Source organism: Clostridium sp. UMB9555A (assembly GCF_030222355.1).
Lineage (GTDB): Bacteria > Bacillota > Clostridia > Clostridiales > Clostridiaceae > Sarcina > Sarcina perfringens.
Genome location: NZ_JASORQ010000002.1, coordinates 749,387 through 807,057 on the forward strand (window position 1 = coordinate 749,387; position 57,671 = coordinate 807,057).

Genomic DNA, 57,671 nt, shown 5'->3' on the forward strand with positions numbered 1-57,671 from the left:
GTATTGAATAGATAGCTCCTAAAAACAAGGCTTTCTTATACCCTTCATTTACTCTATTTAGTTTCTTTGCTCCATAATTTTGTCCTGTAAATCCTGCTATAGCCCCATTTAATCCTCCAATTACCATAAAGCTTACAGATTCTATTTGAAGACCTATTTTCTGAGCTGCTATAGCATCTGCTCCAAAACTAGCTATAATTCTAGCTAATATAATATTCACTAAGGTAAAAAGTACCCTTTGAGATGCCATAGGAAATCCTAATCTTGCTATTTCTCTTACTTTTTCATAGTTTACTTTCTTTTTTAAATCTATTTTAAATATTCCTTTTCCATAATATATATACATAAAAAACATAAGTATATTGGCAAGTAAGGTTGCCACTGCAGCTCCAAAAACACCAAGTTTAAAGATATATATTAATATTGGATCTAATATCATATTTAAAATTATACCTGTAGCACTTATTTTTAAAGCTAATTTATTATTACCAAAGCTAGCTAATATTCTAGTAAAAAGATAATTAAAAAAGCTAAAGAATAATACTGGGGCACTTACAGCTAAATATATATAAGAATCTCTTTCAACTAAGGGATCATTTAAATTTAAAAATCCTATGAATCCTTTTCCAAAAAACACTAATACTAATGCATATATTAGCCCTATAACAAAATTCATTATAAGACCATTTCTTATATAATCCTCTGTCTCTATTTCATTTTTTCTCCCTACTTCATGAGAAACCTTAATTCCAGTTCCCGTAACCACTAAGGCATTTATAGAATATCCTAGTCCTAAAAAGAAGCTTGAAGATCCAATGCTAGCCACTGCACTACTTCCAAGCCCTCCAACCCAAAACATATCTATAAGTCCATAAGCAAACTGAAGGAATGAACTTCCCATAATAGGAAGAGCTAGGGTGGTAAGTACACTTAGTACCTTACCCTTGGTTAAATCTATTTTCTTCATTTACCCTTTCTCCTATTTAAATTTGCCCATTTTTTATACGACTTACTAAATCCTCTACCTTTTCTTTTATTTTATCTCTTGTGTATATAAACTCTTTATCACTCTTTCCACTTGGATCCTCTAAGCCCCAATCTTCCCTATGCTTGCATGGTAAGGTTGGACAAGAAACATTACATCCCATAGTTATAACTATATCTACCTCTGGAATTTCTCTTAATAATTTTGGTCTTTGAGTTAATTCCATATCTACTCCAATTTCTTTCATTATTCTAACAGCATCTTGATTTATTTTATCTCTTTCCTCAGTACCTGCGGAATAACTTTCAAAAACATTTAATCCTAGTATTTTTCCAAAGGCTTCTGCCATTTGTGATCTACAAGAATTATGTACACATATAAAAGCTACTTTCTTCATATTTCTTCCCCTTTTACTAAACTATTTTTCATAATAAACTAATATCTTTTTAAACATTTCAATTCTAATTAACTTAAACTAAATTTCACCATTTATCATATTTCCTAAATAATTCATACTAATCTAAGCATGTTATTATTTCCATAAAAAATAATATAGATTTATTTGCATTATTTAAATTTAAACTATAATGATTCCAAGTTCCTTCTTTTCTACATTTAACAAGTCCACATTCACTTAAAATCTTCATGTGATGTGATAAGGTGGATTGAGATATATCGAAAAACTTCAATATTTCACAAGCACACTTTTCTCCACTTGATAACAAATCTATTATTTTCAATCTATTCGAATCTCCTAAAGCTTTAAAAACCCTTGAATTTATTTCAAACTTATCCTCCATATTTCTTCACTTCCTAATACTAAAACTTTTTATAACTATATTTCATTATAATTATATATCGATAATTGTCAATGTTATATATTTTGAACTTAGGGATAATCCTCAAAATATATTTATAGTTTTTATTTCATTTTTAAATCTCCAATTTTAAAAAAACTAAAAAAAGTTGCAAAGTTAAATTAACTTATACAACCTTTTTATTTCTCCTTTTATGGAATTTTTAGAAAAAGGATTACTAGGAATTGTTATCTCTGACGCATTATATAAACTGTTGTTTCCTTATTTATTGAATATAAATGAACTTGTCTTACTTGATTATGAAGCATTACCTATAGTGGTATTTACTTATTTTGTAGTTACATTTTTTATTATCTTCTATGAATAATTCCTTTAGAACTATTTAATAATACTTCTACATACTTCTTATTCATATAAGGTAAATTTATTTCCTCTGAATTTTCACTATAATAATCAATTACTATTTTACCTATATTATTTTTTTCTTGTATGGGATTTGTATTAAAGCCTACAGCTTGTATGTCCTTCCCCTTAAGAATATGTATTGTTCTAAAGAATCCTCCTGTTACTGCACGAACTTTATTTTCATCAACCTTAAGATTTATATTTCTTCCTTTTAAAATTGATGAAGGAATTATTATAAAACTAATTATATTAATAAGCCATACCCATTTTATTTGTAATATTAAATAGGCTACTAAAGATATAATAAACACAATTAAAACTGGTTTTATAATCATAAATATCTTTCCATGTCTTATTCCTTCTCCCTCATTTTCTATGCTCCACTGAGGTATAAATTCTCTTATTATATTTTGAACTTCTTTAGAATTTCCTATGGGATACATTATTATCTGCTCTTTTCCCTCTCCAGAATAGCCTTTTATAACTACATTTATTTCATATCTTCTTAAAAGTTGTCTTAAAGGATTTGATTTTAATTTTATAAGCTTTATGCTATTTTCCTTAAAAGAAAATTCCTTTGTGCTAAAGAATCCATATTTTATTTTTATATTTTCTCCTTCTTTTAAAAGGGTAAAATTATAATATTTCACAAAATAATATACTGTAGCTATGGCTTTTAATATAATTAAAGCTAAGAATAATCCAACTATTGCAAATATAATCCCTATTTTAGAGGTCTCATTTGCAATATACCCATTTATAACACTATCCACATACTCTGAATTTATAAACTTTTCAATCTTACCCCAAGCATTAAATATAAAAATAATAGCTATAAATAAATTAAAGCTTGTAAATCCATATAAAATTAAATCTTTATTGCTTATTTTCTTTTCTTTAATATTTACTTTTTTACTATTATTTGTATGTACCTTTTCACTCTCATTTATATTTTTCCTATTATTTAAATTACTCTCATAGTCCTCTTTTAACTTTTCAAATTCAGAATCTACAAAACTTTCCCTAAATATATTCTCCTTCAAGTCAAAGCCTTCACTTACTTCGTTATTAAGTTCTTTATTAAATTCTTTATTAGTTCCAAAAGCAAAACTCTTAAGCAAAGCTATATCTTCATCACTTAAGCTCATTTTAATATCTTCTTCTCCAACCTCTCTAGAGGGACTTTCAATTTTTACAATCTTATATCCTAAAATCCTCTCTATTAAGTTTTGTGAAATATCCATAGATTTAAAGCTCTTCTTTGGAATTATTGTAGTATTTTTAGAAAAAATCCCCTTATGATAATGAGCTTCATCTCCTTTTAAAAGCATATACTCCTTCTTCCACTTAAGGATTGAAACTATAATTGCCAAAAGTACTACACCTATTATGACTATGTAAACCCATTGTTTTAAAAATACTACAAATATAATACCTAATCCAAAATCACTTATTATTTCTTTAACTATATTATAAAGTAAACTTCTTACACTATTTTTTATTTCACTGTTATTAAGGCTCTCTTTTTCATAATTACATTGATTTATTTCTTTATTATCTAATTTTTCATTCATAATTATGCCTAAAGCTCCTCTCTAACATTTTCATTAATCTTAACTCTTAAAAATTCTCTAATCTTTTCAACTTCCTCTTTATCAAGATTAGGAATCTTATAACTTCCCCCAGCAGTTCCTATCTTTACATCTGCCAAATTAAACTTTCTATTTACTGGCCCTTCACTTAAATTTATATTCTGAATTCTAACTATAGGAATAGTTACACTTCTTTTGAAAAAAACTCCCTCAGTGAAGAATATCTCTTCCTCATCTATTCTGTAACTCCACTGTTTGTATTCAAAAAAAGGCTCAATATAAGCACTTAAAACTGTTATCCCTATAATTATAAAGCTTAAAATATTAACTATTCTCATGTGATTATTCAAAATATAATCAGCCCATTGAATATCCATCTTAGGTAAAACAAATATAATTCCTAAGTAAATAACCACTAATACAATTAATCCTATTGTTCTCCCTAAAATCCATGACTTAATAGCTTTATTGCTTAGCTTTTTTTCCATTAATCCATCCCCCATTCAATTTCTGTTAACTTTTCCTTAAAATATCATAACTAGTCTTATTAAGTCAATTTAAAACCTAAGAATTAAGCAAAGTTTAAGAAAGAATCTATTGTAATATAAAAAATCACCTTCCTAAGTATTTAATAAAAGCTTTTTTCTTCTATCTACCTAAGAAAGTGATTAAACTCTATCTTTTTGTCTTCTAAATATAAATATTAAATATAATATTGTGCTTGAGCACTATACATAGTTTCATACTCATTACCTTTATCTTTTACAAGTTCATCATGAGTTCCATATTGAATAAGTTTTCCTTTTTTAAATACTGCTATGTTGTCACAAAATCTACAACTAGATAATCTGTGAGAAATATATATTGTTGTCTTTTTACCTATAAGTTCATTAAACTTACTATATATTTCATACTCAGCTTTTGGATCTAAAGCTGCCGTTGGCTCATCAAGGATTACTATTGGTGCATCCTTATAAACTGCCCTAGCTATGGCTAATTTCTGTGCTTGTCCCCCAGAAAACTCTATTCCACCTTCATCAAAGTTTTTATATACAGGAGTATTTATTCCCTTTGGTAACTTTTCTAAGTCTTTTCCAAAGCCACTCTTTATTAGAACCTCTTCTATTTCCTCATCCTTAACCTTATTAAAATCATTTAAAGCTATATTTTCCTTAATTGAAAAGGACATTAGTTTAAAATCTTGAAATACTACTGATAGAAGTTTCATATATTCATCATAATCATATTCATTTATATTAACTCCATTTAATAGAATTTCACCCTCTGTTGGATCATAAAGCCTTGCTAAAAGCTTTATAAAAGTGGTTTTTCCAGCACCATTTAATCCAACTACTGATAACTTTTCACCCTCATTTATTTTTATTGAAACATTTTTTAAGGTGAATTCTTTACTTCTTGGATATTTAAAGGATACATTTTTAAATTCAATATTAACCTTTTCTAAATTTCCAATCTTCTTACCTTCTTTAGTGTGTTTAGATTCTATATTTTCAAATTCCATAAAAGCCTGAAGATATCTACACATTTGTCTTACCATTACATAACTTCTAAAAAGATTAGATATGGAGTTACTAAAATTTATTGCAGCATTAGTGTACATAATAAAGTCACCAATTCCTATACTATTTATTAAAACTCTATAAGTTATATATCCATAAACTATAACCATTTGTAATTGTAATACTATTTCATTGAATCCTTCATACTTACCTACTTTACTAAATATCTTAATAAATGCATTGGTGCTATTTATATTAAACTGATCTAATTTCTTTACAAATAAAGGGGCTACATTATAAAGTCTTATATCTTTACCTGCTGAAAAATCATTTATTGTATTAATATAATATCCAAACTCCCTATTTAGTGGAATTAAGGAATCAAAAAATTTATGCTGTAACCTTTGAGATTTCTTATACATAAATGAACTTAAGAGAACAATTAAAATTATTAGGGCTATAATAATCCAATCTAGGGTTAAAATAAGACCTATTAATCCAATTACTTTAAATATCTCTGTTAATCCCTTAGATATATTGTAGGTAAGCTGCCAAATAGCTCCTTGATTTCTTATGGGAAATAAAGCTCTTTCCTTTAAGTTTAAAATCTCTGGATCTTCAATATTTTCAAAATCCAAGTCCATAACTTTCTTTCCTATAAGCAAATCAAAACCCGCTACTACCTCTTCATTTTTAATATTACATTTTTTCTCTAAAACTCTATTTATTAAGTTTAATACTCCATTACCTATTACAGTTAATAAAACTAACATAATAAGAACCTTTATTCTTCTAGCTCCTAAAAGTTCATCTATAATATACTTTGGCATTATTATATTTAAGAAAGGAACTGCTGCTGCAAATAAAGATGAAAAGAATAATGTTGGTATATAGGTCTTTGATATTCCATGAGCTAATTTTAAGAAATGCTTTATTATATATAAATCACTTGTGTACTTTTCTTTATTCTCCATTATGCTAAAGCCCCACTTTCTTCTTTATAATATTGTGCTTGTATATTAAACATATCACTATACTTGCCATTTTTCTTTAATAATTCCTCATGAGTTCCATACTCAACAATTTCACCATTTTCAAAGAAGGCTATAACATCACAGAACTTTGTACTTGCTAATCTATGAGATATATAAATTGCTGTTTTATCTCCAATTAGCTCATCAAATCCCTTATAAATATTATATTCAGCTACAGCGTCTAAAGCTGAGGTTGGTTCATCTAATATTACTATTTTTCCATTCTTATATAAGGCTCTAGCTAGGGCTAACTTTTGATTTTCTCCTCCTGATAATTCAACCCCTTCTCCATCTAAAATTTTTAAAAGCGAGGTATCTATTCCCTTTTGAAGAGAATTTATTTTATCTCCTACTCCAGCCTTTTCTATGCATTGTAAAACTTTTTCCCTATCAACATCTTCTAAATTCTCTAGAGAAACATTTTCTGCCACAGTAAATGCAAAGGTTTTAATATCTTGGAATACTACTGATAAGATTTTATAATACTCTTCCTTAGAAAAGCTTTGTATATTTATCCCATTTATCAAAATCTCCCCACTTGTTGGCTCATAAAGTCTACATAAAAGCTTAACAAAGGTTGTTTTACCTGCTCCATTAATTCCAACAATAGCAAGTCTTTGCCCCTTTTTAATCTTTAATGAAAGATTTTTATAAATATATTTATCTGTTTTTGGATATTTAAATGATACATTTTTAAATTCTATTTCATAAGAGCTATCAATAGGTATATCCCTAGTTTTTTCTTTATCCTCACTCTTTATTTCTAAGAACTCTCTCATATCATCTAAATACATATTTTGAGCCTTAATATGGGCTAAATCATCTAATATACCTTTCATCCAATCTCCAAAACCATTTATTGTTGAAAAATACATTGTGAAATTACCTATACCCATTCCTCTAAAAAGCACATCATATATTAAATACCCATAAACTACACATTCTCTTATTACAAGAAGTACTACATCAACAATCTTAACATTTAATTGTTTTCCTTGGACATCCCTAGATATATCTATTCTCTCTCCCCTAAATTTCTTAAATTTATCAATAAGTATATTTTTTAAGTCATATATTCTTATGTCTTTACCATAGGCAAAATCATACATTGTATCAAAGACATAGAAAGTTCTTCTATCCTTATCAGCAGCCTTTTCTTTTTGGCTATACTCATACTTTTTAACCCTCATAGTTAAAGCATAGCTTATTAAAACATTTATTATTAAAAATAATAAAATCCATGGACTTAAAAATAATACTATAGATATATATCCCACAAAGGCAGTTAACTTTCCAAAGAGCCCTAAAATTGTGTGATATACTCCTTCAACTCCTGTATTGTTACTCATAACTGCATTCATAACACTTTTTATTTTATTTAGAACCTCAGGATCTTCAGTATTTTTAAAATCCATTTTCATTATTTTCTCACTTATCATGGTCATATAGTCACATCTAATTTTAGTAACCCTAGGACTATATACACATCTAAGCCAAGCTATAGAGTAGTTCATAACTGAAGATAAAAGAAAAAATCCAACTAAAGTCATTAAGATTATTTCTACTCTTCTCTGTCCTAATAGTTCATCAATCAAAAATTTTGGTAAAAAAATTCCTATAAAAGGTGAAATAGATGCCAAAATAGTATAAACACCACACTGCGCAAACAAAACCTTGTCCTGACTCCAAGCATATCCCATAATATACTTAAGATTACTTAAAAGAGTACCCTTTTTCTTATTACCCCTCATAAATTCCATATCCTAATTCCAATTAACCCTATTTATTTCTCATCTTTAGCTCTAATTTATTAAACTATATTTTTTAACCCTCTCCTTTACCCTATTTAAATTTATTTTTTAATACCACAGCTATTCCATATAGGTTAACTATAAATTTTTAAAATATTATTACTTAAAAATAAAACCTACTTATATTATACACAATATACCAAAAATCCCATAAAAATTCATATTACTTTTTATAAAAAATTAATTTATTAAGCTAAAAACCCTTATAAAAAAAGGCGTATATCAAAAAACTTTTGATACACGCCTTTTAAAATTCTTATTCTATTTCATAAACTCTTGTGTAGCGTAATATGTATTTCCTATTTTATAAACTCCTACCCCAATAGAAGTAAAGTTAGGAGAAAGTATATTAGCTCTATGTCCTGATGAGTTCATCCAATTAGTCATAAATTGGTTAGCTATATTTGAATCTCCTGAATATCCACTTATGTAAGCTATATTCTCTCCCCATGCGTTATATGAAACTCCATCATCTTTCATTTTAGCTGTTATTAATTGTCCATTTGGATCTTCATGTGAAAAATATTTTCTCACTCCCATATCCTCTGACTTAATACGAGCATATTTTTGCATAGTGTTACTATAACTTAAAGGAGCAACCCCTGCCTTAGCTCTTTCTTCATTAACCTTATTGAATATCATTTGTTCAATTTGAGTTGCATAAGAACTACTATTATTTGATTGTTCTACTGGTTTCTCAACTTGATTTTCTACAGGCTTATTTTCTTGTTTTTGCACAGATTCCTTATTAGTTTCTTTCTCTACTTTATTATTTTCAACTGGTTTTTCTTCTTGTTTATCCTTTGAAGGATTTGCCTCTTTATTGTCACTTTGTGCAACTTCTTTATTTTCATTATTTGATTGAATAATCTCTAACTTTCCATTTTCATAATTAGATTCTACCTTTGTCTCTTCATCTTGTGGAGTATTTTTAACACTCTCTTCTTTTTTAGTAGTATCTGTTACTTTATCCTTAGAAAAATTCTTACTTATATTCTCAAAAACTTTAGTAAAAGGATTACTGCTTAAAATATTAGTTTCTTCCTTGGATTCCTCTCCTTGTTGTGCTTCTACCTTTTCTGAACTTTCATTTGAAACACTTTGGTTAGCTTGTACATTTTTATGAGATATATCGTTACTATTAAAATATCTCACCCCAGCACCTCCAGAACATAATCCTAAAGATAATAATATAGAAATTAAAATTTTACTCATGTTTTTCCCTCCTAGTTATCCTTTGTTTTTCCTAATAAGTATAACTAAAATACTTTTAGTCTTTCTTTGTAGAGGCTATTACTACTTAAATAATTTATTATATTTAAGTAAGAATAAAACTAAAAACCATTTAGCTATTAAATAAAAAAAGTGTTCTATCTTAACTACCTCTATATGTATAAGTCATCTTGGCTTTTACATCTTCTTGTAACCTTTAAGATCAACACTTTTTTCTAACTTAGGAATGAATAAATTATAAAGTCTTGTCCATAGACTTTAAATGAATTATATATGAATATTTAATCAATCTCCAGTTTTTCTCCTAAAATTCCCCAATATTATTACTGGTTATACAGTAAAAATAATTCTATAATAATAAATTATTCACCTTCCCCCTGTTTTTTCCTCATAATTCCTATATAAAATTCAAGGATATTTATTCTTAATTTAGCTAATAATATTAATGGACCCTCTTACTCTTAAAAATTATAATTTCGACAGTTGTCGTCCTTTCAAAAGTTACATAAAAAGGAGTTATATCAATTTAAACTTATAAATAAAAATTATAAATTCTTAGTATAATTCACTAACTCTCCAAATATGTTTATAATTCTTATATCTAAGTTTTGATATAACTCCCTCTTTTTATTTTAAATACCTTAACTAAATACTAAATTTTTAATATATCTTTAATCCTAAATTAATCTAAAGTACAACTTCACTTTTACCTAGAATATATTTGTTTAATTTTAAATTATTTAAGAGCTTCTATAAAAGTACTAATAAGTTAACTCTACTTAACTTCTATAGAAATTTCTTCTTCAAAGTACATGCTCTTAACTTTTATTTTGCAAAGTCCAGTTTGCCCTTGAGTTCTTACCCAGAAAGCTGTTGCTCCACCAGAGATTCCAAACTTACTTGGTCCCATTATACTTAAAGGTCCATCTATTTCTACTTCAATAAAATCATTATTTAAGAAAAGAACCTCTCCTAAGTTGTCTAAAAGTTTAACCACAATTCTAGTAGCATCATAACTTGTTTTATCTAATGAAAGTTCTAAATCATCTGGTGTAACTTCAAGTTTATTCATTCTTCTAAGCTCACCTATTTCTTTTGAAGCAACCTCTTTATTATCTATAAAGCCTTTTATTATTAAGGAGTTTTCCTTATCTCCCCAACCTCCAGCTAATTTATAAACTAAAGACATTATTTTAAATACAGGTATATTTACTCTTTCACTAAATTCTTCAATATATTTAAAATCTTCTTCAGCTAAATTAGTTAAATTAGAATCTTTTAATTTATTTAATACAAAGTCTTTAATTTCTTTTTTTGCTTCTTCAGTAAGAGGTATTTCTGAATCCATAGATAAAATATGTGAAACCTCTATTGGTGGATGTGGTAAATTAGGGAACTTTTCTTTGTTAGGATAATAAGTATCTATATATATTCCATCTTTAAATATTTTTATATAATCACAGTTTGTAAGCACTGTAAATGGAAGTATTGCTCCTCCATCTCTTTCTCCCTTAGCCCCTAAAGTAATAGGCTCTAAAACCACACCGTCTTCTACTTTCTTTTGGCTAGCATATGAATAAGCTGCATACTTAGGATTTCTGAACATATCAGAAACTCCATGGTAACAAATTTTATCTCCTGAACCAAAAGAACTATGTGTATTATAATCAAAAGCACACCATCCTATGGCTCCACTTATTTCATCTAAGCCAAAGGATTCATTAATAACTCTCAAATGTCTATAAGCATGTTCAACTTTTTTACATTCTTGATCAAAGCTTTTTGTTGGATACATATGCCCATTATACTCAGTTACTAAATAAGGAACTTTATCAGCTTGTCCTGTTACTTCACTTTGATTTCTTAATACTTTTTCTCCACCACTGTGTATAAAATCATTCATGGTATAAACATCTTCTAGGAAATCACTATTTTCTAAGTATCTAACCCCACCAGTTTGTCTAATAGGATCTAAACTCTTTGCCATAGCATTAGTTTTCACATAAAACTCATGACTATCTTGAGACTCATTTATTCTAACGCCCCATAAAACTATGGAAGGTCTATTATAATCTCTTTTTATCATTTCCTCTACATTTTTAATAGATTCTGTCTGCCAAGCTTCATCACCTATATGTTGCCAACCAGGTATCTCTTCAAAAACTAATAATCCAATCTCATCACATTTTCTTAAGAAATGTACTGATTGTGGATAGTGAGATGTTCTAACTATGTTAAGTCCTAATTCGTATTTTAAAATTTCAGCATCCTTTTCTTGAACCCTTTGAGGCATAGCATATCCTACATATGGATAAGCCTGATGACGATTTAACCCAACAAGTTTTACTCTTCTTCCATTTAAATAAAAACCATCTGGTCTAAATTCAGCCTCTCTAAATCCAAAGGTATCTTTATATTCATCTATAACTTCTGAATCTTTTAATAACTTAACCTTTATTTCATAAAGCTTAGGATTTTCTATATCCCATAACTTAACCATATTTAATTGGTCTATTTCTATAGTTTTAATACTTGTTCCTTCTTCAATTGGTAACTTTGTACTTAAAGTTTCTTCAAAAGTATCATCACCAAACTCTACAACAATTCCTAAATCATCTCTATGCTCTTCAAAATTGTTTATTTCTATATCAAGTTCTAATCTTTTTTCTTCTTTTAAGCAATCATATGCCCTTGCATATAAATTATTTATAAATATAGGTTCAACTATTCTTAAGGAAACCTCTCTATATATTCCTCCATAGGTTAAATAATCAACAACATATCCATGAGGAGGTATATCAGGTCTTTCTGTTGAGTCAACAACAACTTTTAATATATTATCTTCATTAATTTTTAAAGCATCAGTAATATCTATTGAAAAATTAGTGTAACCACCCTTATGTCCACCAACATGAATTCCATTTAAATATACTTCTGCGGCTATCATAACTCCTTCAAAATCTAAAAATACTTTTTTCCCTTTAATGCTATTATCAAACTTTAAAGTTTTAACATAAGTAGAAATAAACTGATATGATTTTTCATCAAAATAATTATATGGTAACTCTATATTTGTATGAGGTAAATCTACCCTTTCAAAATTACTAAAATCAAACTCATTTTTTAAATATTCATCTTTGTAATCATTTGCATAAAACCATTGATCATTGATATGAATTATTTTCCTCATAAATTCTCCTCCTAATTTTACGATTAATTCCATATAAATTTTAAGTTAATTATTACCATATATTAATTATACATGTTTTACTATGAACTTTCTTTTAACAAATTACAAACTTGAATAAAAACTAAAATTTTTCCAAAATAAAAACACTTTAACCACATTAAGATAATTCTTAACTTTAAGTTAAAGTGTCTTTATTTTATAATTTATTTTAAATTAAATTCTATTCTAATATTTCAGATTAAAATTTATACTAAATATAATATAAAAGGCTAATTTAATTTTCTTCTATTAATCTTTCTAATTTATCATTTAATAGATTCACCTTTAAACCTACACTATTTTCTTTTTCTTCTAATTTTCTTATTAAATTTAAAACCTTATTTCTAAAATCTTCAATCTTATATAGTGAATCATTGATTTCTCCTTGAACTGAAAAATCACTAAATATATTGTCAAAGAAAATATCAAAGGTATAAGAAAATCCACTTATATTTAAACCTTCATTAAATATAGAGGTATCTACATCCCCTAATTCCTTATTCAATCTATCTACTGAATAACTAAGTCTCTCCATATAAGTTTTAGCATCATCTATTCTATTATGCTTAATTGCTGAAGAAATCATTCCTCCTCCAACAATATCATATATTCCCCAATTCTTAGCACTCCTTAAGGATTTTAAGGTTTCTTCACTAATCATTAAGCAATTATTAGCTTCTCTTAAGGCTTCTGAAATTTCTGTCTTATTGCTTAGTAAATCATTTATTTCCTTTTCTATTTCAATTATTTCATCTCTTATATTTAGATTAAACTTTTTAACTAACTCTCTCTTTTCCCTTATAAGATCTTTATACTTACCTTCAATATTAATTAACTGCCCTAATCTATTGTTGTTTTCTTCTACATCATATCTTAACTTTTCCACCTTAAACTTAAAATTATCATATTTAAGTTTTGCCTCTAAATATTCTCTTTCTTCTTTTTCTAGCTTTTCATCCTTGTTTCTTAATATATTAGATATTAAATTAGAAAAAGATAAACTCTTTAACTTTTGAACATCCTTAAGCTCTTTATTTAAACTCTTTTCAAGCTCTATTAATTCTTTCTCCTTACTATTCAACTCACTTTCAAGTGATAAATTTCTCTTTTCAAGAGTTTCCTTCAAGGCCATATTTTCACGACATTCTTTTATTTTTTCATTTAAATCTTTAAGCATAACTTATTTTAGGGTACATAAAAATAAATCTTATAAAAAATCTTGAGGTAATATATTCATAAATTTTATATAAAACCTTTAATATGACCCTTTTCACCTCCCTAAAATCTTCTAACTATATTTAATACATTCTTTAAATCAAAACCTAATATACTTATATCCTCATTTTTATTTAGCTTAATTATAATTCTTTTTAAGCTCTATTAAATTCAAATAATCAATCCCATGTTATTTATATAATTTTCTTGATTAATCCTAATATTTAATTAAGGAATATTCAAACAAGCTATCTTTTTTATAATTACTCATATTAAATGGCAAATACATAATGAATATTCCTAATACAAAAATAAAATATGCAAATATTGATGTTGTAATAATATTACTTTCAACATTTATAAGATTAAGTATTTCATATCCATTTGGTGGATTTAAAAAGGCATAATTTGCATCAAATAAATAATTTGCTATAAAAGCGCAAATTGCAAATATAAAAGAAAAAATAAGTGCCTGTTTTACATTCTTACTTTTTACTTTAAATTCCTCTATTAATATTAGATATAATGAAGCTATTAATAAAAAATAATGTCCTATAAAAAATGTATAGTAAGTTATATGTGGAAAAATATAAGAATTAGTTATAGGTATCATTAATGCTCCTATAGCTCCTATTATTCCCCAAAAATAAGCTATTGATTTTGCAAAATCATTCCTCTTCCATATCAATCCTATTGCCGCCATAATTATTGCAATTCTACATGGATACAAAGGTAAACTTTCCTTCAAATAAAAATTAGGGAATCTAGAATACCATATTGCTAAAAAAATTTGAGTTGATATTAAAATAAGTGCTGTAGTTATTTCAAATGCTCTTCTATATTTCCACTTTTTTATTTTTTCTTTAAATATAATTGATATAAATATGGTTATTACTACACATAAAATAATCTTAAAATGTAAAGATGAAAATAACGGGAAAGTATAATCATCTGTTTTTATCCTAAATATTTCATTGCTAAGCTCTAACAATCTATTCAAAGTATTCTCCCTACTCAAAAATATTATGCTGAGTAGTTTCCTCCTTTTTAACTTTATTCTTAAACCTATTCTAAAACTCTATAAATTTATATGCCTTTTAGAATTCATACTCATATTCTTAATAATCCCTTATATAATCACATCCTTACTTAATAAATTTATTTTGTTAATTATATTATCTATTCTATCATATTAAAAACAAAGTATTTCTTAATTTATTTTTTAATTTATTTTTAAAATATTTTGTTTATTTTATTATAAAAAATTAAAGCTACTAATTTTATTAATCAAGTTATATATGCATAAAATTAGTAGCTTTTGACTTCTATTATTTACTTATTTTTAATATTATTTTATTTATATACTTTATTAAATATTATCTTTTAAATAAAACTTACAATATATTTATTTAATACTCTTAAATTCAAAGCCTTTACTTTGTAAGTACTCTATTATTCTTGGTAAAGCCTTAACTGTTTCTTCTTTTCCATAAGTATCATGCATTAAAATTACCACATTATCTGCATTAGGTCCTAAAGCTTCTACACTTTTCTTAGCAAATTCAACTAATTCATCTGCATTTTTCTTTTTCCCTTCTGCGTCCCCATTTAAAGCATTCCAATCAATGTTTTGTATTTGCTCTTGAATCATTTTTTCCTTCATAGGTGTTCTATCTTGCCAAGACCAATATCCTCCTGGGAATCTAACTACTTTTGTTGAGAAATCTTCACCTAAGACTTCTTTCATTAGATTTTCATTCTTATTTATGTCTGACATTATGTTATTTACATTCATCTTTCTATTAGGGTAAAGATACTTATAATCGTGACTATATGTATGGTTTCCTATGGCATGTCCATTTTTAACAATCTGTTTTAATAATTCTTTTGCTTTATCTCCAGCACTTATAGAATTTCCTGTTACAAAGAAAGTTCCTTTTATATTATACTTATCTAAAATCTTTAAAACTTCTGGTGTATTAGTTGTTGATGGTCCATCATCAAAAGTTAAATATGCTATCTTTTTACCATCTTTTCTAACTGGATATTGTAATGTTCCCTTTAAAAGACCATTAGTATATTCTGATACAACCTTAGCATCTTCTGCATTTGGATCTTGATCAAAAGGTAGGTACTCTAATCCATTTGTTTTTACCTTATCTTTACCTTCCGCCTTTTTTTCATCTGTTGTATCCTTAGATTCTACAGCTTCTTTATTTTCTGTGGCCTCAACCTGCTTTTTGTTTAGTGAATTACATCCTACAAAAGATCCTAAACATATTAACATACTAAAAACAAGACCCATTTTCATTATTTTTTTCATCTATTTATCCCCCGTGTTAATTGATTATTGCAAATTTATTATATAAAAATATAAAATATAAAAAAATACAAAATAGAAACAAACAGTTTAAAATTATTTTACTTTTTAATGTTATTTTAAAGAATAAAATATTTAAAGTAAAAATTTAATACTCAATTAATATCTTAACATACTTTCATAAAATAAATTAAATAAAAAATAAAAAGCCACTAATTTAAGCAGCTTTTTAGACGGTTGCCCATGCCATGTAATAGTCATCTTCATTATCCTTATTAAAATTGACCTTAACAACCTTATAAGAACTATCATTACAGCAACAAGTCATTTTATTACCATATTCATCATAGGTTCCTTTTTCGTAATATTCTTTTAAAGAAATAAAATCATATCCTAAGGAATGTACTGTATCTTTTAAATTTTCTACTCCAGTTCCTCTTATACCTAGCTCCTTTATTACATCGCATTGGCACTCTTCACATAGTGTCATGGCATATAAATTTAGCTCATCATCATAAAGAACTAACTCTACAGTACCACATTTAGTTAATAAATTTTTAAGGTTTTCTTTAAACATAAAATTCTCCCCCTTAAGTATAAACATATCATTACATTTATATCCTATAAGTAAAGACTTCATACATTAATTAACTTATGTATCTTAAAATTTATTATACTCCTCTATATTTTCTCAATCAAACTTACATAGAAAGCTTAAATCAGTAAAATTAATCAATATTCTTATTCAAGCTAATATTTGTTTACTTTTATACTAAAAATACAAATATTCCTTTAGACACTCTTTATTAAATTTTAAAATAAATATTCAATCATATTTATATAATTATATATTTTATTTTCTGAATTTCTATCTAATTTATTATAATAAATAAAAACTTTTTAAAGTTATTTCTTCTTAAATAGTGCTTTTACTTCTCTTTTCACAACATCAAAGAAACTTAATGACTTAACTATATGATTTGGATCAACATATTTTCTAACAGTACGAAGTACTTTCTTTGTTTCTTTAGAAGAAAATGAATATGTACCATTTTTCTTAGTTTTAATTGCATATCGTGGAATCCACTTTCCTTTGAACATCACTGATGCAATTACGTAGTCAACCTCTTCCCAAGGAATTTGGATGAACTTTCTATAATCATTAGAATTATAAAATTCAAATCCTTTATCACCAATCATTATTTGTCCATAATCAGCAAGACCTGAAAAAGATGTTGCATCAACTACTAAATCCACTTTTGTATTAAGTGATTGAACCATAGATATACCTCTTTCCTAATTAAATATATAAACTTATTTTACTTAATTATTTCTTTTCAAAATAAATAGCCCTTATGAAAGATTTTTCTAAACTCTCATTTAGCTTTTTTATTTTTAAGAAAAGCCTAGGCTAAGTAAAAAATATTATACTAACCTAGGCTAAATAAAAATATTACATTAATCCTATTACGTGGAAAACAATACCGATTATGAATAAAGCAAGAATAATTACAATTGGAGATACTTTCTTCTTAAGTAACCACATACAAAGGAATGTTAATAATAATCCTGCAAGTCCAGGAATTAATGAATCTAAGTTTCCTTGTAATGTTGTAACTTTATCAGCAGTTAAAGATAATCCAGCTGATTGTTGTAATAAGGCTTGCTTAATACCTTCTGCACCTGCTGGAAGGCTATTCCAATCAATATAAGCACCTGGGCTTAATTGAACAGTTGATACTACTGGAGCAAATTTAATAGATACCCATCTATTAACTAATGATCCTAATATAAACATACCAAGTATAGATGCACCTTTTGTAATATCTTGTAATAAGTTTCCTGATAAGTCCTCTGTAATACGAGAACCAGCTTTATAACCAAACTCTTGTGTGTACCAAGTAAATGCCATACGGATAATATTCCAACCTAAGAAGAATATTATTGGTCCTAATATGTTACCAGCCATAGCAAGTGAAGCACCTAATGCTCCTAATATAGGTCTAACAGTAAACCAGAATACAGGGTCTCCGATACCTGCTAAAGGTCCCATCATACCAACTTTAACCCCTTGAATAGTTACATCATCTACTTGAGCTCCATTTGCACGATCTTCTTCTAATGCTAATGTTACACCAATGATAGGTGAAGCTACATATGGGTGAGTGTTGAAGAATTCTAAGTGACGTGTTAATGCCGCTGATCTTTCTTCTTTAGTTTTGTATAATTTTTTGATTGCAGGAATTAATGAGAATGCCCAACCACCATTTTGCATTCTTTCATAGTTCCAAGATCCTTGAATGAAAGTTGAACGCCACCAAATAGAAAGACGATCTTTTTTTGTTAATTTTAAATTTTTCTCCATTTTCGTCTTCTCTCCCTTCTTAGTATCTATCGATAATATCGCCTACTGGATCTCCTATGTTTGATCCACCATTACCTGAGCCACCTTTTTTGCTAAGTGCTAAGTAAATAAGAGCTAAAGCTACACCAATTGCACCTAATCCTATAAGTGTAAGTTGAGGAATAGTTGCTAATACAAAACCGATTGCAAAGAATGGCCATACTTCTTTTGTTGCCATCATGTTAATTACCATTGCGTAACCAACAGCTACTACCATTCCACCACCTACTGCTAAACCATCTGTTAACCAAGCAGGCATAGAAGCAAGTAATGCGCTTATTGGACCAGCACCGATTAATAAAATTAATGCAGCTGGTAATGCTATACGTACACCTTGCATAAGAATAGCAATGAAATGCCACATTTCAACTTTTCTTATATTACCTTCTTTAGCAGCAGCATCCATAAGGTGTACAAATGCTGTAGCTATTGTACGACAAATAATTGTTAATAATAATCCAGCAACAGCTAGTGGAATTGCTATAGCGATAGCTGAAGATATTCCCGCTTGACCTTCTCCACTAAGAACTAAGATAATTGCAGCTGCAACAGATGCTAATGCTGCGTCTGGTGCTACGGCAGCACCTATGTTTGCCCAACCTAAAGCGATCATTTGAAGACTACCGCCTAGGATTAAACATGGTATTAAATTACCTGTAACTAAACCTATTAAAGTACAAGCAACTAATGGTTGATGAAATTGGAATTCGTCTAGGATCCCTCCCATACCAGCTAAGAATGCAATAATAATAACTAATATTATTTGAATTATATTTAAATCCACTGTTATTAATCCTCCTTTTCATTAAAATAACTTATTTATATTAAATCAAATTATTTTAATTTATTTAATTCCTCTTGTGCTTTTTTAAGAATTTCATCCATATTTCCTTTTGTATCATTTGGAACTTTACGAACATCAAAATCTAATCCAGCTTCTTTAAGTTTATTAAAAGTGTCAATATCTTCTTGATTAAAAGCAAGTACTTTATTTGGTTGAACCTTACCTGGAGAGTGAGCCATAGAACCAACATTAACTGTCTTTATAGGTACTCCTCCCTCTACTGCTCTTAGTACATCTTCTGGGTTTTCAAAAAGAAGTAATGCACGTTGTCCTCCAAAGTGTTGATCATCTTTTGCAAGCTTAATCATTTGACTAACGGGAACAGTATGCGCTTTAACTCCAGGAGGAGCTGCTTGTTGAATCAATTTCTTACGAAGTTCATCTTTAGCTACATCGTCTGATACAACAATAATTCTTGTTGGTTTTACAGTTTTTGTCCAAGCAGTTGCTACTTGACCATGAAGTAAACGTGAATCAATACGTGCCAAAACGTATTCAAAAGAGCCAGGCGCACCTACATTGTTAGATTGTTGAGCAGAATCTGTAGTAGCTTTAGTAGACTCTTCAGGTTCTAATGATTCAGGCTTAACTTTAACTCCTTCTCTAGCTGACTTTAGAATATTAGCAGCAATTTCTTGTGCTGATTCCATTGAGAAACGAGAAGCATAAGCTTCAATAACCATTGGTAAATTCATACCAGCTACAATTGCCCATTTGTCTTTATGTTCTTCAACTAGGCTATCTGCTTGGTTAAATGGTGTTCCACCCCATAGATCAACTAAGAATAAAACCTCATCTTGATTATCAAAGGAAGCGATTGCTTCTTTCATTTTTGCTCTAATATCATCAGGTCCTTCACTCGGCATTAATGTAACAGCTTTTACATTTTCCTGTTCTCCAAAAATCATTGAGCCAGATTGTAATATGCCTTTAGCAAATTCCCCATGACTAGCAAGAATAATTCCTACCATATGTATACCTCCTATTTTTTTATTCTTTAAGACAAATTTTTCATTTCATCTTACGTTAATTTTACAATTTTTACATCGGTTTTACAAGCCTTATGTAAATTTTAAACATATATATATTTTTTTAAAATACAAATTCTATTAAATAAATAACACCTCTTTAAGCAAGTATTTATCTATATAAAGAACATTTTTCTTATTTGCGACAATACCTTAAACCATTTTAAAAAATTTTCAAAAAATTCAAACTTTATTTTGACAAATTATAAAAGAAGTACACATATTAATTATACTTCTTTTATATTTTTAATATTCATTTTGCATTTTTCCTATTTTAATCTTTCAATCAGAAATTTAACAACTGCATCATCATTATTATTTCCAATAATTGCCGTAGCTATAGTTTTTAACCCATCTGAAGCATTTTCTAAAGCATAACATTCATCTGCAATTTCAAACATAGGAACATCATTTTCTCCATCACCAAAAGTTATAACCTTACTATGTTCTACATAATCTGCTAAAAATTTTATTCCATTAGCTTTAGAAGCATCTTCATTATATATATCTAAGAAAAAGGCTCCTTCATTATATATATCTTTATAACAATTACCAGTAACACCTTTTACTTTCATTATTTTCTCAAATAATTCCTCAGCTATAAGTTTATTATCTTCAAAAAATACAAAATTTATTATTTGATTATCCTCTAAAACATCTAAATAATTTTCAACTCTTTTAAAAGACTTAAGTGGTTTATTGCATCTTTCCTCATAATATTCTCTCTCAAAATCATAAGTAAAATCTTTATGATAAACCCATAGGTAATCATCTTTTATCCCATAAAGAAAAAATGTTTTGTTATATTCTTGAAGTATTTTGATAATCTCTTTGACACTTTCTTTGTCTATTTCTTTAACATCTATATATTTTTTCTTTTCAATATCAAAAATTATAACTCCATTCATAAGAACAACAGGTGTTTTTATATCTATTCCATCTAATATATCTGAAACAGTAGCTGGACTTCTAGCCGTTGCAATTGCAAAATTAACCCCTGTTTTTATAAGTCTATTTAATTCCTTTTTAGAATAATCTGATATAATTTGATCCTTATTTAATAAAGTTCCATCTAAATCCGAAACAAATAATTCCATTTACTACCTCTTTCTCTAATGTTACAAACATTAATTACCTTTTTTATCTAATATACAATATATCTAAATATTATTCAAAGATAGTAAAAGAAAAGTCATTTTTTAAAAGATTTATCTCTCAACAAATGACTTTTGAAAAAATAAACAAATAATAGCATTAAAAATGATCTTATTTTAGTTAAAATATTATTTTAAAATTTAAAAGTATATAAATAAATTCAATTATTTTCAGTAATTTTAAAATTAAGAAATTTGTCTTATAGTGTGTTTCTCTCAATCAAGTTCAAACCTAACTTTTTCTTGAATTGTAGTATCTGGATAATTTCTACCTTTCCATTCAGTATCCCAGGGAATATGATATAAGTTTATTTCACGTTTTAAAGAAACTTCTATTTGAGGTTTCTTCGTTCCATTAGGTGCAATTAATACCACTCCAAAATTAGGTGAAAAGTCTCCTGTTATTAAAGAGGATAATTGATAGTCTGTAGTAAAATTTGTAGTACTCGTACCTTTGCTAAGACTGGTTTAGCTATCCCAAATTAGCTATTACCATTGAAGATAATAAAATAGTCGTAATTATTTTTTAGAATTCATACTTCAGCACTTCTTTGCATTATGATATCTAATTATAATTATTAATCATCCAAAACAGATATCAAATTCTTGTTAAAATTCAAAAAAAATTTAATAATTTTCTTTTCATATTATATTTTAAAGTTACTATTGCTTCGCCCCTATGTGTAGTCTTAAACTTAACAAAAAAACAACAGCACGAAGTGTTAAACGCTAATGTTTACTAGCTTTAAAGAAGTTGAGTTTTTTTAGGAGGTATCTATATAGTCAATAAAAAATACAATTTATTCTTAGCACCTTAATTTAATAAACTTACTAATGGCTCTAAACTTAGATTTCATCTGCTTGTTTTACAATTAAATCTATTTCATTTCTTTTTTCTTCTTTTAATTTACTAGCTCTATATTCTTTTTTCTTATAAGCCACTTTCTCTGCTCCTTCCATACATAAAAATAAAAGTGTCCATCGAGGACACTTTTAAAAATTTTTTATACTTCTGTCAATGGTTTTATTCTCTATATTATATCCAATACTAATTTATACTTTTTTAATCATAAGAATAAAATATACTATCAAAATCCTAATGTAGATATCATAATAATATAAAAAGCAAATGGTAATAACCCTATAAAGTTAAATCCTAAAATCCTCTTTATATTTGAATAATTTTTAGTATAATTGTACTTTATTAAAAATAATATTAATAATAGTATGTAATTAATTGACGCTAATCCAAAAATGACTGGTGATGTTACAAAACTAAACCCTGTTAAATATTTCATTATTTGATGTGGAAATATATTTACAAGCTCTAAAATTATAAATAATACATTTGCTACACCTAAAAAAGCAATTATTTTAGAAAATATTAAATTAAATTTAAAGTCGATAATCATATATATTCTCCCTAAATAAATTATAAACCTAATTTAATTTTTGCCTTAAAGGCAGTTATCATAACATTTATTAATTTTTTACCATAAGATGTTGTAGTATTATATTCCCACTGTAGACATTTTATTAATCTTTCATCACAGTCTTTTTGAGGCTCATTTGAGCCATAACATGAATCATGTAACCAACAACATTTATCTATTCTATCTACTGGTGCAGCTGGCCCACTATGTCCTGGACCACACCAATTTCCATAAACAGCAAAAGAAGGCCAAGTAAATGAACGCTTTATTCTTTTAGGAATCTTTAATAGTTTATTATTTTCTTTATCAAAAATAATTTTATCTATTAACTTTAATTCATTTTCTTCTATAGTATATAAGTACATATAACTTATTCCTTTTTCATCTTTCTGTTGTACTATTGCTACTGAAACTGGTTCCCCTTCTATATTAGAAAAACTTATAAATCCTTCGCCAACTGAAAAGTATACTGTATCTAGTTTATAATCCTCACCTTCAATCTCACTAGATGAATCTAATTTATAATTTTTTTCACTTATTAAACTATTTTCATATAATTTTTCTATCAACAAATTAAATTTCTGATCATTTTTTGCAAGTTTTATCAAATTTTCTTTGTAATCATTTTCCAATTCTTTTAAATCTGATAAATTTATATTTTTAGTATTTACAGCATCTAACATAACTTCTTTGTAACTTAATTTTTTACTAACATTTTCTTCTTATTTCTCTTCTATACTACAAGTATTTTCTTTTGGTTTAGCATTTACTAAATTTGGAGCAATCAACATCATTCCCCAAACTGCTGAAGTTGCAATTAACGCTAATTTTTTAACTAAAGATTTTTTCATATAAAGCCCCCCTAAAAAATATTATTTTCTTTAAAATATCACACTCCAAAAAAACGTTTTCAATAAATTTGTATAACTGGTCATTTTTCATGCGTAACTGGACTTTTAATGTTTTACTTATATTTATTTAATAATTATTCCTATATTTGAATATAAAGATAAAAAACACATAAAATTAAATTTTATATAATAGTTGTTATATCTATAACACATCAACTTCTATTCTATAATTTTTAAATTTTAAATATATATTTAAATAATATATTATCTACTAAATTTTAAACATAAATTAATAGGGATACTTAAATTATTAAAAATATTAAAGGAGTTAAGCTATGAACAAAGAACCAAACACAAAATTACTGCTATGTATTTTAGGGAGCATTATACTAATACTCTTGCAATTGCCAATAATTCATGCTGCACTTTTTAATATATTTGGCGGAGGAAGTGGAGCAAATGAGTTTACTCATTTATTGTATAACTTAAGAAATCTATTATCATTTATTGGCACAATACTTCTAATATTTTTTTCAACTGCATTAATATTTAAAAACATAAACTTTTTTAATTAATAACTCTACTAAAAGATATTTATTTTTAGCTATAGAAAATATCTAATAAATATTTGCTTAAAATATATGAAAGTTAATAAAAAATGATATTAGATAGAATATAAAATATTTAAATCTATCTAATATCATTTATAATTAATTATTAGTTTATCTATCTAGCTGTTCTTACTGTTATTGTATCTCTTTTTGAGATTTCTCCATTAGAATACTTAGCCGCAACTTTAAAGGTATAAATTGTATGTCTGTTTAACTTATCAACTGTAAATTCAGTTTCATCTGCTGAAACTTCTCCAACTTTCTTGTTATCCTTATAGATTATATATCCATCTAATCCATAAGTATTTTCTGGTGAATCCCAAGCAAGGCTTACACTCTTCTTTTGAACATCTACTGTTCTTAAGTTAGTAGGTGCTTCATTTTCTATTTTCATTTCTATTTCGCCAAAACCTGAATATGGAACTTCAATTCTTCTAGCCTTCTTGCCTTCTGACTTAACTTCTAATGTTAGTACTCCACCATCTGGATTAATAGATATTCTATCTAAAATAGCTGTATCTCCCCCTTTGGCTACTGGAACACTAACCTTCTCTGGGAATATTGAATCCTTGTCATTAAATATGCTTACAATATCTCCAGCTTCTAAATCCTTTATTTTTAAAGTACCATAGTTATGGTTTTCTCCATTCATTCCTGGTGCCTTGTAAGGAGTTAATTCAAATCTTTCTGGAACCTTTGAATATTCCCAATTTTCTCCTTCAAAAGCAGCACTCATTCTTAAACTTTCTCTCTTACCTTCTTCAACTGTTCCATAGTAAACTCTTCCACCATCTTCACCAAAATCTAATCCTTCAAATTTAGCTTCTCCATTAGAGTCTATAGTAGCTGTAGCAATAGGAGTTTCATCATTTAATCCCTTATAAAGATTAACAGTTTGTCCTTCTTTACCTCTTGTAAATAATACAGAATCATTAGCCCCTTTATTATTTTTAGCATTTACAAATCTCATTGGAATCTCAGTTGTTTGATCTGTAAATGTTTCTTCATATAATTGGAACTCGTATACTCTTATAGCTGCCCAAGGTGAATTTCCTGAATTATCAATTCTCAGTCTTAGATGTTGTGCAACTATTGGCTCTGCTAAATTTCTATCAGTAATAGCATCCTCATTTCCAGTTACAACATCAACCTCTTGATAAGTTTGTCCTCCATCATATGAAACTTCTAAAGCAAAATCTCTTGTATTCATTTCTTTTGCTTCTCCACCAGCTTCAGCATGTTTAACAACCCATCTTTGAATATTTTTTGGCTCTCCTAAATCAATTGTTAACCAACCACTATTAGCTCCAGCGGCACACCACTTACTATTATTATCTACTTTTCCATCAACGGCTTTAAGACCTGGTTCTGCAGCCCCCTCTGCACTAGTTTGAACTGATTTATATAAGGCAAGGTTTTCATAAACCTTTTTATCTGGAATTTGTGTAGCATCATGAGGAATTCCCCAATTAAATGTTACTCTCTTTCCTTCCCCTCTATTGTAATTTACATCTACAGGAACTACTTCAATGTCAAATTCCACTTCTTCTCCATATCTCTCAAACTCTTGAACATAGTAAGCATCATTTGGAGTTGCTCCCATAAGTTCTCTAGATCCGTCTGGCTTAATTCTATATATTTCATAGAATGCTAAATCATCTTCATTTCCTGATTCTAATCCATTCCAGTAAATTCTAGCCTCTGCACTATTTGAATTATGAACCATTGTTTCTTCTAAAATAACATCACTATTTTTTAACCCTTTATTATTTTCAGCAGTTTCTTCTATGGATATTTGTCCTACATTTATCTTAAAGTTTTCAACATCTTGACCACTTTCAAACTTTAATGATATTGCAGAAATTGTTTTTCCAACATGGTCACCTAAAGGTATTTTAACCTCTGTCCATTCTCCATTGCTATTTTTATTTACATCAAAGAATGTAAAGTTTTCTTCATCATAATTTTCTCCAAAACATAATCCTACTTTCATGTTTGGAGCTGATTCTGTTTTATAAACAATTGATAATTCTGTTGAGTTATTCTCTATATTTAAATCAGTACTGTATAACTTAATGTGGTTTGGATTTGCAGCCTCTAACTTACCTTCAACCTTTAATGAACTTCCTCCATTATATGCAGTTTTAAAGTCAAAATCTGGAGTAAGTTTTGAACCATTTGATTCAACTATCCATCTCCAAGTTGGTAAATATTCTTGCATTGCTCTATTATTCCACTCTTCATCCCTTGAAAGTGAACCATCTATATAATAATCTTCTCCATGTCCTAAATTAAAGTTTGTCACAAATGGTAAATCATTTATTGCTGATCTATCTGGAACATAGTTAGCTAATCCTGTCCAATCTTGCTCTGTATCTGATTTTGATGGGTCCCCTGTTGGTCCTACCCAGAATTTTTGATCATGCTTATAGAAATCATAAACATCCTTAGCCATTGAGAATGTTGAGTTTGGAGTATACATAGCTAAAGAAACTCTAAGCTTTCCATTCTCATCTAATAAGTAATCATCATTAAATGGAGTATTATATGCATTTTGTTGAACATCTAATCCTGCATAAACATCAAAAGGACTTCTTCCTAATGATTTAGCAGTATTAACTGTAGTCTCTATTTTTTCTGGAGTCCAATTATAATTTAAAAAGAATTCGTCAGTTGTTCTATTTTCTCCATTTTGGAAGAAAGCAGCATTCTTATCATTTAAAGCATCTTGCCATTTAACATTTCCATCAACAGTCATAGAATCATACCAACCTATAACCATATTTGGAGCTTTCTTTTTGATATACTCAAGCATTTCTACCATTCTATCTGCATCATCTTTTACACATCCATAAGATTCTTGGTTAAAGAAATATCCATCAAAGCCATAATATTCAGCTATTTCAATCATTTTGTCTGCAACTGGGAAGTTTCCATTCTTATCTTTTTGAAGGAATGCTCTTACCTGTTCAGCATATCCTTCTCCTGGACCCCATGGGAATCCTATTGTAGCTAAAACTGGAACACCATTTTTATGTGCATTATCAACTACGTCTGGTGTTGGAAGTGCAAATATTCCTCTACTTGATCCTCCCCAATAAACATATGAATTTACATACTGCCAATATGAGAATACATATGCATCCATTGAATCACTACCTTGTGATGGTGCTCTATCAACATATGGATTAGTTAAAGCAACATTCATTATTTTAGCTTCTGGATTAGCATTCTCGTTTACAATGTCTCCCATAAACCTATCTTGAAGCTCAATACTTGCTCTATTATACTTAGCATCTGGATCACTTTCTGGTGTCCAATTTAATAAAGTTTCAATGCTATAAACTTCTCCTAATGGTGCTAATGATTCCTTTTGATCATATGGCACATTTGGTGAAGCCTTAACTTCTACTCCTCTAAAACCAAACAATGATGTTGTTACTGATGCCAGGCACAAAACAGCTAGCAAACGTTTACTCATGATACCTCTTTTTCTCATTTCCCTTTTCCCCCTAAAATCTAGTGTTAATTTTATGACTTTATATTTATATTCGGTAAAATCATATAATATGACAAAAAAATAAAACTTTTTTTAGAAAAATTTTATTTTTTCAAATTCATCCCCTCTCCATTGGAAAATATTGTTCTAAAATGTTTAAATTGGTTCAAAATAGTAATATAATTATAAGTATATTATTGTTTAAATATTACTTGTTATTTAATATTACTAAAATTAAATTTAAGTTTTTATTTAATATGTAGATTTATACCAAAGCAATATTGTTAGATTTAACCTTTATTAACTAAAACAATACTAAAAAATAATATTTCATATACGCTTATTTTTTATTGCTAAAGTTTTCTATAATAAAAGTTTAGTAATAAAAAGTAAGTGTGAAAGGAGAAAATATTATGGTTTTAATTCTTATTCTTATAGTTGGATTAATATTTTTATTTGTAGGTCTTTATGTATTTAAAAATAAGAAATTTAAACTTGGATATTATCTTTTCTACTTCAAAAGAATTGAAAACTGCTATGACGTGAACCAAATAAAAAATAAAGATCATATTGCAAACTTAATAGGTATAACATTTATAATTATTGGCACCATTTTAGTTTTAACAGAGTGTGTATTTTTTGTTTTTAAATTTGAAGATGCTTATTTATTAATACCTCTTGTAGGTTGCTTTATATACTATGTATCAGAAATGTTTGAAATCAATAAAAAAATCAGTTAAGTAATATTTAAATAAACAAAAATAGTTGCTTTTATTTAGCAACTATTTTTGTTATCCACCTAGATTTCATATAATTTATATTAATATCAAATACGTTTCTATAATGTAATTACCTATAAAGAATATAGTAATACAATATTTAAATATTTTATTTAATAAACTTAACCAATAACTTTATTAATATATAACTATCTATATTTTTAATTGAAATCTACTTACTTAAATTATTTACAATACTATCTATAAGAAAGAAATAATAAAAATATATAATAAAGAATATCCCACCAAATAGCTTGTAATTTAATATTCTTCTTAATCTTTTAAAAAATCCACTTATTGCCACTACCCAATAAGGTCCTAATACTAAAAATGAAATTACTATTTTCTTAATAATAGATATTTTTTCTTTTCCCATATCACTGAACCATATTGCAGCTAAATTGGTTCCCCATATGAACGGAATAAAAAGAACCATAGCTAAAATTAAAGTCTTTAAATTCTCTTATTAAAAAGTTCTTTATTAAGCATAATTTTCTACTTTTCTTTCAAATATTATTTCATAAGCATAAATAATATTAACACCTGACTTTTCATTAATTGGAGTAACAATCTGCTTTAGCCTCCATCCATTTTTAGCTTCTTCTTTTATAATATCTTTACATTTTTCAAAGGAGTCTCCCCTTTTGCACTTAAATGATTTGTCAACAGTCACATTTATAAATTTATATTCATACATATAACCTCTCCCCCTTTATTCTCTAAACCTATTTATACTATTTAAAATTATAAATATATATTATCCCTAAATTAACTCTACAAGCTTATCCTTGCCATCATAATTTCATCAATATATTCTCCATTTTTCAAAGCTGACTTTACCTTTATTCCCTCTTCTTTAAATCCAAACTTCTTATATAAGTTTATTGCTTTATAATTATCTCTAAATACACATAATTCCAACCTTATAATATTAAGACTTTCGCTTAAATTTATTAACTTATCCATTAATAAACTTCCTACACCTTTATTTTGATAATCACTATTTACCATTAGTGTTATTACTCCAACATGTTTCCTTCTTAAATTGCCATGATTCATTAATATTCCTAATCCTATAACTTTTCCATTTTCTTCAGCAACATACCAATACTGATTCTTGCCCCTATTTATAATCTTTTCCTTAATCAATTCCTCTTCCTCATCCTTATTGGAAAGTATATTCTCCATAACTCCAGGCATTTTTCTAATTTTACTAATTTCTTTATAATCTTCTATCTTAATATCTCTAATCCTTAAACTCATAAATTATCCTCTCTACTTTTTATACTAAATCAACTTAAAAATTAATTAATATACTTATACCTTTATTTCATACTAATTAATAAATATACTTTTTAATATACCTACATTTATAGATATTACACTTTATTTAAATTCCAATTTAACCCAATTAAATATTATTATATCATATTAAGTATTTCATTAATCATAAAAACTTTAATAAATAAAATAAATCTTAGAAAATAAAATATTCTCTAAGATTTATTTTTATTAAACTATACTTATACTATTATTAGAATTACATTTATATTTTAAAAATTATCATCTTAATTTTACAACATATCATAAGTTACACAGACTGGTCTTTTATTTCTTGGATCCTCTATAATTTCTGCATCTATATTAAACAGCTCTTTAAGATTTTCTTTTGTCATAACTTCGTATGCTGTACCTTGGCAAGCTATTTTTCCTGCTTTCATACCTATCATATAATCGGCAAATCTAGCAGCATTATTAAGTTCATGAATAACCATAACTATAGTTGTCCCATGCTTCTCATTCAATTCCTTAAGTAAATTTAAAATCTCTAATTGATGGGCTAAATCTAAATAAGTTGTTGGCTCATCAAGTATTAATATATCTGTTTGCTGTGCTAAGGCCATAGCAATCCAAGCTCTTTGTCTTTGTCCTCCAGATAGATCTTCTATGTCTCTTTCCCTAAATTCAATTAATCCTGTAACTTCTAAAGCCCATTGAATTATATTTTTGTCCTCTTTTTTTAATTTACCAAAACCTTTTTGGTGTGGGAATCTTCCATAGGCTATTAACTCTTCAACAGTAAGACCATTAGGTGCTTGAGGGCTTTGAGGTAAAACAGCCATAACCTTTGCTAATTCCTTAGCCTGTTGATCTTTTATATTTTTTTTATTTATATATATTTCCCCACTTTTAGGGGTTAAAATTCTAGCTATTGTTTTTAGCACTGTAGATTTTCCACATCCATTTGCACCTATTATTGTGGTTATTTTCCCTTTTGGTATCTTTAAATTTAAATTTTTAACTATATCTAAACTTCCATATGAAATATTTAAATTATCAGTAGTTATACAATTCATAATTATCTCCTTCTGCTTTCGTGAAAACTTTTAATTATAAGATTTTTAAATACTTGTTGCTTTAATATTTATATTTTATTTAAAATCAATTTATCTAAGATGAAATTTAAATTTAATTGCCTTTTATTTATAAATATTAATTTATTCCTAGATATATAAATATCTATTTTGATAACATTAAATAAATAAAATATGGAACTCCTATTATAGATACAATTATTCCTACTGGCATTTCCATTGGTGCAATTAAATTTCTTGCTATAGTATCTGACACTAATAATATTAAACTTCCAATAAGAGCTGCTATAGGAATTAATTTTTTATGCTTTGGCCCTATTAGTTTTCTTGCTATATGAGGAGATACTAAACCTAAGAAACCTATACTACCTGCAACAGATGTAGCTACCCCTGCTAATATAACTGCATATATAATTAGTTTTCTTCTTTCTTTTTCCACTTCAATCCCTATACCTGTAGCAACTTCGTCTCCTAAATTTAATCCATCTAAATATCTTGATTTATATATAGTTAAGGCCATAAATATAATTATAAATGGTAATATTGCTAATACATATTTCCAACTTGCTCCCCATATACTTCCTGATATCCAAGCCATAACTCTATTAAATTCTTGAGTAGTAAATCTTAACTGAAATATTGTTAATAATGATGTGAAAGCTATATTTATACCTATACCTATTAATAATAATCTTGATGAATTTATTCCATTCTTCCATGCTAATATGTATATTAAAAATGCTCCAAATATGGCTCCACTTAAAGCTACTATAGGCATAGTAAATATAGTTAAATTACTTACACCATCATATACATTTCCATTCATTATGTATATATAAACCACAACAAATAAAGCCGCTCCTGAATTTATTCCAAGTATTCCTGAATCAGCTAAATCATTTTTAGTAACCCCCTGTAAAATTGTACCTGCAGTTGCTAAAGCTGTTCCTACTAATATTCCTATGATTATTCTAGGAAGTCTAAGCTTAAATATAGCTATTTCATTACTTTTTGTACCTTGTCCAATTAAAGTTTTAATAACTTCCCCTGGCTCTATTGAAAGTGAACCCATGTTTAAACTTATTAAGAAGGTAATAAAAATTAAACCTATTAAAATTCCCGTTACCCATATAAATTTATGATTCTTTTTTATATTCATAAATTACTTACCTCCCTTTCTAACTAAGTATATAAACACTGGAACTCCTAATAAGGCTGTTAAAGATCCTATTGGTGTTTCATAAGGAGGGTTTATAATCCTTGCTAATATATCACTGTACACTAATAAAACAGCACCTAATATCATTGAACTAGGTATTATATATCTATAATCTGAACCTACTATTCCTTTACATATTTGAGGAATTATTAATCCTACAAAGACAATATTACCAGCCACTGAAACAGAAGCACCTGTTAGACATATAACTATCATTATGGATATAAACCTTACAAGATTAGTTTTTTGTCCAAGTCCTATGGCTACTTCTTCTCCTAAACTCAAAATTGTTATTCTAGGTGACATAATCATGGCCCCAATAAATGCTATTCCTCCAATTAAAGCTAATAAAATTACCCCTTCCCATTTAGCACTTACTAATCCACCTGATACCCAGAAACTTAACTGTTGAGATAAATTAAAATACATTGATATTCCCATTGCTAAGGATATAAGTAAAGTTCCTAAGGCTGTTCCTGCAAGAGCTAACTTAACAGGATCAACTTTTCTAGATGCTCTAGAGCTTATAAAATATACTAAAAGACCACTTATACTTGCCCCTAAAAATGCAAAAATCATAAGAGCAAAGCTATTTATAACTAAATTAGGATATATTCTTTGTAAAACAAATGCTACAGCTATCATAAATGTAGCTCCTTGAGTTATACCCATTACAGAAGGTTCTGCAATTGGATTTCTAGTTATTCCTTGCATAATAGCACCAGCTACGGCTAAAAATCCCCCCACCAAAGCTGCTGAAAGTGCTCTAGGTATTCTTACATCCCTAATTATATTAGTATTTATATCTGCATCATTTGTAAAAATAGCATTTATTATCATAGAAAAATCAATTTCTTTCGCTCCTATAGATATAGATAGAATGATCCCACTAAGCAAAAGTAATAAACCTATAGATATTAAACCATAAGCTAAGGTCTTTCTCTTTCGTATTTTCATAAGTTGCCCTCCTTAAAGTATCACCAAAATTTCTATTTAAACTTAAATAGTAGGGCTGTATTCTTATATTTTGATACAGTCCCTACTAAAAATCTTAATTATTTTACAAGTTCATTTTTTATTGACTCTAATAAAAGCTCTCTTCCCATTGGATTATAAGCTTGGCTAAAATATGGACTTACATCAAGTATTGTTACCTTTCCATTCTTAACAGCCCTCATTTCATTCCAAACACTATTTGATTCTAAATTAGCCTTATCTGATTCTGTTCCTAAAACTATAATATGATCTGCATCTATTTCAGTAAGTCCTTCAAGTGTAACTGTAGGCAATGTTATGCTATCTTGTTCTGGCATTTTACTTGGTTGAGGTAAGCTCATATCACTCTTTAAGATTGTTCCTATTCCCCCTTCAGTAAATACCATGAATTGACCTGAAGATGCTAAAACAGATAAATAAGTTCCATCACCATTTGCTTTCTTGATTTCCTCTCCAACTTCTTTTGCTTTTTTATAATAATTATCTAACCAATTTTGTGCTTCCTCTTCTTGATCAAATAATTTTGCTACCTCTTTAAACTTAGCTTCCCAATCATTTGCATTATCATTAATTATAACTGTTGGAGCTATTTCTGCTAATTGATCATATATTTTTTCTTGTCTAGGTGACATTATTATTAAGTCTGGCTCTACTGATAATATCCCTTCTATATCAGCAGTATCCATCATAGAATGACCAACTATTTTTGTATCCTTTAACTTATCAGTCATATATTCTGGCACTTGATCAGTTTTGTATGAGTCTACATTTGCTGTAGCTACAGGAGTATGTCCTAATAAAACTAACTCTTCTGTACTTCCAGATATGTCTACTATCTTTTTAGGATTAGCTGGTATCTCAACTTCTCCTTTTACAGATTGAACAATCTTTTTCTCATTGCTAGTGTTACTTTCTTCACTGGTTTTACTGTTAGAACATCCTACAAACATTCCAACCGCAAGTGTTGCCATCCCTAAAATCGCTAATTTTTTAAGTCCTTTCATCTTTAGTCCTCCCAATTTCCTTATTAGATTACCAGCAACTCATGTCAATGATAATCATTTTCATATAAACATGATTTATTATATCATCAGATTTTCCTTAGTCAATATACTTATCAAAAATTTCACAACTCCAAATTTTACCTAAACATTATTGTAATAGTTCCTTAACATTTAAGTCATAATTATGTAAGGCATATATGAGAGAATAGTTTTAAGGATAAAATTTGTATTGATTTAAATAATAAACATAGGAAGTGATTATTTGCTAAAGAAGAAAATCTTAGTTGGAATATCCATTTTAATAGGGCTACTTATCCTAGTCTTCCTTATTTTTGAAGTCTTTTTAACATATAAAATGATGAATTTTAAAGATATAAATCAACTTAAGGATGTAGAATATGAAATAATTTTAGGTGCAGGATTATATGGAGACAAGCCAAGTCCAATTTTACAAGAGAGATTAGATGAAGGTTTAAAATACTTAGAATTACATCCTAATACTAAAGTAATAGTTTCAGGTGGACAAGGAAGCAACGAGTTAATACCAGAATCTGAGGCTATGAAAAATTTTCTTGTTAATAAAGGAATTAATCCTAATAGAATTATAGAAGAAAATAAGTCTAAATCAACCTTTCAAAATTTAGAATTCAGCAAAAAAATTCTTGAAGAAAGACATGCTGATAAAGACGAAGTGCTAATAGTAACAAGTGATTTTCATTTATTTAGAGCTAAGGAAATCGCAGATTATCTTAATATTAAAAATGAAGGACTTCCTTCAAAAACTCCTATATCTTTAAGAGTTCAATATATGGTTAGAGAATTTCCTGCTATGATTAAATTAATTCTGCAAGAAGCCTTTCTAGATACAAAAGATATTGTTTAAAAAAATCAGCCAAATAAATATCAAGAGTACTCTTGATATTTATTTGGCTGATTTAAAATTCTCTATTTTCATATTTAATATATTTATTTCTGGACTTTCACTATCTACTTTTTCAATTTTAGCTATAATATATTTTGCTCTTTCTATATCTCCTCTTTTTATAGCCTTATCTGCTTTATTTGAAAAATTTTCTATCATGCATTTCTTACAAACTTCTATTTCCTCCTCACTATTTCTTTTTAAATCATTTGAATTATCTTCAATTTCACTAAAAACATCTATAGCCTCTGAATACCTTTTCATCTTTTCTAATCTTAATCCCTGATCATAAAGTTCCTGTTGCTCTTTATGAAACTCTAAATTCTGTATCTTTTTACATATTACATGTGTCTTATTGTTCATAAGTTTAGCTTTTTCTAATAACACCTCTGCTGTCTTATATTCTTTATTTTCAATAGCTTCATTAGCATTTTCTATAATATTATTAAACCTTTCTTCTTTTAAACTTGTATAATGATTAGCTATTAATAAGCCTCCTAATCCTAGACATATAATAACTGATACAATTTTAATAAATTTTTTCATGCAAATCTCCACCTTTAAAGCTACAAAATACATTTACATTTTATTCATTTTCATTATAACACTATTGAAAACGTTTGTATATAAAGAAATATTTATTTACTCACCCAATATTTATTAGTATTTTAAATTCACTAAAGTTACTTTTTTATTCTTTTATAAAATTAAATATAAAAATTTTATTTAATCCTTTACTTATGTTTACAAAAAGTTTATATTAATATAGGATTAGTTAACATTTTATTCATTTTTATAATAACTTAAATTTAATGTTTCTAAACTCAATAATCTTTTATTTAATAATTAGATTATTTCACATTCACTATTTACTTATATTAAGGAGTTGAAAAAATTGAATACGACAAACAAATTTAGAAATACTATTTCAACGTTAATTATGATTGCTTTATCATTTTTAATAATCTATTTATTGCATGATATTTCAAAAGCTGTGGTGGGATTATTATGTGGAGGAAAAATAGAATTTAATCATGGCATAACAATAGTAAATGCTAATTATGGCAATTTTTCTTATGCCCTTAATCTTATACTAGGAATATCAATACCAGTATTATTTTTATTTGCACTAGTACTTATATTTAATAATTCATTAAGAAATGGCTTATATCATAAATTTACTCTTATATTTTTTATGTGTTCAGTATTAAGTATTTCAGTATGCTTAATTTTCTATCCATTATTATCATTATTTACTGATCTTGGATTACATACTGAACTAGACGAATTAATAGAAGTAACAGGGTTAAGTCCATTAGTCATATTAGTACTCTCCTTATTAATAACAACTTTATTAGTAAAACTAGCTTCTAAGAAAAATTTATTCAAAAATATATAACGTTTTAGATAAAATTTTCTTTAAAACTTATTTTAAGTATCTAAACTTATATAAAAAAAATATATAATTATTATTTTATTAAAGTATATAAAAAGATTGCATTAAAAACTTTGAATAATAAAACTTATAATTTATAAAAATATATTTAAAAGTTTTATAAAGTAAATTAATACAATCTTTTTTCATTTATATTTTTATTTATTCTTTCTTTTTACAGATTCTAAGTAATATATTAACTTTAGCTAGGCTCTTAAGCACTTTTTAATTATTAATATTAACCTTTTATCTTTATTACTTATTATTCTTTTTCTTTTCAAGCATTATGTTAAGTATAGTATCATCAACATTTTTAAATCCATTTTGTATTAATGTTTCTATACTTTCAATTGTTTCTTCTACATCCTTTGCTACTATTCCATCATTGGCTGTTGCTGATATGCCATTTATAGCCAAGTTTGCACATTGTATTGCAGCATTAGTTCCTGTGGCAATCTTTAAAGCACAGGTTTCCTTTGCTCCATCACATATCATACCTGAAAGATCTGAAATCATATTATTTATACAATAATTTATATTTTCTAAATCTCCTCCAAGAAGATAAGTTATTCCACAGGAAGCCCCTGTGGCCCCTGCTATTCCTGCACCGCATAGAGGCGAAAGTCTTCCCATGTGTTTTTTTATTCTTATTGTAACTAAATTACTTAAAACTAAAGCTCTTGCTAATTCCTCTTCAGACTTATCTAAAAGTCTAGCAGTTTGAGCTACTGGTATTGAACAAGCTATTCCCTGATTTCCACTTCCTGCAGTGGTCATTATAGGCATTGCACACCCATCCATTCTTGCATCTGAGGCTGCTGCTGAGGCTGCAATTATCTTATTAGATGCATCATTAGAAAATAAATTAAAATTACTCTTTTGAATTATTTTACTTCCAACTTGAAGGCCATAATCTCCTTTTAACCCTTCTTCTGATACCTTTTCATTCATTTTTGCACTTTCTAAAATAAATTTTATGTCATCAAAATCCGCCTCTTTAGCAAAGTTATATATATCTGCTATCTTAAATAACTTATAGTCTTCCTCTAAATCTTCACTTACCTCACTATTATTGTCCATTATTATTTCATCATCACATTCAATTAAAGTTACATTAGTATGAGTATCCTCTATAATAACTTTAGCTTTTGAAGTTTCAGATAAAAGTTCTACCTCTATGTAAAGAGCTTTATGGGTATTTTTTTGCTTTATATTTATTATATTTTTATCTACAATTTCCTTAGCTTTTTTAAGTTCATCCTCTGTGAAATTAGATAATATGGTTAACTTTTTATAGGATTTTTGAATTGAGATTCCTAAAGCTGCTGCTATTTCTATTCCAACTCCACCAGTCCCAGGTATTCCAACTCCTAAGGCATTTTTTATTACGTTTTTACTTAAATAAATATTTACTTCTTTTATTTCTCCCTTTAAATGTTCTGCTGCTATAGATGCTGCATAAGCTATTGCTATTGGCTCTGTACAGCCTTCTGATGGTACTACTTCCTTTTTTAATGTTCTTAAATATAACTCTCTCATCTTCTCACCTTCTTATAAATTCCTTTATATTTTTATTATAACACCATATCTTACCTTGTGTAATCATTTACAGGAAAAATTCAAATTTATTTATTATAATGTTTTAATTACACTTTTAATTATTGCTTACAAAACACCTTAGAACTATAATGATTTTATCCTTTCTAAGTATAAATAAAAAGAGTAAAAATTATAAAATATAATACATTCTAAAATTCTTACTCTTTTTTTAATTTATTAAATATTAAAGCTTTTTATAAACTTTAAATGCAAAGGGCTTTAAGTCTATATCTTCTTTTAAAAGTTCAATTTTTTCTTCAAATAAATCATTAACCTTATTATTTTTAATCTCTTCAGGTAAATATATCTTTTCTTCATTCTCTGAATTATTCATAATGATAAATATATTTTCCTTTGAATAAATAAGTATATTTTCATCCCTATTAGCTCTTATCCAATTATTATCTAATAAATTTAATTCCTTATTTTCTTTTCTTATTTTTATTATTTGTTTCATAAACTTAAGCATATCTTTGTCTTGTTTATTTTCATCCCAAATCATACATCTTCTATGGAATTCCATACCCATTCCTTGATTTCCTTCCATACCAACTTCGTCTCCATAATATATACATGGAGAACCAGCTTGAGTAAACATAAACAGATAAGCTAGTTTCATCTTATCCTTATTTCCTCCAGCTACAGTTAATATTCTTGGAGTATCATGACTATCTAACAAGTTAAATATTGTTTCTCCTATTTGTCTTAAATAGCTAACCTTATTAGCTTCTATCATATATTTAAAATCTTCTGGATTAGATTGATCTAAACAAAAATATTCTTTTACTGCATCTGTAACAGGGTAATTCATAACTGCATCAAACTGATCTCCCATAAGCCATGGAAGTCCATCATGCCAAACTTCTCCTAATATATAAACTTCTTTATTAGTTCCTTTTACTACTTCCCTAAATTTTCTCCAAAATACATGGTCTACTTCATTACATACATCAAGTCTCCAACCATCTATATCCATTTCTTCAACCCAGAACTTAGCGACTTTTAATAAATATTCTACAACCTCTGGATTTTCTGTGTTTAGTTTAGGCATTGTTGCTATTCTTCCAAAGGTTTCATAATTTAAATTATTTCCATCAACATTTTTTAAGCCATTTTCAAGTACTGGAAACTTCTTTATGCAAAACCAATCCTTATATCTTGATTTTTCATTATTCTTTAATACATCTTGCCATTGAGGTGAAAAATAACCTATATGATTAAATACTGCATCTAACATTATTTTCACTCCTCTTTTGTGAGCTTCACTTACAAGTTTTTTAAAGACTTCATTCCCACCAAGGGCTGGATCTACTTTAAAATAATCTATAGTTTCATACCTATGATTCTCAGTAGCTTCAAATACTGGACAAAAATATAGGCCATTAACACCAAGATCACATAAGTAATCTAATTTATCTAAAACTCCCTGTAAATCTCCTCCCATAAAATTATCCCTAGTAGGCTCTGTCCCCCATGGCTCAACATTTTCTGGATCTATTGATTTATCTCCATTGCAAAATCTATCTGGGAATATTTGATACCAAACAGTATATTTTACCCATTTTGGTGTTTTAGCAACATCTATGGCATTTAAATATGGAAAACAATAAAAGTTTCCTATAGCACTTAATTTTGCTTCATCATACTTTCCATCTAATTCTTCTATTCTTTTTTCTGTGAATAAAAGAGTTTCTTCATCTCCATATAATATAAATCCATATCTTGAACGTTTGGTTAATGGTTTATACTCTACTATCCAGTGATCAAAGTATTTTGTTTCGCATTCCTTTCTCATAGGATAACTTTTTCCACCTGTCCATCGTCCTCCAGTGGCATTCATATTTCCTCCATCACAACCACCTTCATCCCATATATAAGGATCTCCAATTCTTATTTCCACTTTATTAACTTCACCTTTTTTGGTCTTAACCCTTAAATGCAAAGTTTCATTATCATATCCATAAGAATAATTGCTTTGAGCTATATGATGTATTGCCTCTCTTGTAATTTTACCCATAAATTTAACCCTCCATAATATTATAATCATAAATTGTTATAAACATTTTGGTAACGGTACCAAAACAAATCAAAAAAATATTAATATGTATATCTTCTCTGTATGTAATTATAATCCCCTTTATGAAAACGTTCAATGTTTTTTAATATTTTTATTGTATAATTCCCCAGAAAAGTTTTAAATTTTATATTATTTAAGACTGTTTAAAACAGCTTTAACTTATTTTTAAACATTAAAATATATCTCTAAATATATTAATATCCCTATTATAGAAAAATTTATGATTTCATTATGAATATTAAGAATACCATTTAAAACAAATATAATAACCCATAAAAACTCTTAATTCTTTAGCTTTTTTCCTACGGAATTTAGCTCTTCTATTCTCCATCATAAACCCACTCACACCTGTAATTTTTTTCCTCATAGTTAGAATACATTATTTTTATGTCTTGACCAAGTAAAGTTATGTTAACTTTCTTTTAACTTAGCAAAATGGTTCTTTATCTCATTTTTCATTATTTAATTATTTTAATTTAATTAATATTTATCAATTAAATCAAAATAAATTTACAGACTTAATTTAAATATCATGATAACCTATATTCATCTTTTTTGTGACATTAATTTCATTATTTTATTACTTTTTAATAAAATTTATAAAATAGTGAAAGATATTTTTTCAATATGACGACTTATATTATGAGAGTACTTTCACAAGAAATAAAGGGGGATAATCTCTTATGAGAGATAATGACTTAATAAAACAACTAAAAAAGAAAAATCCCAAAGCTTTAGATTATATTTTTAATAAGTATGGGAATCTAATCTTTAAAGTATCATATTCTATTTTGAATAATAGGACACTTAGTGAGGAATGTGTCAATGATGTATTGCTTAAAATTTGGAACAACATAGATTCCTTTAATAAAGGTGATGAAAAATTTAAGGCTTGGATAATAGTTATGACTAAATACACATCTATAGATATGCTACGTAAAGAAAAAAAACATAATGATAATTTAAGCTTAGAATCTTATGATAACAAAGATACTACTCTTGAATCATCTTTAGAAAATAAGGAAATAAAAGAAAAAATACTTTTTGCTATAAAAACTTTTGATAAGAAAAATAAAGAAATTTTCATAAAACGTTTTTTTCTTAACTACTCCATTAAAGAAATAAGCGAGTCAATTGGAATTAGTGAAAATGCTATAAGTAATAGAATACGTAGAGGAAAACTTAAACTTTCAGAGCTGTTGAGTAAGGAGGGTTTTTAAATTGAATAATAAAGAACTTCTAAATGCTTTAGAAAACTTAAATATTGATGAAAATGAATTTGATCATATTAATGTGGAATTAAATGATTTAGAAAAGAAACGCATAAAAAAGAAATATAAAAAAGCCATAAAAAAGAAATCATTATTCCTTAAAAGAGCAGCTACTATTGCTGGATTAAGTATATTACTTTTTACTGGTGCCTTCTATTCTTCTCCAGTAAAAGCTAGTAACATTCCAGTTTTAAACAGTATATATGAAATGTTAGGAGTTTATGATGAATACGCTGATTATAGTCAGTATATTGGAAAATCTATAGAGGTTACAGGTGGAAAATATACCTTAGAAGAAATATTAATAACACCATACGAATCTTTAATAGCTATTAGAATTACTGGCAATGAACCACTTAAGGAAGATTCCCTTGGATTTATGGTTACTTCATCTATTGGAAATGTTCATTTTATCTCAGCAACTTCATCTTTTCATAAAATAGATGATTATACTATTATTCAGATTATTGAATCTAAATATTCATCTAAAATTCCTGAAAAATCAATAATAAATATAGATATTCATGAAATGTCATCTGAAAGTTCTCCTTCTACATTTGATTATGGAAAATTTGAACTTAAAGTTGATTTTGGAAAGAGCTACGATGAGTTCTCCTCTTTCCCAATAAAACAAGCTAAATTAAGTGAATATGACTTAAAGTTTAAAGAGATAAATTCAAGTATATTAGGAACTGAACTTTTAGGAAATATAACTACTCTACGAAATTCTGAATCTGAATATCAGGAGAAAATGAATAATTCATATTTCATTCTCAACGTTGATGGAAAAATGTATGGCGGATTCGCTTCTTATAGTCTTAACACTCTAGGTAAAATAGTTTTTGGTAAAGCTTCATTTTCTTTTAATGGAATAAAGGTTAATGAATTTAAAAATGCTGAAAATATAAGTCTAAGCGTATTTAAGACTAGGTATAGTTACGAAGAGCTTGATAAGCTATATGAATCTGAAGATGCTAAATATATAAATGAACTTAATGAAAATCAAGAAAATAAAATAACATCTAATGGAGTTTCCTATTACAAAACAGTAAATTTATTTAATGGGGAAAAAATTGACTTTTATAACTTAGAACGAAAAAATGATACTGTGCTTTTACATGCTAAAATATCACCTAATGAAATACCTTTATTAACTAAGATAACTGGAAGATCACAAGATGGAATAAATATTCATTATCCTAAAATTTATGCTAATCCTGAAAAAGAAAATGAATATATACTTGAATTCTTTAATGTAAAAGAAAATGTTGATTTTTCAATTAATAATTATATAAACTACAATAATGAATATATATTCCTTGAAGAATTAGAAATATTAAATAATAAAAAATAAGTACTTAATTATAATTAATGCTTATTGTTTCTTCAAAAAATAAAATTTTAATATAGGACTTTGTTTTAGGTAAAGTATTGAGTTTAGATATATCTATAATGAATATCTAAACTCAACTCTACTTTAAATCTTAAATTATTTATAAGAATTCTTTTATACATTTTATATATTTAGCAGAATGAGAATCACTTCCTAAAACCATAGGTATGCCTTTCTCAATTGCCATTTCTAGAACTTTTCCTTCTATATAGAATTCATTACACTCTTTTTTTCTTAAACCTGCAATGTTAAAATCAAGTTCATATCCTTTTTCTTTTATAAGATCTAATATTTCCTCTATCTTTGAAATATGTTTTTCGTAGTTATAGGGAAATTCCTTATTAAACCTTCTTACTAGATTTAAGTGTCCTATTCTTTTTGGTTTGTATGGTCCTAAATCACTTTTTAAGGCCATAATTAATGTATCATAATATTTATTATATACTTCCTCTAAAGAACCTAAATCATCTATGATTTTTTTAAATTCCTTTTCGCTAAAATCTATACAATAATATCTTTTATTTCCTTTTATCATATGAACGGATAAAATCCCATCATTTAAGTATTTGCCATATTTATTTAAAAGCAATTCTGTTTCAACCTCGTAACCTTCTATATAGTCTACTTCTACTCCAATATTTACTTTTATCTTATCATTATATTTTTCTTGTAAATCGTGTCCTTCTTTTAAATAAGATTCCATTTCTTCTAATTTCATAGCACTATCTTTTAAAGGCGAAGGATCAATAAAATTTTCAGGAAGAGGAAGATGCTCAGTAAAACTTATTTCATCTAACTTATATTTTATAGCTTCTTCAATATAATCTTCAATATTATCGTCACTACCATGAGGGCAATATTTTGTATGGACATGACCATCTTTATTTTTAAAGTTATATTCTCTAATCATATTATTAAAAAATCTATATCCTCCCTTTTCTCTATTTTTTACTTTATACATAGCCTTATCAGAATTTCTCATAAGTACTTCTATTTTTTCTCCATCCTCTGGAAATATTGTTATACCTATGGATGAGTCAATATTACATGTAACATCTCCTATTTTTATTCTTTTTCTTAGGGAGTTTTGAATATCTTTAACTATTTTTTCAATTTCTTCTCTATCACTTATATCCTTTAATATAGCTGCAAATTCATCTCCACCTATTCTTCCTAGGATATCGCCCTTTCTTAAACATTTATATATCCTTTTAACTGCACAAACTAAAACTTCATCCCCTATATCATGTCCATAATTATCATTTATTTCCTTAAACCAATCTAAATCTATAAAAAGAACTGCAAACTTCTTGTTCATCTTTTTGCTTTCATTTATAGTATTTCTGAAAGATTTAAAAAACAACCTCATATTAGGAATATTAGTTAATTCATCATAATTAGCCATTCTGTCTAACTCTATTTCCATTTCTTTTCTCTTTGTAATATCTTCTCTTGAACCTACTATGAAAACTTCATCATCCTCATCAACAATAGGAAGTAGTTTCGTTAAGAATATTCTTTTCTTCCCATTTAAAAACAAATCATCTTCAAATACAACTACTCTTTTACCTTCTATACAATTTTTATAATAATTACAGAATCTTTTTCCAATCTCTTCTCCAAAAACATCCTCTGGAGTTTTATTTATAATATCTTCTCCTTTGAGTCCAAATTCCTGAAGATATGCATTGTTATTTCTTACATATTTAAAATTTCCATCTTTAAGCATTTCAACTAAAAATAACGCATCTTGAGTTCCATTGAAAACTATATAATATTGTTTTAATAAGCTTTTTATATTCTTTATAGCCTCATATAGGGTATTTTTTCTTTTACAATTGCCGCATAAATTTTCTATAATCTTTAATTCATTTTCTATCTTAAGACTTAAGATATCTATTTTTAATTCTCTATTTTCTTTGCCTTCTTTATAGTAAATTTCATCCACAACCTCTTCTAAATAGTAGTTTTTCATATCTTACCCTCACTTGTGAAGTATGTTATTTAATAATGATACCAAATAAATTTTAATATTTCGATAAAAAATTAACATTTTATCCATATACAGTATATAATATTAATTAAATAATTTCTATCTTATTAATTATAAAAATACTAAAGTTATCCTTTACATTAATTTTAATAGGACTTATTCTTATCATATATCCATTATAATTCCATTTTCTTTTAACCAAATTTTTTGTTCTTTATAATTTGGAATAACTTTTGAAACAAAATTCCAATAATTTTTTGAATGATCCTTATGAACCATATGGGTCATTTCATGAACAACTATATAATCAATTACTTCTAAAGGCGCCATAATGCATCTCCAATTAAAAAGTAAATCATTATAATATGTACAGCTACCCCATCTTCTTTTTTGTTCTTTAACCTTTATGCTTCTAGGATTTATAGGATAAAACTTCAAATAATGATTAACTCTATCTTTAATTATTCTTAACCCTTCCTCCCTATACCATAATTCAATTGCTTTTCTTAATTTTTTCTTATTATATTCAGTCATATAAACCACTAATTCTTTTCCTATTATCCTAACAGAAATCCTCTTTAAAAATGGACTAAACTTTATTTTTAATGAATATTCATTTCCTAAATACATAAATAAATCTCCATCTTTATAGTTTTTTTCAACCTTTTTAGAATTACGCTTGTAAGCTTCTTCTCTTTTTTCAAGAATCCACTTTCCTTTTTTCCTAACCTGACTAATAATTACTTCCTCTGAAATGCCCATAGGGGCTCTTACTTTTACTTCTCCCTCAGCGGAAATTTCTATGCTCATAGTTTTTCTTTTACTTAATATTAATTCAAAATCTATAATTTTATTTTCATATTGAAATTTTAATATCATAAAAACCTCTCTGTAATTTTTCACATTTTAACAAAGTTAATTATACCAAATAATGCTATTTTAATTTTATTTCTGTATAAAAAATCATATAAATAAAAAATGCTTCACAAAATTGTGAAGCATTTTTTTATATTTCTTTATTCTCTTCCATAATTCTTACTATACCAGCCATACAAAATACTATAGCTTCTGTCATTCCTAATGAAAAAGCTAAAGACATTCCTATGTTTATAATGTACTTTATAAATGAAGTATTTAAAACCTCTGTATTAATTACATTTAAAGCAACTAATACCATACCTAATATAATTATTATACTTGTACCGTATTTAAACATTTTTGTGTAGATTCTACTAAAATACTTAAGTCCTTTAATTCTATCAGTAAAACTTTTAATACCATCTGTTAAAGTTAATCCACGCTTTTTTAAATCCCATATATGGTATCCTAAAGCAAAAATTGTCCATAAAAGAGCAATTCCTGCAAGTACTGATTCTTCTATCTCACTACTTGCCCTTCTTATCATAAGTATATAATCAATCATTACCAAAATAGTAATAATCTCAATCTTTAGTTTTCTCTCGTAACTCTTCATGCTCCCCTCCAAATCTTTTAAATCCTATATAAATATTATCAATTTAAAGTTTCTTTGTAAATAAGTTTTAAACTGTTAGCTATATATACTTTAATTTATCCTTTTTTACTAAAGCATAAAGTTCTAAATCAAAACTTTCTTTCATAAAATAAAATAATATGCAATTTAAAGTTAATAATATAACTCTCTTATTTTACAATATACTATTAACTTAATCCTAACAAACCTTTTTAAAACTCCCATTTTAATTTTTTCAAATTATTTAATATTTAAGGAAGTGACTATTACTATGGATTTATTAGTATTTTGCTCAGTAATTCTTTGTTATTGCATAATCCTATTAACTGTACCATGATATAAAAATAAATTTATATATAAGTAAAATCATATTAATATTAAACTTTATAAAATTATAAAAACCTATAATAACTATAAATAAATCAAATAAGTGAATTTATTTTAGTCTAAACTAAAAAATGATATACTTTAGGAAAGATTCTTAAAGTGAGGTGAATATTTATGTTTACAATTAATAATTTCGCTTTTGATTCTATAAAAAAATTAGATGAATTAAAATTATATAACTGTTTAGATATAAGATCCTATAAGAAAAATAGAAAAGTGATTATAGAAAAACTTGAAGATACTTTTAATGTATATGAAGATGGATATGAAAAAAGAGAATTCCTTAATATTTCAAAAGAAGAATTAAAAAAGCTTTTAAGAACCATAGAAAAAATTGAATTTCCTAGAAGTAATAAACTTAGGGTATATGTTTTAGAAAGAAAAGATCAAAGTGCTTGTAGAGCAAACTATAGAGATGAAAGTATTTCTGAAGATGAAGAAGAAAAGCTTTCTATCTTCATAGAAACTTCTTATAGTTCATATGAAGCAATAAAAAGTTTAATTGAAAGCAGTAATGATTTAATTATAGAAGTAAACTTTGCCCAAAATGTAACAATAAAATCAAAAGTTTCAGCTGAAACATACTTAACTTTAAAAAACTACTTAAAAGATAGACAAGATACCCATATCTTTGCATATTAGTTTGTATTATAAATTATTAAAATAGGAAATAAAGTATTATTTTAAGCTTTACCTATATTTTTAATCCTAATATAATAAAAAACTCCATCCTAAATATACATAGGACGAAGTTAAATTTACATCTATCACTTTAATTAAGGTAGCAAAGTTTTCACAAACTCTAAATTATTAAAATCATGCTCTTTTATATAATTTAATAAGTCAATTAAATAAGTTTTATGATGTTCTACAACCTTTGAGAAGCACTGAATAAATCTTACTACTTCTTCTTTTGAAAGAGATTTATTTAATACCTCCTTATTTTTCTTATGATATATATACATACCAACTAAATAAAATCTCATAAATGTATATCTTATGAGCAACATAATATAGCTATCAAATATTGATTCTCTCTCGCAGAATGGGAATAAATTGCTATAAATAAAATTAACTATGTAATTTTCAAATATATAACTATTTTCTTCTATAAATTCTTTTTCATATTCTTCAAAAGCCTTTATATACATTTGAGCATTTTTAGCTAAATAATTTTCTTCATCTAAATTAAGCCCTATTCTAACTTCCTTTGAGTACTCCTTAAATCTATCACTATCTATATTTTTTTCTACCCTAAGCATAGTAAGTAATTTCTTAAAGAAATCAACCTGAATAATATAATTCATAGAATTTTCTTCGTATGAATCTTTAACAGTATCTATATCATATTCTTTTATAAAACTTAAAGTATTATGACAATTATATTCATACTCGTCCTCTAAATCATTTATAAATTCACCTAATATGTAAAGCCTTTTATCTAATGAAAACTTTCTATTTTTCATTATCTTTATACTAGTCTCTCTAATTTCCTTAAGAAACTCTACTGGAAGATAGGCCTCTTCACTTAGTTTAGTATTAACCTCACTTGATACTATATGTTTCCCTAAGTCTTCATCACTTTCTGAAAACTCAATACCATCCTTCTTAAGTAAAAGTATTCTAGCTGCCTCTGGACATGCTACAGCAAGAGATATTTCATAAATTCCATCAATCTTATTAGTTACCCTAGGAAATGATGTACAAACATTTGAAAGATACTCTTCTCCAAGATTAGAATGGATAACACAGTAGTTATCACACTTTAAAAATGGACATCTTTTATTTTCCCCTAGCTTCACTTTAGCAAAATCAATTTCATCACATTGACACCTCTTATTTTTAATAAGATTACTTTTAAGTATATTCTTCATATCACTATCACTTACACTTTCATATTGCTGAAAAGTAAACTTATCAATATCAACATCCCAGCCTATACAACAGCTATCTTCACATTCTCCCCCAATACACTTAAACTCTTTAAGATATATTGGATATCTCATTTTAATATTCTTCATTATATACTTCCCTCTTAGATAAAATAATTTAATTCACTTAATTATTTTATCACACCATATTATCCCATTGAAAATTTAAATTAAAGCTTTTTATATTAAAGACTACTATAAGTAAATTTTCAAAATTAAATATAAAAGTGAAATCTCCATAATAAGCCACTAGGAATTTAATTAATGTAAGTTAATAAAACTCTTTAATTTTTTTAATCATACTTTCTTTATTTTCCTTTAATTGAGGTATTCTATTTACATTTGCACCTGATGGATGTGGAAACCCCTTAAGTATTTGTCTCTCACTTATAAATCCCTCTTCCTTAAGCTTAAATAGTACTTCCTCAACCGCTTTTCCTAAAGGTATTAATAATATATTTTCAAAATCATCTAAACTCTTAATTTCTTCAATAAAGTTCTCATAAACATACTTCATTAAAAAATCACTCTTTATAAGTTTAGGAGTATGTCCTGTATAATTGGCTTTCTTAAGAAAAACAGAGTAAGGAATTAAAGATACAGTGTGTAATAAATAATCCTTTTCTCCAAAAAGCTCTCCACAATCATTTATCTTCAAAGCCTTATTAAGCTCTATCTCATTTAACATACTAATTATATTTTTTCTTAAGGTTCCACTAAAACGCCCTGCCACTTTGCATTTATATTGAATCTCTTTAATATTATCTCCAAGTTCTAATTCTTTTCTTGCTGTAGCTATAGCTGTGCTCATTTGATTAAAACCTGGAGTTATACCAATTATAAACACTTTAGCCTTAGAATTTATATATTCATTATGCGGAGCATAATAAATTTCTATATTACCCTCTTTATCAACAAGAAAATCATCTGTTAAAAGTTCTTCTTTTGTATATTTATCTTTTAAAGGTAGTTTTTTAATTGCTTCTTCATAATCATATAAGGTCTTTTTCATATTAACATCTCCAAATAATATTCTTATAAAATAAATATAGTCATAATATAATCTTAATTCAACATATATTATTGTTTGTTTTTATATAAAAATTCATTTTTTGTAACTTTTGTGTAGTTTCTTTTAAAAATAAACTATGTATAATTAATTTTAAATTTTATGTACAAGCATCATAAAATTTTATAAATATAACTTAAGAAGAAATTATTAAGGAGAACCATATATGAATTTTTGGAATGACATTTTTAACTCTATTAATGGGTTAGCAGGAAAAAATCAATTATTAGATTCAATTATGCTTTTTAGTTCAAAAAGACTTCCCTATATTCTTTTTGCTACAGTAATTGTTGTTTATTTAATAGGGATTATAAATAAAAATAAAAAAGCTAGAGGAATAGCTGTAGACACCATTGTGTTTACTGGAATTAATTTAATTCTAGCCGTTATTGTAGGTCACTTTTTTTATGCTCCAAGACCTTTTGTAAATGATCCTAATGCAAAGCTATTATATCCACACAAGCCAGATTCATCTTTTCCAAGTGGTCATTCAGTTGGCAGCATGAGTATAGCTTTAGGATTAAATAGATATAATAAGATCCTTGGAACAATTTGCGTAATTTTATCTATATTAATGGGAATTTCTAGAGTATATGTTGGACACCATTATCCACAACACGTTGTTGCTTCATTCTTAATTGTAATTATACTAAACGTACTTTACATAAAATTCTTAAGCAAAAGCGTTCAAAAAATTTATTTTTCAATTGAAAAACATATACCAATTTTAAATAAATTAGTTAAATAATCTAAAACTCTAAAGCTTAAATAAAAGCTAATTTTTAAGTGAATTTTAATTTGTATACTATATAATAATTTAAATTAAAAATCTGTACAAATAAAAATACTTTATCAAAAATTTTAATATCTTTTTGATAAAGTATTTTTATATTTAAAACTAATTTTCATTTAAATATTCTTTAATCTTTTTAAGTACAAAAGTTTCTCTTTTCACCCATGGATTAATTTTTTCTCTTTGATTAAGTATATTTTCATTCTCTCTAATTACCTCATCTAAAGAAATCCATATAGGAGTAAAACCTAGCTCTTCCTCATACTTATCTAAATGTTGTTCTCCTCTTTCTTCAATAACACTGCAAAGATAATAATGAGAAGTCATTTCAAAAATTGTACAACCCATTCTCCTTCTTCTATCTCTTTCAATTAAAACTCCAAATTTTTCTTTAACTTCATTTAATATGTATCCTGTTTCTTCTTGAACTTCTCTTCTTAAAGTTTCCTCTGGAGTCTCACCTTTTTCAACTCCTCCACCTGGGAACTTATAATCTCCTGTATTAGATTTTACCATAAGTATTTTATCACCCTGTAAAATAATTGCCCTTATAGCAACTCTATAAAATACCTTTTCATCTTTTCCAAACTCTTTCATTCCGAAAACTTTATTAAAATACATATCTTCACCCCTTTAAAGAAATTAATATACCCATAAATACTAAAAGAAGGGAGTTTATGCCCTAAACTCCCTTAATAATTATCTGAATTCTCATATTATAACTTTATTTTACATCTAAATTCTTTATATGTAAATCCATTTTGAATAATCTAAAATCCCATAATATACAAAAATAAATTATATAATTATTAAGAAGCTATTTTTCAATGTATTACCTTTTCTAATATAATATTCTTTAACCTATTTATAATATACCCTAATAAACATAATATTATTGAACAAAATATAAAAGCATAGTATATTTCTAGTTAAAAATCTTATTATTTAAATCTTAATGCAATTAAAGCTATATTTTATATATAAGTTACGCACATCTTACTATTATCAATTGGTGAATCTATAATTCTACATTTAATATCAAAAACATTTTTAATAAGATCTTCATTTATAATTTTATCTTTGCTACCTTGAGCAAATATATTTCCATCCTTTAAAGCTATTATATTATCAGCATATCTTAAAGCATGGTTTATATCATGAATTACCATTACTATAGTTCTATTTTCTTTTCTATTAAGCTCTTTTAAAATATTTAAAATCTCTAGCTGATACTTTATATCTAAATGATTTGTAGGTTCATCTAAAAGTATAACTTCTGTATCTTGACATAAAGATAAGGCAATCCATGCTCTTTGTCTTTGTCCACCAGAAAGATTTTCTAAAGTCCTATCTTTTTCTTCTATTAGTCCCATTTTTCTAATAGATTCCATTACTATTTCCTCATCTTTTTTGCTCCAAAATGATAATAAGTTATGATAAGGATATCTCCCCTGCTTAACTAAATCATAAATAGTTAAATCCTCTGGAGCACTGCTGCTTTGTGGTAACATAGCTAATTCCTTTGCTAATTCCTTTGGTGGCATTTTAAGAAGATTTTTATCTCCCATTAATACTTCACCACTTTTAGGAGTAAGTATCTTAGCTATAGACTTTATTAAAGTAGATTTACCACAACCATTAGGTCCAATTAATGCTGTAATTTTCCCTTTTTCTATTTCTATATTTATATCATCTAATATTATCTTTTCATCATAACACAATTTTAAATTATTTGTTTTTATCATTTTCATCACCTATTTGTAGACTTTCTATTTTTTATTAAAAGATATATAAAATACGGAGCTCCTATAGATGCTGTAAATATACCTATTGGCAACTCTTGTGGATAAAATAACCACTTAGAAACAAAATCAGCTAATAATGTGATTATTCCTCCTATAAGTATTGATAATGGAATAAGATTCTCAAATTTCGAATTCACAAGTTTTCTTGAAATGTGAGGAGCTATCAATCCAACAAAAGGTATTCCTCCTCCAATAGTTACAGCTCCCGCTGTTAAGGCTGCTGATATACTTAATAATATTATTCTACTTTTATAAACCTTATTACCAAGAACGGTTATAATCTCATCATCTAATTGATGAAGATTTAAATCTTTTATAAATATTACTGTTATTATTGTAAAAACAAAGAATATTACTGCTATTATAGCTGCATGAGTCCAATTCGCACCATAAATACTACCTGTTAACCATGTTGTAGCTTCTTTCATGAAAACTATTGGTCCATTTATTATTAAAATATTAGTTAATGCTTTAAATATTGCAGAAACACCAACACCTATTATAATTAACTTTTTTGTTGATGTAGATTTTCCACAAATAAAGAAAATAATAACTACAGCTAAAAAAGAAAATATAAAGGTAAATATAGGCATATATAATATTGATGTTGTTAAAGAATTATTATTAGGATTAGTGAAAATTGTTAAAAATACTAATGCTCCAACAGCTCCACCATTTGATATACCTAATATCTCAGGAGATGCTAATGGGTTTTTTACCACTCCCTGAAGTATAGCCCCCGCTAATCCTAAAGATCCTCCAATTAAAAAAGCAATAATAACTCTTGGTAGTCTTATATTCATTACTAATATAGAAGAGAAACCTGTATCTATTCCAAATATACTTTTTAATACATCTATGGGACTTATCATAACTTCTCCTAAACTTAAACTTATCCCAAATATTAAAAGAGTAATTAATAACAATAATATACTTATTTTTATAGTCTTTTTACTTATATTTATCATTACTTCCCCCTCCTTTTAGCAATATATATAAAGAATGGTCCTCCTATAAGAGCAGTTAATGCTCCTACTGGTACTTCTTTAGGATAAATTATAAATCTTGATAATATATCCGCTGATAATAATATAGAGGACCCAGTAAACACAGAGAAAGGAATAAGCCATTTATAATCTGAACCAATAAATTTATGCACCATACTTGGAGTTACTAATCCAACAAATGCTATGGGTCCAGCAAGTGCTACAGATACTCCTGATAAAACTGATACTATAGATATTATTAATATTTTTAAATACAAAGTTTTTATTCCTAATGACCTTGCCATTTCTTCACCTAAAGAAAATACATTAAGCTTTTTCCAAATAAAGAATGTTAAGATTATAGTAACTATTATTACTGGTGAAAATTTAAGTATCATATCTATTTTTTTACCTTCTACGGAACCAGTCATCCAATATATAATTTCTTCTAAAGCAATATCATTTTTATATAATATTCCTTGAGTTAAAGAGAAAAGCAAGGCACTTAAAGCTGCTCCACCTAACGTTAAGTCCATAGTTCGAACTTCACCAGAAAGTCCACCTGACAATATATATACCAATATAGTAGCTCCTAATGCCCCTATAAAAGATAACCATGCAAGTCCCATGTTAGAAATTTGTGGAATATATGTTATAGCAATAACCAAAATAAATACTGCTCCCGAATTTATACCTAATATACTAGGAGAAGCAAGTTTGTTTTTAGTTAATGCTTGTATCAAAAGCCCAGAGACACCAAGTGCTCCTCCAACTAAAAGAGCATTTAAAGTTCTAGGAACTCTAGATGTTTTTATAATTATGTGCTCTTGAGAGCCGTTAAAATTTTTATAAGCATCTATAACAGTTTCATAATTAGTTTTTATAAATCCTTTAGTAATGCTTAAATAGCATAGAATTCCTGTTAATATTATTAAAAATAAAAGTAAGAAAAATTTTGTCTTATTATTATTTATAATTTTTTCCATATACTTCCTCCATCTTAAAAGATAAATACTTTTATTTAATATTGATAATCTTTATCATTTATGATATCATAAACTCATTAGTTTTTCTACATCATTCGACAAAAAAATAATTATTTGGAGGTTTTAAGTATGAAAAAAAAATTACTATCTATAGCTTTATCAAGCTTAGTAGTTGCAAGCCTATTTATAGGTTGTTCTAATAAAAAAAATAACGAAAATACAACTGTACCAACAAATATGGTATCAGTTGAACATGCAATGGGTACTACAGAAATACCTACTAATCCTCAAAAAGTTGTAATTCTTACTAGTGAAGGTACAGAAGCTCTACTTGCTCTTGGCGTTAAACCAGTAGGTGCTGTAACTGGAGTTACTGGTGATTGGTATGATCATACTAAAGACGAACTTGAAGGTGTAAAACAAGTCGGTATGGAAAGAGAGCCTAATATAGAAGCAATTGCTGCTTTAAAACCTGATTTAATAATAGGAAATAAAATGAGACATGAAAAAATTTATTCTCAACTAAGTGCCATAGCTCCAACTGTTTACTCTGATACTATAAGAGGAGCATGGAAAGATAACTTTAAATTTTATGCAAAAGTTTTAAATAAAGAATCTGAATCTGAAAAAGCTTTAAAAGAATATGATGATAAAATTGCTTATATTCAAAATAATTATAAAGATAAGCTAGATACAGAAATTTCACTTATTAGATTTATGTCTGGAAAAACTAGAATATATCTTGGAAATACTTTTGCTGGTACTATATTAAAAGAAATAGGATTTAAGAGACCAGCATCTCAACAAAGTGATGAATTTGCCCTTGAAATTGGTAAAGAAAGATTAAAAGAAGCTGATGGAGATGTTCTATTCTACTTTACTTATGAAACTGGTGATGGTAAAGCTACTTCAAGAGAACAAGAATGGATGCAAGATCCCCTATTTAAATCATTAAATGCTGTACAAAATAATAAAGTCTATAAAGTAAATGACTTTATTTGGAATACTGCTGGTGGAATAAAATCAGCTAACTTAATGCTCGACGATTTAACTAATATGCTAAATGAAGGAAAATTATAATTTATACCTTTCAGTAATAAAATCTTAGATAATTTCAAACAAACTTATCCCTACATATTAATAATACTGAAAATGAAACTTTTCATTTTCAGTATTATTTTTTATTCAATATCCCTTTTTAAATTACCAAAATTTATTTTAATAAAATATTAACTTAAAGATCTATTATTCTAATTTAAAATTTCTTTGCAAGTGAAGTAGCCTTTTCTATACCTTCTTCTACCTTTTCCTCAACATTTACGCCAATAACATCTAAATTATCTATACCAATAGTCTCTATATCCTTAATTCCAAAGAAACCTAATATAGTTCTTAAATATCTATCTCCCATTTCATATGGTGAATTATCATAACCACCACCTCTAGATACTATATGTACTGCCTTTTTGTTATTTAATAAACCAACTGGTCCTTCAGCAGTATATTTAAATGTAATTCCAGAAACACTTACATAATCAATATAAGCTTTTAATATAGCTGGAAAACTTAAATTCCACATAGGTGCTGCAATTATATATTTATCAGCATCAGCAAATTGATATGCATATTTTAATATTGAATTATTCTTGCTTTCTTCATCTTTAGGGCCAAATAATTTTCCTAAATCATCAGCTCTTAAAAAGTCTATATTCTCTTTATATAAATCTAATGTTATTATTTCATCCTCTGGATTATTTTTCTTATACTCTTCTACAAAACTATCAGATACTTTAAAAGTTCTTGATTCTCCCTCATTTTTTATATTTGCTTTAATATATAATACTTTACTCATTGTATTCACTCCTTCTAATTTATATATAAATTATTAAAAATTCTCTGTTCCAAACTTATTGTTTCTAAAATCTTCATATGCATCAAGTATTTCTCCTAGTGTATTCATAACAAATGGTCCATGTGAAACAACAGGCTCATTTATTGGTTCTCCACTAAGAACTAAAAATAGTGACTCTTTAGTCAAAGACTCTAGTAAAATCTCTCCCTCAACATTATCAAATATGATAAAATCTCCTTCTTTACATATTTTATCTTCATTTACTTTAGCTTCACCTTTTAATATAAGAATTGCAGTATTAAAATTTTTTGGTTCACTTAATGTAGTATTACCATAATTCTTTAAATTTATATTATAAAGATTTATATTAGTAAAGGTATTAGCTGGCCCCTTTACCCCATTAACTTCCCCTGCAATTATACTTATTTCTCCTTTATCATTATCAAGTTTTAAAACTCCCATTTCTTCTTTTAATAAAGGTTGATATTTAGGTTCTATCATTTTTTTATCTTTAGGTAGATTCACCCAAAGTTGAACCATATGAAAGATACCACCATTCTTACTAAATTCAGTTTCATGATATTCTTTATGCATAATACCTGATGCTGCAGTCATCCACTGAACATCCCCAGGTCCTATAATCCCATGATTTCCTTTATTATCATGATGCTCAACCTTTCCATCATAAGCAATTGTTACTGTTTCAAATCCACGATGAGGATGAGCTCCAACACCTAATCTCGTCTCTGAAGACTTAAAATAATATGGTGCATTATAATCTAATAATAAAAATGGTGATAAACGCTCCATACTTTTTATTCCTGTTGGTATATACTGAGATACTCTAAATCCATCCCCAACCATATGTGGTTCTGGTGCTTTAAATATATTTTCTATAGCTCTGAACTTCTTCATTTGCTTTGCCCCCTTTTTATCTAAAACAACTTTTATCACTAACTAGTGATAAATACCTAAAAATTTTTTATTTTTTATTGATGACTATACATTTTTAAATTTTTTTAATATATTCTTCAATGTGATTTTCTCTTCATCAGTTAAGACTTCAAAAATATTTTTAATATTATTAATATGACTAGGTAAAATATTTTCTATAACCTTTCTACCTTCATCTGTCAATGATATTATACAAGATCTCTTATCTTCTGGATCTGCATTTTTTTTCACTAGTCCATCCTTTTCTAGATTTTTTATAACAACTGTTATATTTCCTGATGTTGTTAAGATCTTTTCGATTATTTCACATATTCTCAAGTCACCTTTATTATATAGAGCTTCTAAAACTCCAAATTGAGCTATGGTT

The 57,671-nt window shown here is 26.9% G+C and carries 52 protein-coding genes and 1 pseudogene (2 of these 53 running past the window's edge); 9 read left to right on the forward strand and 44 right to left on the reverse strand.

Annotated elements, in window-relative coordinates; translation table 11 throughout:
- The 22 genes and pseudogenes from QP548_RS08750 to QP548_RS08850 form a co-directional block, all read right to left on the reverse strand.
- A protein-coding gene (locus tag QP548_RS08750; protein ID WP_061426841.1) for an MATE family efflux transporter crosses the window boundary here: on the reverse strand, positions 1 to 967 show its 5' portion. It extends 350 nt beyond the left edge of the window; only the first 967 of its 1,317 coding nucleotides appear in the window; the start codon lies at positions 965 to 967; its stop codon lies off the left edge, out of view.
- Between the two features lie 16 nt (positions 968 to 983).
- A complete protein-coding gene (locus QP548_RS08755) occupies positions 984 to 1,382 on the reverse strand; it encodes an arsenate reductase ArsC (protein WP_003477179.1) in 399 nt (132 codons plus the stop codon).
- Between the two features lie 118 nt (positions 1,383 to 1,500).
- The gene (locus tag QP548_RS08760) at positions 1,501 to 1,785 is read right to left on the reverse strand and encodes an ArsR/SmtB family transcription factor (RefSeq protein ID WP_003449190.1); all 285 of its coding nucleotides are present in this window, start codon (positions 1,783 to 1,785) and stop codon (positions 1,501 to 1,503) included.
- 368 nt (positions 1,786 to 2,153) lie between these two features.
- Positions 2,154 to 3,782 (reverse strand): PH domain-containing protein, encoded by a 1,629-nt coding sequence (locus QP548_RS08765; RefSeq protein ID WP_061426840.1) that lies wholly within the window; start codon positions 3,780 to 3,782, stop codon positions 2,154 to 2,156.
- 8 nt (positions 3,783 to 3,790) lie between these two features.
- The gene (locus QP548_RS08770; RefSeq protein ID WP_061426834.1) at positions 3,791 to 4,288 is read right to left on the reverse strand and encodes a PH domain-containing protein; all 498 of its coding nucleotides are present in this window, start codon (positions 4,286 to 4,288) and stop codon (positions 3,791 to 3,793) included.
- 215 nt (positions 4,289 to 4,503) lie between these two features.
- Positions 4,504 to 6,294: an ABC transporter ATP-binding protein gene (locus QP548_RS08775; RefSeq protein ID WP_061426832.1), complete on the reverse strand. Its 1,791-nt coding sequence runs from the start codon at positions 6,292 to 6,294 to the stop codon at positions 4,504 to 4,506.
- Positions 6,294 to 8,105, reverse strand: coding sequence for an ABC transporter ATP-binding protein (locus QP548_RS08780; RefSeq protein WP_061426830.1), 1,812 nt, complete (start codon positions 8,103 to 8,105; stop codon positions 6,294 to 6,296). The genes QP548_RS08775 and QP548_RS08780 overlap by 1 nt, the downstream gene beginning before the upstream one ends.
- Before the next feature lie 321 nt (positions 8,106 to 8,426).
- Positions 8,427 to 9,380: a CAP domain-containing protein gene (locus tag QP548_RS08785; RefSeq protein WP_061426828.1), complete on the reverse strand. Its 954-nt coding sequence runs from the start codon at positions 9,378 to 9,380 to the stop codon at positions 8,427 to 8,429.
- Between the two features lie 793 nt (positions 9,381 to 10,173).
- The gene (locus tag QP548_RS08790) at positions 10,174 to 12,588 is read right to left on the reverse strand and encodes a glycoside hydrolase family 2 protein (RefSeq protein ID WP_061426826.1); all 2,415 of its coding nucleotides are present in this window, start codon (positions 12,586 to 12,588) and stop codon (positions 10,174 to 10,176) included.
- 274 nt (positions 12,589 to 12,862) lie between these two features.
- Positions 12,863 to 13,804, reverse strand: a complete 942-nt coding sequence (locus QP548_RS08795) for a hypothetical protein (RefSeq protein WP_061426824.1) — start codon at positions 13,802 to 13,804, stop codon at positions 12,863 to 12,865.
- A 255-nt stretch (positions 13,805 to 14,059) separates the two neighbouring features.
- The gene (locus QP548_RS08800; RefSeq protein WP_061426823.1) at positions 14,060 to 14,842 is read right to left on the reverse strand and encodes a TIGR02206 family membrane protein; all 783 of its coding nucleotides are present in this window, start codon (positions 14,840 to 14,842) and stop codon (positions 14,060 to 14,062) included.
- 405 nt (positions 14,843 to 15,247) lie between these two features.
- Positions 15,248 to 16,165: a polysaccharide deacetylase family protein gene (locus QP548_RS08805; RefSeq protein ID WP_061426822.1), complete on the reverse strand. Its 918-nt coding sequence runs from the start codon at positions 16,163 to 16,165 to the stop codon at positions 15,248 to 15,250.
- A 226-nt stretch (positions 16,166 to 16,391) separates the two neighbouring features.
- Positions 16,392 to 16,739: a hypothetical protein gene (locus QP548_RS08810; protein ID WP_061426821.1), complete on the reverse strand. Its 348-nt coding sequence runs from the start codon at positions 16,737 to 16,739 to the stop codon at positions 16,392 to 16,394.
- A gap of 329 nt (positions 16,740 to 17,068) precedes the next feature.
- On the reverse strand, positions 17,069 to 17,443 hold the full coding sequence (locus QP548_RS08815) for a DUF956 family protein (RefSeq protein WP_061426820.1): 375 nt from the start codon (positions 17,441 to 17,443) through the stop codon (positions 17,069 to 17,071).
- 172 nt (positions 17,444 to 17,615) lie between these two features.
- Positions 17,616 to 18,527: a PTS system mannose/fructose/sorbose family transporter subunit IID gene (locus QP548_RS08820; RefSeq protein WP_057230965.1), complete on the reverse strand. Its 912-nt coding sequence runs from the start codon at positions 18,525 to 18,527 to the stop codon at positions 17,616 to 17,618.
- 19 nt (positions 18,528 to 18,546) lie between these two features.
- A complete protein-coding gene (locus QP548_RS08825; RefSeq protein ID WP_003449250.1) occupies positions 18,547 to 19,350 on the reverse strand; it encodes a PTS mannose/fructose/sorbose transporter subunit IIC in 804 nt (267 codons plus the stop codon).
- A 50-nt stretch (positions 19,351 to 19,400) separates the two neighbouring features.
- Entirely contained in the window at positions 19,401 to 20,381 is a 981-nt protein-coding gene (locus QP548_RS08830; protein WP_003455841.1) for a mannose/fructose/sorbose PTS transporter subunit IIA, read from the reverse strand.
- Between the two features lie 326 nt (positions 20,382 to 20,707).
- Positions 20,708 to 21,535, reverse strand: coding sequence for a Cof-type HAD-IIB family hydrolase (locus tag QP548_RS08835; protein ID WP_061426818.1), 828 nt, complete (start codon positions 21,533 to 21,535; stop codon positions 20,708 to 20,710).
- A gap of 273 nt (positions 21,536 to 21,808) precedes the next feature.
- Positions 21,809 to 22,033: pseudogene (locus QP548_RS17010) on the reverse strand (leukocidin family pore-forming toxin); the annotation flags it as partial.
- 647 nt (positions 22,034 to 22,680) lie between these two features.
- Positions 22,681 to 23,004 (reverse strand): hypothetical protein, encoded by a 324-nt coding sequence (locus tag QP548_RS08840; RefSeq protein ID WP_061426816.1) that lies wholly within the window; start codon positions 23,002 to 23,004, stop codon positions 22,681 to 22,683.
- 20 nt (positions 23,005 to 23,024) lie between these two features.
- On the reverse strand, positions 23,025 to 23,708 hold the full coding sequence (locus QP548_RS08845; RefSeq protein ID WP_061426814.1) for a phospholipase A2 family protein: 684 nt from the start codon (positions 23,706 to 23,708) through the stop codon (positions 23,025 to 23,027).
- A gap of 39 nt (positions 23,709 to 23,747) precedes the next feature.
- Entirely contained in the window at positions 23,748 to 23,876 is a 129-nt protein-coding gene (locus tag QP548_RS08850) for a hypothetical protein (protein WP_257722255.1), read from the reverse strand.
- A 335-nt stretch (positions 23,877 to 24,211) separates the two neighbouring features.
- Here QP548_RS08850 and QP548_RS08855 point away from each other — a divergent pair, with 335 nt between their 5' ends.
- Positions 24,212 to 24,451, forward strand: coding sequence for a hypothetical protein (locus tag QP548_RS08855; protein WP_061426812.1), 240 nt, complete (start codon positions 24,212 to 24,214; stop codon positions 24,449 to 24,451).
- Between the two features lie 151 nt (positions 24,452 to 24,602).
- On the opposite strand, the gene QP548_RS08860 is transcribed toward QP548_RS08855, so the two are convergent.
- Complete coding sequence (locus QP548_RS08860; protein WP_061426807.1) at positions 24,603 to 27,986, reverse strand: endo-beta-N-acetylglucosaminidase; 3,384 nt, start codon at positions 27,984 to 27,986, stop codon at positions 24,603 to 24,605.
- Positions 27,987 to 28,399: 413 nt separating this feature from the next.
- Here QP548_RS08860 and QP548_RS08865 point away from each other — a divergent pair, with 413 nt between their 5' ends.
- Positions 28,400 to 28,726 (forward strand): hypothetical protein, encoded by a 327-nt coding sequence (locus tag QP548_RS08865; RefSeq protein ID WP_061426805.1) that lies wholly within the window; start codon positions 28,400 to 28,402, stop codon positions 28,724 to 28,726.
- A 520-nt stretch (positions 28,727 to 29,246) separates the two neighbouring features.
- Here the strand turns inward: QP548_RS08865 and QP548_RS08870 are convergent.
- The 6 genes from QP548_RS08870 to QP548_RS08895 all read right to left on the reverse strand — a co-directional run bounded on the left by QP548_RS08870 (position 29,247) and on the right by QP548_RS08895 (position 34,359).
- A complete protein-coding gene (locus tag QP548_RS08870) occupies positions 29,247 to 29,462 on the reverse strand; it encodes a DUF4177 domain-containing protein (RefSeq protein WP_061426803.1) in 216 nt (71 codons plus the stop codon).
- Positions 29,463 to 29,539: 77 nt separating this feature from the next.
- Positions 29,540 to 30,028 (reverse strand): GNAT family N-acetyltransferase, encoded by a 489-nt coding sequence (locus QP548_RS08875; RefSeq protein ID WP_061426801.1) that lies wholly within the window; start codon positions 30,026 to 30,028, stop codon positions 29,540 to 29,542.
- Between the two features lie 311 nt (positions 30,029 to 30,339).
- Positions 30,340 to 31,122 (reverse strand): ABC transporter ATP-binding protein, encoded by a 783-nt coding sequence (locus tag QP548_RS08880; RefSeq protein ID WP_061426799.1) that lies wholly within the window; start codon positions 31,120 to 31,122, stop codon positions 30,340 to 30,342.
- 163 nt (positions 31,123 to 31,285) lie between these two features.
- Entirely contained in the window at positions 31,286 to 32,299 is a 1,014-nt protein-coding gene (locus tag QP548_RS08885; RefSeq protein ID WP_061426797.1) for a FecCD family ABC transporter permease, read from the reverse strand.
- A 3-nt stretch (positions 32,300 to 32,302) separates the two neighbouring features.
- Positions 32,303 to 33,316, reverse strand: a complete 1,014-nt coding sequence (locus QP548_RS08890; protein WP_061426795.1) for a FecCD family ABC transporter permease — start codon at positions 33,314 to 33,316, stop codon at positions 32,303 to 32,305.
- A 98-nt stretch (positions 33,317 to 33,414) separates the two neighbouring features.
- Positions 33,415 to 34,359: an iron-hydroxamate ABC transporter substrate-binding protein gene (locus QP548_RS08895; RefSeq protein ID WP_061426793.1), complete on the reverse strand. Its 945-nt coding sequence runs from the start codon at positions 34,357 to 34,359 to the stop codon at positions 33,415 to 33,417.
- Between the two features lie 262 nt (positions 34,360 to 34,621).
- Here QP548_RS08895 and QP548_RS08900 point away from each other — a divergent pair, with 262 nt between their 5' ends.
- Positions 34,622 to 35,242 (forward strand): YdcF family protein, encoded by a 621-nt coding sequence (locus QP548_RS08900; protein ID WP_061426791.1) that lies wholly within the window; start codon positions 34,622 to 34,624, stop codon positions 35,240 to 35,242.
- A gap of 39 nt (positions 35,243 to 35,281) precedes the next feature.
- On the opposite strand, the gene QP548_RS08905 is transcribed toward QP548_RS08900, so the two are convergent.
- Entirely contained in the window at positions 35,282 to 35,827 is a 546-nt protein-coding gene (locus QP548_RS08905) for a hypothetical protein (protein ID WP_061426789.1), read from the reverse strand.
- Between the two features lie 349 nt (positions 35,828 to 36,176).
- Between QP548_RS08905 and QP548_RS08910 the strand changes: the two genes are divergently transcribed.
- Entirely contained in the window at positions 36,177 to 36,680 is a 504-nt protein-coding gene (locus QP548_RS08910; protein WP_061426787.1) for a hypothetical protein, read from the forward strand.
- A gap of 291 nt (positions 36,681 to 36,971) precedes the next feature.
- On the opposite strand, the gene QP548_RS08915 is transcribed toward QP548_RS08910, so the two are convergent.
- Both QP548_RS08915 and QP548_RS08920 read right to left on the reverse strand, forming a co-directional pair.
- The gene (locus QP548_RS08915) at positions 36,972 to 38,255 is read right to left on the reverse strand and encodes a serine dehydratase subunit alpha family protein (protein ID WP_061426785.1); all 1,284 of its coding nucleotides are present in this window, start codon (positions 38,253 to 38,255) and stop codon (positions 36,972 to 36,974) included.
- Positions 38,256 to 38,499: 244 nt separating this feature from the next.
- On the reverse strand, positions 38,500 to 40,332 hold the full coding sequence (locus tag QP548_RS08920; protein ID WP_061426783.1) for a glycoside hydrolase family 13 protein: 1,833 nt from the start codon (positions 40,330 to 40,332) through the stop codon (positions 38,500 to 38,502).
- A 743-nt stretch (positions 40,333 to 41,075) separates the two neighbouring features.
- On the opposite strand from QP548_RS08920, the gene QP548_RS08925 reads away from it, so the two are divergent.
- Both QP548_RS08925 and QP548_RS08930 read left to right on the forward strand, forming a co-directional pair.
- The gene (locus QP548_RS08925) at positions 41,076 to 41,612 is read left to right on the forward strand and encodes a sigma-70 family RNA polymerase sigma factor (RefSeq protein ID WP_061415327.1); all 537 of its coding nucleotides are present in this window, start codon (positions 41,076 to 41,078) and stop codon (positions 41,610 to 41,612) included.
- 1 nt (position 41,613) lies between these two features.
- The gene (locus tag QP548_RS08930; RefSeq protein WP_061426781.1) at positions 41,614 to 43,017 is read left to right on the forward strand and encodes a DUF4179 domain-containing protein; all 1,404 of its coding nucleotides are present in this window, start codon (positions 41,614 to 41,616) and stop codon (positions 43,015 to 43,017) included.
- A gap of 139 nt (positions 43,018 to 43,156) precedes the next feature.
- On the opposite strand, the gene hisJ is transcribed toward QP548_RS08930, so the two are convergent.
- The 3 genes from hisJ to QP548_RS08945 all read right to left on the reverse strand — a co-directional run bounded on the left by hisJ (position 43,157) and on the right by QP548_RS08945 (position 46,523).
- Positions 43,157 to 45,031 carry a histidinol-phosphatase HisJ gene (hisJ, locus tag QP548_RS08935; protein WP_061426779.1) on the reverse strand — a complete coding sequence of 625 codons (1,875 nt, stop codon included), beginning with the start codon at positions 45,029 to 45,031 and terminating at the stop codon, positions 43,157 to 43,159.
- Between the two features lie 183 nt (positions 45,032 to 45,214).
- On the reverse strand, positions 45,215 to 45,928 hold the full coding sequence (locus QP548_RS08940; protein ID WP_061426777.1) for a M48 family metallopeptidase: 714 nt from the start codon (positions 45,926 to 45,928) through the stop codon (positions 45,215 to 45,217).
- Positions 45,929 to 46,055: 127 nt separating this feature from the next.
- A complete protein-coding gene (locus QP548_RS08945; protein ID WP_003455849.1) occupies positions 46,056 to 46,523 on the reverse strand; it encodes a hypothetical protein in 468 nt (155 codons plus the stop codon).
- 519 nt (positions 46,524 to 47,042) lie between these two features.
- Between QP548_RS08945 and QP548_RS08950 the strand changes: the two genes are divergently transcribed.
- A complete protein-coding gene (locus QP548_RS08950; protein WP_061426774.1) occupies positions 47,043 to 47,570 on the forward strand; it encodes a hypothetical protein in 528 nt (175 codons plus the stop codon).
- Between the two features lie 134 nt (positions 47,571 to 47,704).
- On the opposite strand, the gene fliB is transcribed toward QP548_RS08950, so the two are convergent.
- Positions 47,705 to 48,949 carry a flagellin lysine-N-methylase gene (fliB, locus tag QP548_RS08955; RefSeq protein WP_081109932.1) on the reverse strand — a complete coding sequence of 415 codons (1,245 nt, stop codon included), beginning with the start codon at positions 48,947 to 48,949 and terminating at the stop codon, positions 47,705 to 47,707.
- Between the two features lie 181 nt (positions 48,950 to 49,130).
- Positions 49,131 to 49,871, reverse strand: a complete 741-nt coding sequence (locus QP548_RS08960; protein ID WP_061426771.1) for a hypothetical protein — start codon at positions 49,869 to 49,871, stop codon at positions 49,131 to 49,133.
- A gap of 223 nt (positions 49,872 to 50,094) precedes the next feature.
- Between QP548_RS08960 and QP548_RS08965 the strand changes: the two genes are divergently transcribed.
- Positions 50,095 to 50,676 (forward strand): phosphatase PAP2 family protein, encoded by a 582-nt coding sequence (locus QP548_RS08965; RefSeq protein ID WP_061426768.1) that lies wholly within the window; start codon positions 50,095 to 50,097, stop codon positions 50,674 to 50,676.
- A 150-nt stretch (positions 50,677 to 50,826) separates the two neighbouring features.
- On the opposite strand, the gene QP548_RS08970 is transcribed toward QP548_RS08965, so the two are convergent.
- The 4 genes from QP548_RS08970 to QP548_RS08985 form a co-directional block, all read right to left on the reverse strand.
- Positions 50,827 to 51,342, reverse strand: a complete 516-nt coding sequence (locus QP548_RS08970; RefSeq protein WP_061426766.1) for an NUDIX hydrolase — start codon at positions 51,340 to 51,342, stop codon at positions 50,827 to 50,829.
- 353 nt (positions 51,343 to 51,695) lie between these two features.
- Positions 51,696 to 52,466 (reverse strand): ABC transporter ATP-binding protein, encoded by a 771-nt coding sequence (locus QP548_RS08975; protein ID WP_060669844.1) that lies wholly within the window; start codon positions 52,464 to 52,466, stop codon positions 51,696 to 51,698.
- 5 nt (positions 52,467 to 52,471) lie between these two features.
- Positions 52,472 to 53,494, reverse strand: coding sequence for a FecCD family ABC transporter permease (locus tag QP548_RS08980; RefSeq protein WP_003477120.1), 1,023 nt, complete (start codon positions 53,492 to 53,494; stop codon positions 52,472 to 52,474).
- Complete coding sequence (locus tag QP548_RS08985) at positions 53,494 to 54,498, reverse strand: FecCD family ABC transporter permease (protein WP_061426764.1); 1,005 nt, start codon at positions 54,496 to 54,498, stop codon at positions 53,494 to 53,496. The genes QP548_RS08980 and QP548_RS08985 overlap by 1 nt, the downstream gene beginning before the upstream one ends.
- 129 nt (positions 54,499 to 54,627) lie before the next feature.
- On the opposite strand from QP548_RS08985, the gene QP548_RS08990 reads away from it, so the two are divergent.
- Positions 54,628 to 55,578: an ABC transporter substrate-binding protein gene (locus tag QP548_RS08990; RefSeq protein ID WP_061426762.1), complete on the forward strand. Its 951-nt coding sequence runs from the start codon at positions 54,628 to 54,630 to the stop codon at positions 55,576 to 55,578.
- Between the two features lie 175 nt (positions 55,579 to 55,753).
- Here the strand turns inward: QP548_RS08990 and QP548_RS08995 are convergent, their stop codons facing one another.
- The 3 genes from QP548_RS08995 to QP548_RS09005 all read right to left on the reverse strand — a co-directional run.
- Entirely contained in the window at positions 55,754 to 56,350 is a 597-nt protein-coding gene (locus QP548_RS08995) for an FMN-dependent NADH-azoreductase (RefSeq protein ID WP_061426760.1), read from the reverse strand.
- Between the two features lie 33 nt (positions 56,351 to 56,383).
- Entirely contained in the window at positions 56,384 to 57,265 is an 882-nt protein-coding gene (locus QP548_RS09000; protein ID WP_061426758.1) for a pirin family protein, read from the reverse strand.
- Positions 57,266 to 57,349: 84 nt separating this feature from the next.
- Positions 57,350 to 57,671, reverse strand: partial view of a MarR family winged helix-turn-helix transcriptional regulator gene (locus QP548_RS09005; protein WP_003480535.1) — the 3' portion only. It continues 122 nt past the right edge of the window; only the last 322 of its 444 coding nucleotides appear in the window; its start codon lies off the right edge, out of view — the gene reads right to left on this strand; it ends in the stop codon at positions 57,350 to 57,352.

What these genes read in the sequence shown, in the direction of transcription:
- fliB (WP_081109932.1), bottom strand. Translation starts at nt 48,949, where the DNA reads ATGAAGAATATTAAAATGAGATATCCAATATATCTTAAAGAGTTTAAG.
- QP548_RS08995 (WP_061426760.1), bottom strand. Translation starts at nt 56,350, where the DNA reads ATGAGTAAAGTATTATATATTAAAGCAAATATAAAAAATGAGGGAGAA.
- QP548_RS08945 (WP_003455849.1), bottom strand. Translation starts at nt 46,523, where the DNA reads ATGAAGAGTTACGAGAGAAAACTAAAGATTGAGATTATTACTATTTTG.
- QP548_RS08870 (WP_061426803.1), bottom strand. Translation starts at nt 29,462, where the DNA reads ATGTATGAATATAAATTTATAAATGTGACTGTTGACAAATCATTTAAG.
- QP548_RS08820 (WP_057230965.1), bottom strand. Translation starts at nt 18,527, where the DNA reads ATGGAGAAAAATTTAAAATTAACAAAAAAAGATCGTCTTTCTATTTGG.
- QP548_RS08895 (WP_061426793.1), bottom strand. Translation starts at nt 34,359, where the DNA reads ATGAAAGGACTTAAAAAATTAGCGATTTTAGGGATGGCAACACTTGCG.
- QP548_RS08905 (WP_061426789.1), bottom strand. Translation starts at nt 35,827, where the DNA reads ATGAAAAAATTTATTAAAATTGTATCAGTTATTATATGTCTAGGATTA.
- QP548_RS08765 (WP_061426840.1), bottom strand. Translation starts at nt 3,782, where the DNA reads ATGAATGAAAAATTAGATAATAAAGAAATAAATCAATGTAATTATGAA.
- QP548_RS08785 (WP_061426828.1), bottom strand. Translation starts at nt 9,380, where the DNA reads ATGAGTAAAATTTTAATTTCTATATTATTATCTTTAGGATTATGTTCT.
- QP548_RS08755 (WP_003477179.1), bottom strand. Translation starts at nt 1,382, where the DNA reads ATGAAGAAAGTAGCTTTTATATGTGTACATAATTCTTGTAGATCACAA.
- QP548_RS08940 (WP_061426777.1), bottom strand. Translation starts at nt 45,928, where the DNA reads ATGATATTAAAATTTCAATATGAAAATAAAATTATAGATTTTGAATTA.
- QP548_RS08925 (WP_061415327.1), top strand. Translation starts at nt 41,076, where the DNA reads ATGAGAGATAATGACTTAATAAAACAACTAAAAAAGAAAAATCCCAAA.
- QP548_RS08815 (WP_061426820.1), bottom strand. Translation starts at nt 17,443, where the DNA reads ATGGTTCAATCACTTAATACAAAAGTGGATTTAGTAGTTGATGCAACA.
- QP548_RS08790 (WP_061426826.1), bottom strand. Translation starts at nt 12,588, where the DNA reads ATGAGGAAAATAATTCATATCAATGATCAATGGTTTTATGCAAATGAT.
- QP548_RS08970 (WP_061426766.1), bottom strand. Translation starts at nt 51,342, where the DNA reads ATGTATTTTAATAAAGTTTTCGGAATGAAAGAGTTTGGAAAAGATGAA.
- QP548_RS08760 (WP_003449190.1), bottom strand. Translation starts at nt 1,785, where the DNA reads ATGGAGGATAAGTTTGAAATAAATTCAAGGGTTTTTAAAGCTTTAGGA.
- QP548_RS08975 (WP_060669844.1), bottom strand. Translation starts at nt 52,466, where the DNA reads ATGATAAAAACAAATAATTTAAAATTGTGTTATGATGAAAAGATAATA.
- QP548_RS08875 (WP_061426801.1), bottom strand. Translation starts at nt 30,028, where the DNA reads ATGAGTTTAAGGATTAGAGATATTAAGATAGAAGATTATAAAGAAATT.
- QP548_RS08920 (WP_061426783.1), bottom strand. Translation starts at nt 40,332, where the DNA reads ATGGGTAAAATTACAAGAGAGGCAATACATCATATAGCTCAAAGCAAT.
- QP548_RS08835 (WP_061426818.1), bottom strand. Translation starts at nt 21,535, where the DNA reads ATGGAATTATTTGTTTCGGATTTAGATGGAACTTTATTAAATAAGGAT.
- hisJ (WP_061426779.1), bottom strand. Translation starts at nt 45,031, where the DNA reads ATGAAAAACTACTATTTAGAAGAGGTTGTGGATGAAATTTACTATAAA.
- QP548_RS08865 (WP_061426805.1), top strand. Translation starts at nt 28,400, where the DNA reads ATGGTTTTAATTCTTATTCTTATAGTTGGATTAATATTTTTATTTGTA.
- QP548_RS08770 (WP_061426834.1), bottom strand. Translation starts at nt 4,288, where the DNA reads ATGGAAAAAAAGCTAAGCAATAAAGCTATTAAGTCATGGATTTTAGGG.
- QP548_RS08885 (WP_061426797.1), bottom strand. Translation starts at nt 32,299, where the DNA reads ATGAATATAAAAAAGAATCATAAATTTATATGGGTAACGGGAATTTTA.
- QP548_RS08985 (WP_061426764.1), bottom strand. Translation starts at nt 54,498, where the DNA reads ATGGAAAAAATTATAAATAATAATAAGACAAAATTTTTCTTACTTTTA.
- QP548_RS08965 (WP_061426768.1), top strand. Translation starts at nt 50,095, where the DNA reads ATGAATTTTTGGAATGACATTTTTAACTCTATTAATGGGTTAGCAGGA.
- QP548_RS08830 (WP_003455841.1), bottom strand. Translation starts at nt 20,381, where the DNA reads ATGGTAGGAATTATTCTTGCTAGTCATGGGGAATTTGCTAAAGGCATA.
- QP548_RS08980 (WP_003477120.1), bottom strand. Translation starts at nt 53,494, where the DNA reads ATGATAAATATAAGTAAAAAGACTATAAAAATAAGTATATTATTGTTA.
- QP548_RS08780 (WP_061426830.1), bottom strand. Translation starts at nt 8,105, where the DNA reads ATGAGGGGTAATAAGAAAAAGGGTACTCTTTTAAGTAATCTTAAGTAT.
- QP548_RS08890 (WP_061426795.1), bottom strand. Translation starts at nt 33,316, where the DNA reads ATGAAAATACGAAAGAGAAAGACCTTAGCTTATGGTTTAATATCTATA.
- QP548_RS08850 (WP_257722255.1), bottom strand. Translation starts at nt 23,876, where the DNA reads ATGAAAAAATCTTTAGTTAAAAAATTAGCGTTAATTGCAACTTCAGCA.
- QP548_RS08810 (WP_061426821.1), bottom strand. Translation starts at nt 16,739, where the DNA reads ATGTTTAAAGAAAACCTTAAAAATTTATTAACTAAATGTGGTACTGTA.
- QP548_RS08880 (WP_061426799.1), bottom strand. Translation starts at nt 31,122, where the DNA reads ATGAATTGTATAACTACTGATAATTTAAATATTTCATATGGAAGTTTA.
- QP548_RS08845 (WP_061426814.1), bottom strand. Translation starts at nt 23,708, where the DNA reads ATGTTAGATGCTGTAAATACTAAAAATATAAATTTATCAGATTTAAAA.
- QP548_RS08840 (WP_061426816.1), bottom strand. Translation starts at nt 23,004, where the DNA reads ATGATTATCGACTTTAAATTTAATTTAATATTTTCTAAAATAATTGCT.
- QP548_RS08960 (WP_061426771.1), bottom strand. Translation starts at nt 49,871, where the DNA reads ATGAAAAAGACCTTATATGATTATGAAGAAGCAATTAAAAAACTACCT.
- QP548_RS09000 (WP_061426758.1), bottom strand. Translation starts at nt 57,265, where the DNA reads ATGAAGAAGTTCAGAGCTATAGAAAATATATTTAAAGCACCAGAACCA.
- QP548_RS08915 (WP_061426785.1), bottom strand. Translation starts at nt 38,255, where the DNA reads ATGAGAGAGTTATATTTAAGAACATTAAAAAAGGAAGTAGTACCATCA.
- QP548_RS08805 (WP_061426822.1), bottom strand. Translation starts at nt 16,165, where the DNA reads ATGAAAAAAATAATGAAAATGGGTCTTGTTTTTAGTATGTTAATATGT.
- QP548_RS08990 (WP_061426762.1), top strand. Translation starts at nt 54,628, where the DNA reads ATGAAAAAAAAATTACTATCTATAGCTTTATCAAGCTTAGTAGTTGCA.
- QP548_RS08795 (WP_061426824.1), bottom strand. Translation starts at nt 13,804, where the DNA reads ATGCTTAAAGATTTAAATGAAAAAATAAAAGAATGTCGTGAAAATATG.
- QP548_RS08775 (WP_061426832.1), bottom strand. Translation starts at nt 6,294, where the DNA reads ATGGAGAATAAAGAAAAGTACACAAGTGATTTATATATAATAAAGCAT.
- QP548_RS08855 (WP_061426812.1), top strand. Translation starts at nt 24,212, where the DNA reads ATGAACAAAGAACCAAACACAAAATTACTGCTATGTATTTTAGGGAGC.
- QP548_RS08860 (WP_061426807.1), bottom strand. Translation starts at nt 27,986, where the DNA reads ATGAGAAAAAGAGGTATCATGAGTAAACGTTTGCTAGCTGTTTTGTGC.
- QP548_RS08950 (WP_061426774.1), top strand. Translation starts at nt 47,043, where the DNA reads ATGTTTACAATTAATAATTTCGCTTTTGATTCTATAAAAAAATTAGAT.